Below are 57671 nucleotides of genomic sequence, written 5' to 3' on the forward strand. Positions count from 1 at the left end.
GTAGAAGACCGACGGCACCAGGAAGGCTTCGACATCGCTCAAGGAAAAGGCCAGCTTGGAGAAGGTGATCAGCGGGCCGTTCAGCCAGGTGACGAAGCCGAAGATGGCGAACAGGCCGCAGAACATCAGCACCGCCCCCCAAGGCGTTTTATCAGGTGCGTTCGCGGCAGTTACGGGTCCAGGTGTCGGCATGATGTTGTTTCCCCTATAATACCAATTCCTTTAAGTGGTATGGCTGAATTGAATCCAAAATGCAATCGGTCTTCGTAAAAATTTGCCGTACATCGTAAATTATAGGGAAAATATACCACTTTTCACAAATTATCATACAAAATATGCGATAAATTTGTAACATTTCCGACGCAAGCGTAGCCCAATTTAATATCTGTGCGATTCTAAGTTGACAGTTTTGCGAGACCGGAGATAGCACTTATGCAGCGTCAGGTATTTTATTGGTGTCATTTGGTATTGTAATGGCTTCCAATTCGGGCCTGTCCAATGAGAAATGCGGCAGTATCAGGATTTAGGGGTTCGCCCTGCCGCGGGCGGCACACTGCATAATAGGGAAGCTACACAGATGAAATTCAAACGTCATATTCTCATGACCAGCGCGGCGGCCACGCTGGCGCTGGGCCTTTCGATGGGCGTCCATGCCTATGCCCAGGACGCGGCGGAGGGCGCCGCGCCGGCCGATGACACAACCGTTGTCGTCACCGGTATCCGCAAGTCGCTGCAATCGGCGCTGAAGCAAAAGCGCAATGCCGACCGCGTCGAGGAAGTCATCACCGCCGAAGATATCGGCAAGTTCCCCGACAAGAACGTTGCCGACTCACTGGCACGCGCTACTGGCGTTAATGTCGTTACTGGCTCAGCCAATGCCGGCGGTTTCGGTGAGAATGAACGTATCTCGATCCGCGGCACCGATCCGAACCTCAACCTGACCTTGATGGACGGTCACAACATGGCGACTGGCGACTGGTTCGTGCTCGATCAGACCAATGCTGGACGTTCATTCAACTATACCATGCTGCCTTCGGAAGTTGTTGGCTCTGTAGAAGTCATAAAGGCGTCTTCTGCTGACCTGCCGGAAGGTGGTGTTGGCGGAACAGTCGACGTTCATGTGCGCAAGCCGCTTGATATGCCCGCCAACAGCTTTGCGCTGTCGGCTCAAGGCATGTATGCGACACTCGCCGATAAGTGGGAACCTAATATCTCTGGCATGTATAGCTGGAAAAATGACGCTCATACTCTCGGCATTTTGGTTGGTGCTTATTATGAAGCGCGTGAATTCCGCCGCGATGGCCAGGAAGTCCTGGGTTATAATGACGTGGCCAACTTCGCCGGAAGCGGTCAGACCATGGCTGTTCCTTCTCTGATCGGATCCGCATACTTCACCCAGAAGCGCGTCCGCGAAGGCGGTAACTTCATGGTGCAGTGGAAACCGTCAGACACGCTCGAATTTGATTTCTCTGGTCTCTATACCCACCTGGAGGCCAATAATGAGAACCATAATTTTATGCTGTGGGGCTCCAAGCTTTCGGCCACAACGCCGACCGCCTACACCACGGCTACCAATGCTGCGGATAGCGGCAAGACGTATGTAACGTCAGCCAGTTGGGATGCGTCGCCGACGACCAGTTCCATTGTCCAGGACGATATCTTCCGTCAGGCTCATTCTGATTCCTATGACCTGAACATCGATATGACATGGCGCCCAACCGACAAATGGGCGATCAAGGGCCAACTGGGCTTCACTTCCGGTAATGGTGTTACCGACGACACGGCCGCCTGGGAAACCTACTGGAACAATGTCGGCGCCAGCTATGACCTCGGCAAGGTCACGCAGGTTGCCTTTAATGGTTTGCCCAGCGACCCGACTTCAGCGGCTTACCTGAACAATAACTTCAGTTGGTCCTGGGGCGGCACCATCAAGGCGCCAGACCGTGAAGCCTATGCCAAGATCGATGTGGCTTATGACCTGGGTGACGACCTCGTCCGCCAAATCAAGTTCGGTGCCCGTGCGACTGATCACTTCCATGGGCTGGACTATCTGGCCTATTCGTGGGGGGGCAACGGCGCCTACAGCGGTACAAATACGGTCGGCCTCGGCACTGTCTTCACGGGCGACGTGACCCCGAGCGACTACGGTGACGGACTGCCGGGCTCGATTCCGGGTTACTCCTTCGCCAATGGCGATGCCGTCTACAAGTTCCTGGATGAAAACAATGGTGGCCGCAAGTTCGGTTTCTACGCGCCGGCCTCGTTTGCCGTCCGTGAAAAGTCCGAAGCTTATTACGTAATGGCTAAATTGGGCGGCGATAAATGGCGTGGCGACGTCGGTCTGCGTGCCGTACATACGGACACCACGGCGATCCAGTACACCACCAACGTTCCCGCCGGCACGCCGACAACTCCGAGTGTTTTCGGCGCCTATGCCGAGATCGACACGGAGAATAAGTACTGGGATATCCTCCCCAGCGCTAACTTCACCTATAGGCCTTCGGACACCTTGGTGTTCCGTGCTGGTGCTGCAAGCGTCATGAGCCGTCCGGGTTATGCTCAACTGGCTGGTGCCTTCACAGTCGACAGCACCAACTTCAAGGGTACGGCAGGTGGTAACCCTACGCTCATGCCGTTCCGCGCCTGGCAATATAATGCTGGTGTTGAATATTACTATGGGCCGGAAGCCCTGGTGTCCTTCACGCTGTTTGACCTCCAGATTTCGAACTTCACCACCCAGGAAAAGTTCTACCAATATCTGATCACGCAGCAGACCCAACTGAACCACGACAACGATCCGGTTGCTTATCCCGATCCTGGCGCGGTATTTGAAATGACCGGGCCAACTAACGGTGGTGGTGCCAAGGATGCGGGTTTCGAATTTAACCTGCAACAACCGCTCGCCTACGGCTTCGGCTTCATTTTCAACTACACCTATTCCAATGCCAGGAAAAATGATGGTTCGGCCCTGGACGGCAATTCTGAGAACACGGCCAACCTGACCGGCTACTTCGAGAATGAAAAGATCAGCACGCGTCTGGCTTATAATTACCGCTCCAAGTTCGTCTCCGGTCTCGATCGGGGTGCGGCCATGTGGCAAGATAATTATGGAACGCTGGATGGTTCGTTCAGCTATAACCTGAGTGACCACATCGCCCTGACCCTGGACGCGCAGAACCTTCTGCACGAGAAGCTCTACTACTTTGTGGGATCGCCGCAGTTTCCGCGCGCCATTTATGACAACGGCCAATCCTTCTATCTGGGGGCGCGCTTTAAGTACTAAAGCATCCAGCGGGAGCGGTTAACGCCGTTTCCGCACCTGTTTCCTCTCCTCAGAGCAAGCTTCCTTAGCGGGGCTTGCTCTTTTTTATGAAGCAGGCAACCTGCGCGTTATAACAGGAGACACCCATGGCATTCGCTTTTCACAAGGGACTGATCATTTCGGCCTGTGTCGCGGCTTTTTCCGTCATTCCCGCCTTGGCGGCACCAGCACCGGCCCTGACGCCGATGCCGGCGCAGATGACCCTGGGGGATGGGGCTTTTTCGCTCAGCGATGCCACGAAAATCCATGTCCCGGCGGGTGATGCCGAACTGATGAGTGTCGCCACCTGGCTGCGCGATACCCTGAAAACGACGCGCGGGCTGACACTGGAAATCAGTGAGGCCGCGCCGGTCGAGGGTGAGAAAGCCGTCCGGTTCAACCGCATTCAGACCCTGGTGGCTGAAGACCATGAAGCCTATCATCTGAGCGTCTCAAGTGATGGCGTGACCATCGGCGCCGTCAGCCGCGCCGGCGCCTTTTATGGCGCGGTGACCCTGTGGCAACTGGCGACGCCGGATGCGGCAAAAGGGGCGGTGGACCTGCCGGCGGTGAGCATTTTCGACACGCCGCGGTTCAAGTGGCGCGGCCTGATGATCGATTCTGTCCGTCATTTTCAGTCACCCGAAGAGATCAAGCGTCTTATCGACGGCATGGCGTCGCAAAAGCTCAATGTCCTGCAATGGCACCTGACGGACGACCAGGGCTGGCGGCTGGAGATCAAGGCTTATCCCGACCTCACCGCCAAGACGGCTTTCAGGCAGGAAGCCGGTGCCGCAGGTGTGGACGGCCAAGGCAAGCCCGTGATGTATGGCGGGTTTTATACGCAGGCCGAGGCGCGCGATATCGTCGCCTACGCCGCGGCCCGCAATATCACCGTTGTGCCGGAAATCGATGTGCCGGGTCATGCCACGGCCGCCATCACAGCCTATCCGGAGCTGGGGACGGAAGGCACGCCGCCGAAGCAGGGGCTATCGGACTGGGGTGTTTATCCCAACCTCTATAATGTCAGGGACGGCACCTTTACCTTTATTGATACGGTGCTCGATGAGGTGATGGATATCTTCCCCAGCCAATATATACATGTCGGCGGCGACGAGGCGATCAAGCCGCAATGGGAAGCCAGTCCCGAAATTCAGGCGAAGATGAAAGAACTGGGCCTGAAGAACGAGATGGAACTGCAAAGCTGGTTTATCGACCGTGTCGGCCAGCACCTGACGGAAAAGGGCCGCCGTCTGATTGGCTGGGATGAGATCCTCGAAGGCGGTATCGCGCCCGACGCCACTGTCATGAGCTGGCGCGGCATCGATGGCGCCGTGGCGGCGGCGAAACTGGGCCACGATACGGTGCTGTCACCGGCCCCGGTGCTCTATCTCAATCACCGGCAAAGTGGTGCTCCCGACGAGCCGCCGGGCCGTGGTCAGATCATTACCCTGAAGGACGCCTATGCGTTCAATCCGGCGCCCGACGAGATTGCGCCGGAGGCCCGCAAGCATATCCTGGGGCTTCAGGGCAATATCTGGACGGAACATGCCCGCACCGATGAGCGCGTCGAACGCCAGGTCTTTCCGCGCATGGTGGCCTTTGCTGAAATCGGCTGGAGTGCGCCTGATGTGCGATCGTGGCAGGGCTTTACCGAACGCCTGCCGGCTGATCTCAATCGCCTGAGCGCGCTCGGCATTCGCTATGACCAGGCGCCATTCGATGCGCAATTGTCGCTGGCCCCGGCAGGCGCGGCCAGGGTTATGGCCACCTTGAGCAAGGATCTGGAACTGGGCGAGGTGCATTATGCCACTGGTGGTTCTTTGCCTACGGCCAAGTCGCCGGCTTATACTGAGCCGCTCACCCTGCCGCTCGGCACAAAACTGACAACCCAGACCTTTCTGAACGGCCAGCCGCTGGGAAAACCAAAAAGCTATCTCCTCACCCGGCCGCTGTTGGAAACGCGCGTCAGCCAGCAACTGGAAACCTGCGCCGGCAAGCTGGTGCTCAACCTCGAAGACGACAGCACGGATTTCAAGGGTGCCCGCGCGGTGATCCTGATGGATATCCTCAATCCCTGCTGGATATGGCGCAAGGCCGACACGTCAAAAGGCTTTGATGTCACGGTCCATATCGCCGACTTCCCGTTCAACTTCCAGCTCGGCAATCACCCCGATCCGGTCAAGGTCGATACGCCGACGACGCCGGAGGGTGAGTTCAATATCCATCTCGATCGTTGCGACGGCCCGCTTGTCACCGCCCTGCCGATCGGAAAGGCGGTCAGGCGTGGTGGTGTGAACGAACTGCGCGGACAGATACCGGCTGCGGCGGGTTCGCATGACCTTTGCCTGACCTTCGCGCAAAAAGCGCCGCCGGTGCAGTGGGCGCTGAAGGATATCCGCCTCAGTCCGAAATAGGCGCCTCATATCCCAGTGTTTCGATCACAGGTCCGATCCGATCCATGTAGGGCGCAAAGAAACGGGCATAGGGCTTCCAGCGTCCGATCGAGCGGTCGTTTATCGGCTTCGATACCTGCGCATAGGAAGGGGTGGGGGCGTGGCGCGGATTGGTATGGAACCGCAGGCAGGCTTCGTGAAAGCCCAGTCCGATATGACCCAGCACGCGCATGGTATGGCCCTTTTGCTCCGCCACGAACTGTTCATATTTAAGGTCCAGCGCCGGATGGCCGAGCGCCGCGTCATAATGGCTGTTGAGATCATGCATCGCCACCATATGGGCGATGATGGTCTCCAGCCGGTAGCCTGAATTATAGCCATGCGTCAGGTTATGCGAGAGCATGGAGATGGCGACATCGAGCGGGTGGCGGATCATGCGGATGACCGCAGCCTCGGGAAAGGCCAGGCGGATCAGCGGCAGGTGGACGTCATTTAGCGGCATCTTGTCGGTGAAGAAACGCTTGTTTTCGCCCAGGAGGCCATAGGTTTCGGCGCGGCCGAGATAATAGTCACGCAGCAGGCCGGGAATATGGCGGTAATCCGCGGCCTGGCTCTGAGCCAGCCGTTGCGGAAAAGGCTGGTCGCCGGGCAGGAGGTCATCGATCAGTTTTTGCCATTCATGGACGAAAGGCAGTTCTCCGCCGGCACTGACATCAGGATGGCTGCTGAGCATCTGCTCGATCAGGGTGGTGCCCGAGCGCGGAAAGCCCAGGATGAAGATCGGCTGCGGCGTATCCCGGCGGATACCGGCTTTTGGCAGGTGCGCCAGGTTTTGCACTGTAAAGACGGCTTTAAGCGCGGCAAATTCAGCCGTCACTTTCGCCGCGTCGTAACGCACGCCCATATCGCTGGCCAGGCGTGCCTTGGCAGTGACAAAGCTCTGCATGGCCTCGTCATGACGGCCCAGTTTATCGAGTAAAACCGCGCGTTCGAGCAGGGCGGGGGCGCCCGGTGCATCCTTCGATTGGTCGATTAGTTCCAGGGCCTGCTTCGGCTGGCCGGCATGACGCAGATAAAGGGCGCGCAAAAGGGTGAAGTCCTCACCGGTCCGCTTTCCTAGCGCTTCCGCGCGTTCCAGCCAGATATAGGCATCCGCCATGTCGCGTTTGGCCTCATATGCGCGGGAAATATGCGCCATGATCTGCGCCGAATCCGGCTGCATGCGATGGGCCTCCATGAGTGCCGGCAGGGCGTCGTCAACCCGGCCCTGATTATAAAGCGTCAGGCCGAGATTGACTAGGATCTGCGGATGCGGTCCGGCCAGTTCGAGGGCGCGGCGGTTATGAAATTCTGCCGCCGGCAGGTCGTCCTTTTCACCGAGAATAACGGCCAGTTGCAGGTGTGCCTGTGGATCTTCAGGCCGGGCGATCAGGGCCGCGCGGGCGGCGGCTTCCGCGGCTGCCTTATGACCTTGAGAATGCAGCAGTTGCGTCAGGTCATTCAGTGCCCAGTCACTGGATGGATTGTAAGCAATGGCCTGTCGCATGGTGGTTTCAGCGGCGCGAAAATCCTTGCGGGCGGACTGGATAACCGCCTTTAGCTCCAGTGCGTCGCCATCGTCTGGCGCTTCATTCAGCCGCATTCCGCACAGACTGAGCGCACCGGAAAAATCACCGGCCTGAAATGCCTGTCGGCCCTTGAGAACAAGCAGGTGGGGCGGTGCAGTCAAGAGAACTCCATGCGGCACTAATATACAAGATGTAGGCAGATTCTCCTTTTTCCTCAAGAGAAGCCCGGCTCAGCTAAACTGAAACGATGGTGGCCGGTCGGTGATATCGAAACCGAAGGCCGGATTGGGTTTATCCGACATCACGAACACCAGTTCGCCGCCCTGCATCAGGTCGGCGTGGCTGATCCATGAGCGTGTCCAGAGGCGGCCCTGCCAGGTGACGCCTGAGATATAGGGCTTCGTTTCCGCGCCCTCTGCACGAATGGTCAGTGTGCGGCCTTCAGGCAGGTGAATACGCGCCTCCGGGAACAGGGGGGAGCCGAAGACATAGATGCCGCCTACCGGATCGACCGGATAAAAGCCGAGCGCCGAAAGGATGTACCAGGCGCTCATCTGGCCGCAGTCCTCATTGCCCGCCATGCCGTCCGGCGCCGCGCGATACTGGGTTTTCAGGATGTCGCGGATGCGCGCCTGGGTTTTGTAATGCGCGCCACAATAAGCATAGAGATAGGCGATATGGTGACTCGGTTCATTACCGTGAACATATTGCCCGATCATCCCAGTCATATCCGGCGGAGCGTCCGGCGGCAGGTCGGAAGGCGCGTTGAACAGGGCATCCAGCTTGGCCTCGAAGGCCGCATCTCCGCCGAACAGGCCGATATGGCCATAAAGATCGTGCTGGTTCAGGAAGGTGGCCTGCCAGGCATTGCTCTCGGTATAGTCCCACCATCTTTTCGAGTCATATCCCATGCTGCGCGGATCGAAGGGCAGGGCCCACTGGCCACTCATCAGGCGCGGCCGACAGAATTGAATGACGCCATCGAAGACATTACGGTAATTGCGCGAGCGTTCTCTGAGCAAGGCTGCGCTCATATAATCGCCGGCAGCCTGGGCAATATGCGACATCGCCCAGTCGTCATAGGCATATTCCAGCGTCTTGGAGACGGATTCACCTTCCAGGTCGCACGGGATAAAGCCAAAACCGCGATAGGCGTTCAGGCCCGGCGTATTGCGGCCAAAGGCCAACTGGCGATAGAGCGCCCAGGCGCGTTTGGCATCGACGGGCAGGCCCTTATGGATGGCTTCGGCGATGACCACGGCGGAGTGCCAGCCGATCATGCAGAAGGTCTCTACGCCTTGCAGTGGCCAGATCACCGGCCCGGAAGGGCTTTGTTCGCCCTGTTCGATCAGGTTCTGCGCGAAGGCGGCGGCGCGTGGCGGATCGATGATCGTCAGCAGGGGATGCAGGGCGCGGTAAGTGTCCCACAGGCTGTAGGTGCTGTAATTGGCCTTGCCCGGTTCAAGCTGATGCACCTGCTTGTCCATGCCGCGGTAACGGCCATCGGAGTCGCAGAACAGGGTGGGGGCCAGTTGGGCATGATAGAGGGCTGTGTAAAATATGGCGCGCTGGTCGGCATTATCGGTAGTGATTTCAATGGGTGACAGGTGCGTATCCCATTGCGCGGCGGCCTGGCCGGACATGGCCTCGAAGTCGAAGCCCAGTCCATCTTCCTCCAGATTTTTCAGGGCGCCGGCGATGTCGACCGCCGACAGGCCCACCTTGACCAGCAAAGGGCCATTCAGCGCCTGGCCAAAATGCAGAGCCACCTTCAGCGACTGGCCCTGATAGGTGGTCGCGCCGGTGATTTCGGTATCGTCCTTGTAAAAGGTCATCGACGCCGCCGGCTGCGACAGCTTCATGGCGAAATGGATATAGCGCCCCTGCGCCCACTGCCGCACCTGGCGCGAGCCGACCAGCACCTGTTCATCGCGCAGTTCGATAGACGAAGCGATGATCCTTGTGGCGCTGCCGTCGTAATTGCGGAAGCCGTGCGCCCAGTCGATCAGCAGGTGCGCATACTTGCCTTCCGGAAAAGTATAGCGATGCAGGCCGGCGCGGGCCGAAGCCGTCAGTTCGGCGCGGATGTCGCTTTCCGGCAGGGCAAGGCTGTAATAACCCGGACGGGATTGCTCCTGAGCATGGCTCATCGCCGTGCGATAACTGCCCTGCGGATCGGCCAATGTCCCCGGCTTGATGCGCACCTCGCCAATGGCCGGCACCACCAGCAGGTCGAGCATGTCAGACGCACCAGTGCCGGAGAGATGGGTGTGCGAAAAACCCAGCAGGGTCTTGTCGTCATAATAAAAGCCCGAGCAGGCGTCCCAGCGGGCATTGTCGGTATCGGGCGATAACTGGATCATGCCGAAGGGCACGCTGGCGCCGGGATAGACATGGCCATGGCCGCCAGTGCCGATCATTGGATCAACAAAACGGCCGAAGCCGGTTGTTTGCGCGGCAGCCAGGCGAGGCAGGGCAGCGGCAATGCCGGCAGCGGCGCTGGAAGCCAGTAATGAACGACGCGACAGCATTAGTCCCCCACGCAACAGACTACATCAGTTTCGACTTGCGGCGGTTAATGTCAAGCACCAGCTCGCCGAACAGCGACATCGGGGCCAGATAATATCCAGACCGATATGCGGTCCGCCTATGACTTCCGCGGCCGTACCCTTTAAGAAGTAAGGATTGGCGTCGCTCCAGACGGCGGTGTGTGTGGCCTGATAGGGTGGATCGGTGGTCTCGCAGATATCGAGATAGGGCGGGCTAGCACGTTCGGCACATTGGCGTCGTCCATGAAGAGCGTATTGCCGAAACCGTCGGCCTCATAGGCCCAAACCGTGGTGCCATCCGGCAGGCGATGTTTACCATATTGCGCGGCGGCCGTGCCTATTTCGTCGGCGAGGTCGGTGCGGAAGGCAGCATCGAAACCGAGGCCGGAAGCCGGAATGGATTGACCTTTTTGGTCGGCGCGCTGTGGCCGCTCAGCGGCATCATTTCGTTCGAGGAGGTCGCTTTGCGCATAAGCGATAAGTGCGGGGTCAGTTTTGCGCTGCTGGGTCCGGAAGGTCATGACCACGGTCTCATCGCCTGGTGCCATTCGGCATCGAAGGGCGTGGTGTCGCCGGTAGTTTCCTGTAACGGTGCGACAGCCGGATAGATAAACACAGGGCTGCATGTATTTTTTACCTGCCGGGCAGATGAAATGGCCTGAAGTCGGCAATGCGGGCGGTGGTAACCTCACGACGCTCAGGAATCCGCCAGCACAATGCGTTCCGGATGGGTGAAGACCTCGAAGCCATTGTGACGGGCGACGGCGATCACGGTCAGGCCGGCGGCCTCTGCCGTGCGCAGGGCCAGGGCCGTGGGGGCCGAGATGGCGATCAGGACCGGCGCGCCGATCGCCGCAGCCTTCTGCACCATCTCGACCGATATACGGCTGGTCAGGACGATGGCGCCGGTTTCGCCCCTGACGCCGGTGCGGGCCAGGGCGCCGGCCAGCTTATCGAGCGCATTGTGCCGGCCGACATCTTCCCGCACCGCGACAAGTCCCTCGCGGGGCATCCAGAAGCCAGCGGCATGGACGGCCCGTGTCTGGTCGCCGAGCGGCTGCCGGGTCTCAAGCGATGTCACGGCTGCCATGATATCGGACGCGGTCAGGCGCAGGGCGGACGGCCGGATCGGTGTGCGTAACCGCAAAACCTCTTCCAGGCTGTCCAGGCCGCACAGCCCGCAACCCGTGGGGCCGGTGCGGCTGCGGCGGCGCGCGGTCATCGCCTGGCTGTGTGCCGGCGTCAGCCACATCCGGGCTTCGATGCCGTTTGGACCGGGTACGATGTCCAGACGCCGGATGTCTTCCATCTGCGAGATCAGGCCCTCATTGAGGCTGAACCCATAGGCGAAATCTTCGAGATCGGCCGGGGTCGCCATCATGACAGCCTCGGTCGAGGCGTCGTAAACCAGGGCCACCGGCACTTCCTCGGCGACATGGCGCTGGCCGGCATTGGCTGAACCGGTCCAGATGATGGGGGTGACGCGGGAGACCGGCGCGGGGAGGGAGGCCATCAGGCGGTTGCCGCGCGCGATATCCGTACCGGAACGGACTTGTACGACGGCGTGCCGCTGGCCTTGTCGTGGCGCGACAGCGGGATCAGCACATTGGCCTCAGGGTAGTAGGCGGCGGCGCAGCCGCGCGGGATATTGTAACTGACGACCGAATAGCCGGCCAGGACAGCATCCGAAATTGCCGAGGATACATCCACCACATCGCCGGTGACGAGGCCGCGCGCCGCCAGGTCGTCCGGGTTCATGAACACGACATCACGGCGGCCGAAAACACCGCGATAGCGGTCGTCAAGGCCGTAGATGGTGGTGTTGTACTGGTCGTGGCTGCGCAGGGTCGTCAAGGTCAGCACATCCGGATCGGGATTGACGGCCTCGGCGTGCAGGCCCGGGAAGACACGGAACTCCGCCTTGCCGGACGGGGTTTTCCAAAGACGCTCGGACGGGCCGACCGGCAGCCGGAATCCGCCCGGCGTGCGGATACGCTCGTTATAGTCACGGAAGGCCGGCAACACCTGCGCGATGGCGTCGCGGATCAGGCTGTAATCATCGGCATAGGCTTCCCAGGGGATGGCGAAGCGATCGCCAAGGACCGCGCGCGCCAGGTTCGCCACGATCCACGGTTCCGAACGGACATGTTCGGAAGGCGGCGGCAGCTTGCCGGTGGAGGCGTGGACCATCGACATGGTGTCCTCGACCGTTACCGATTGCGGGCCGGATGCCTGCATGTCCAGTTCGGTGCGGCCGAGGCAGGGCAGGAGGATGTTTTCCTTCGCCAGCAACAGATGCGAACGGTTGAGCTTGGTGGCGACATGCACAGCGAGATCGAGCCCGCGCACCGCCGCGAAACTGCGCGCCGGGTCCGACATGGCGACGGCCAGATTGCCGCCGAGGCAGACCATGACCTTGGAACGCCCCTCCGCCATGGCCTGCATGGCCGCTACGGCATCATGACCATGCGCCACCGGCGGCTCGAAGCCATAGACACGCCTGATGCCTTCGCGCAAATGGGCGGGCGCCTTTTCATCTATACCGACGGTGCGGTCGCCCTGCACATTGGAATGCCCGCGCAGGGGACAGATGCCGGCGCCGGGGCGGCCGTAATTGCCACGCAAAAGCAGCAGGTTGGAAATCTGCTGCACGGCGGCGGTGCCGTGGCTGTGCTGGGTGACACCCATGCCGTAACAGACGATAACGGATTTAGCTTTCGCGTAGATCTGACCGGCATGTTCAAGCTGGGCACGGGTCAGTCCGGATGCGGCCTCGATATCTTCCCACAAACAGGCGCGCAGATCGGCGATGATTGCCTCGATGCCGACCGTATGTTCGGCCAGGAATTTGCGGTCGAGCACGCCGTCGCCGCCGGCGGCCAGATCGGCGTCATCGAGCGCGATGACCGCCTTCATGACGCCTTTCAGGGCCGCGATATCGCCGCCGATCTTCAGTTGCAGATAATCGCTGGCGATCGGCGTCGCGGTCAGGGTCGCCATTTCGACAGGCGATTGCGGCGAGGCGAAGCGCTCAAGGGCGCGCTCCTTCAGTGGATTGAACACCACGATCGGCGCGCCGCGCTTGGAGACTTCGCGCAGGGTGGCCATCATGCGCGGATGGTTGGTGCCGGGATTGTGGCCGATGGAGAAGATGGCGTCGGCATGGTCGAAGTCTTCCAGCGTCACCGACGCCTTGCCGAGCCCGATGACCTGCGCCAGTCCGACGCTGGTGGCCTCATGGCACATGTTCGAGCAGTCGGGGAAGTTATTGGTGCCGTAGGCGCGCACGAAAAGCTGAAAGAGAAAGGCCGCTTCGTTGGAGGCGCGGCCGGACGTATAGAACTCCGCCATGTTCGGGTCGGGCAGGGCGTTCAGGGCCGTGGCGATGCGCTGGAACGCCTCAGTCCAGGCGATTTCGACATAGCGGTCGCTGGCCGGATCATAGATCATCGGGTGGGTGAGCCGGCCCAGGTCCTCGATATCGTGATCATGCCAGGTGAGCAGTTCGCGCACGCTGTGTTGCGCCAGAACCTCGGGCGTAGCGCGTTTTCTGGTTGCTTCCCAGGTGACGGCCTTTGCGCCGTTCTCGCAGAATTCAAACGCCGAGGTGTGTTTCGGATCGGGCCAGGCGCAGCCGGGACAGTCAAAGCCGTGCGGCTGGTTGTTGCGCATCAGGGTTTGCGAGCCGGCCACGATATCCATCTGGCTGCGCAGGGTCCGCGCCACGGCCCTGAGCGCGCCCCAGCCGCCGGCCGGGGCATGAAATTCGCGGATACCTTCGTCTGACATGGCGACTCCTGCCTGCTGGAGAGACCTTGTATCACCCCTCGAAGGCAGGTTCCAATAGCCTTGTCAGGTGTTTATGGTCGCCAGACATAGGGCGCGGTCGAGGTCACTTCCGGCACTGGGGCGGTCAGGTCGGCGCCCTGTTTCGGATCGGTCTGTGATGACTGATCGACAAAGCCGCTGTAGACGCCCTTGCTGAGCTTGGGGCCGCCGCGCACCTCGGCATCGCCCAGGATTTCGGCGGTACCGGACAGTTCGGTGCCTGGCTCGAAACCGCCGATACCGAGGAAGGTGGTCTCGACCTTGGCGTTATCGGTAACGGTCACGCCATCGTCGATGATACTCATGGCGCCGATGACCGCATGGCCGGAGACCGTGCCGCCACGCACCAGGGCGTGGTCCTCGATGCGGGCATTGCCTTTGACCGTGCCGCCGGTGACGCGAGCATAGGGGCCGACATAGACCGAGGCGTCGACATGGGCGGCATTGCTGACCCAGCCGCCGCCATTGGCCTGGATATGGCCGCCTGTGCCCGGCGTATAACCCGGCTCATACCCTTGCGGCAGGGCGCCGGTCAGTTGCACCATCCATGGGTAACGATAAATGGAATAGTACGCCTGGTCCCACTGGATCTTCTGCTGGCTGGAGGGCGTGCCGACCACGACCATATAGACCGCCTGATCGCCGGCCTTGAGATCGAACGACAGGTCGCCATCGGCACCGCCCATCAGCGGACCATAGCGCGGCGTGCCGTCGGCCTGGATGGCGACCACGCCCCAGCGCCAGTCGGAATCGGGCTGCGGAATCGAGGTTGGGGCATTGGTAAAGCCGGGCAGGGTGGTCGTGGCCGGCGCCGTCTGCACCACACCGCGGAATTTGACGGTGATCTTGGTGGCGCCGGCATCAGGCATCAGGCGCACGACATTATAGCCCCAGCGTTGTGGCGCCCACGCATTGGGCACGGCAAAGCGGCGCTGGCCGAGGTCCATCGGATCGAGCGACGTGACCCGCAGGGCCCGCTGGCCGTCGCGCTGGTCATAGGAACCATATTTGGCGCGGTAGGTCGGGCCCTGGTCATTGCCGTCATGGTCGACATAGTCCCAGGTGATGTTGCGCAGCGCCCATTCGCCGAACTCGTCATTGAGGTCGGCGACCGACCATTTCTGATTGCGCATCAGGGTGCTGAACGGATCTTCCTCCAGATAACCAGCCTGGTCGGGCTTCAGGCCATTGGCCCAGATGTCGTTGACAGCCGCATAACCGTATTTGTCTTTCAGGTATTCGAGGAACTGCCAGTTGCAGTAGCGATCGCGGGTCGAGCCGTAATAGAGGTGCGGGAAATTGACCAGCAGTTCGGAACAGTGGACCTCGTTGCGGTATTCCGGCATCTGGTGGGCCATCCAGTTGGCATGGCTTTCCCACAGCCAGCCGACATATTTGCCATCGCGGAAACTGCGCGTCGAGCCTTGCAGCGCATGGGTGAATTCGTGCGCCAGGCCCCAGTGATCCTTGAGCGCCAGTGGCCCGATCCACATGCCCATGTCGCGGTCGCCGGTCGGGCCGCCGGTCAGGCCAAAGGTCGGATCGAGATTGATATTGGCCTTGTGCTTGTTGGCGGTGTCGCAATAGGGCTCCGGGAACTTGATCTGGCCGATAAAGGTGGTCCAGACGGTCTCCAGATAGTCTCCGGCCGAGACGGCATCAGCCTTGTTGACGTCGCCATCCTTCCAGCGGAAGGCGAAATGCGCGGTTTCGTACTGCACGGTCTGTTCGTCGGGCGTGCCGGAAACCACGGTCCAGGTGCCGGCCGCGCAGGCACCGGTGACGGGCGGTGTGACAGGCGGCGTCACGGGCGGGGTTTGCGCCGAGGCTGAACTGCCGCCGCCGCATCCCGTGAGGAGCGCGCAAACCGGCAGCAAGGCAAGGAGGGATACGCGGGCACTCAAGGGATGGCGGAGCATGGACGGGCTTTCTTATATTTATGCAGCGGTGCCGGCGGGCGCGGCGGTGAAGAGCAGGATGTCGAACACCATGGCGGTGGAGCGGCCTTCCTTCGGAACCAACTTGACGGTGACCGAGGTCTTGCCCTGGGTCAGGGCTTCCGGCACCGGATACTGCTCATCGAAGAACTCACCCGGCTTCATCGGCGTCTTGTGCGAAACATTGGTCAGCAACTGGCCGTCGATCAGGATATCGAAATCGCAGCGGTCATCGCCCCAATAGGTCGCCTGCATCACCAGCGGGCCGGGTTTGACGGCCATGGTGAAGGACATAAAGCCGCCGGAGCGGGCGTCACGGCCATTGCGGCCGCGATAGGTGCCGGGCCAGGAAACATCGGATTCGAGATTGTGGTCGCGCTCGGCCTGCATTTCGCCGAGGTGCATAACATCGACCGAACGGGCGGCCAGATCGCGCTGGCGGGCCTGTTCGGTGAGGAAGGCGGCTTCTTCCACCTTCCAGGCGGCGTCGTCGAACGCCTTGAAATAGACGGCGCTGCGACGTTCCCACTGGCTGTAGAAGGGGACGATCTTCAGTTCGCCCGGACGGCCGATTCCCACGGTCTTGAACTCGGCTTTTTCGATGGCCACCGGCGCGAAACCGGCCAGCAGGTCATTGCCCACCAGGGCCGGATCGGTGGCCTTGTAATCCTCATCGACCGAGGCAAGGTCGGCCGCCATGACCATAGGCCCGCGCAGGATCGCCACCACGCCGGGATTATCCGAGGTCGGCTCGATGTGCAGTTCCATCGGCAGGTCGAGCGCCAGGCTGTCACCCGCCTGCCAGACGCGATCGACGATCAGGTAGCCGTTGTTGCGCGCGGCTTCGACCGGCTTGCCATTGAGCTTTAGCGCGGCGGTGCGCGCCCAACCGGGCACGCGCAGGGCCAGCTTGAAGCGGGCCGGACGGCGCAGGTTGGTCAGGCTCAGCTTGACCGCGCCGTCATAGGGGTAGCCGGTATCGAGGCGCACGCTGGCGCCCTTGCCGGCCCACTTGGCGGTCGAGGGGATATAGAGATTGACGAACAGGGTATCTGTGGTCTGCCAGTAGATCGACTCGGCGTGTTTGGCGTGACTTTCCATACCGGTGCCGTGGCAGCAGGTCCAGTTATCGATCGGATCGGAGAAGCCGCGGGCCGCCCCCGTGAACAGCGGCGTCATGTAGGAGAACATGCCGGTCTTGGGGTTCTGCTGCGCCATGACGTGATTGAGGTGGGCGCGCTCGAAATAGTCAAAATATGAAGCATAGGGTGACCAGCGGTACAGGTCGCGGGTCAGCTTCATCATGTTGTAGGTGGCGCAGTGTTCGCAGGTCGCCTCGGTGATGTGCTTCGAAATTGTGTCCGGTTCGAAGAAGTACTCGCGGTCGCCATTGCCGCCGATGACGAACGAATGGTGCTTGGTGACGCGCTCCCAGAAAAAGGCCGAGGCGGTGTGGTAATCAGCCTTACCGGTGACATCATAAAGACGTGCCAGGCCCAGGACTTTCGGGATATTGGTGTTGGAGTGGATATTGGCCAGCTTGTCCTGCTGGGCCACCAGTGAATCGAGCACCTTGTGGTGATAGAGGCGCTCCGAAAGCCTGAGCCAGCGCGGGTCATTTGTGCGCTGGTAAAGCTCGGCGAAGCTGTCATTGATGCCGCCGTGCTCGCAGTTCAGTACCTCCTGCACCTGGGCGTCGGTGAGGGCGGCGAAGACCTTGTCGATATAGCCGCCGAGATTGACCGCGACCGGGATGGCCTTGTCGAGACCACATAGCGCCTGAACATCGAACAGGCCGCTATAGAGCTTGTGCCAGTTGTAGAAGGGCACCCAGCAGCCATTAAGGTCGAAGCCCGCAGAGCGGATATTACCGGCCATTATCTCCGGGAAGATCTCCTTGCCATCGACGATGGTGCCGTCCTTGCGCTTGCGCAGGAAGCCGGCGACATAGTCATCGCCCTGGGCGCCCTGGATCAGGGCCAGTTCGTCAATGACATAGGCGGCGCGTTGTTTCAGCACCGGATCACCCGTCTGGGCGTACATCAGCGCGATGGCGGAGAGATAGTGACCCAGGCTGTGGCCGGCGATGGTGTCGTTTTCCCAGCCGCCATAGGCTTCGGCCTTGGGCTTGAGACCCGCACCCTTGCGGAAATTATGCAGAAAGCGATCAGGCTCCAGCGTCAGCAGATAGGTGTGGTTGACATCGAGCGCGGTCTTGTAGAGCGAGGGCAGGAGACGCACATCAGACAGCGGCAGGCTGCTGATTTTTTGCGGTGTCATATTGCCGGCAAAACTGCGGCTTGAAAACAGGCCAAACCCTGCGAAGGCCGCCGTTGCAGTTAAGATTTGGCGACGATTGCCCGTCAGATTGGCCATTTTTACCTCCAGTTGTCGGACAATTTGGTATACAATATACGCTGAATTGCAAGCCTTAAAGCGCAAACTTACTGTAATTCGGTGGCGTTTCGGCCCGAAAAATATTTACTTTTGACAGGATTTCGTCCGGAGAGCGTATGAAAATCGTCGATGTTTTTGTATTACCTGCCGGTAAGGGTTGCAATTTTATGATTTAATACAATGTATTATCAGTGATTTCAGGTTGCGTTCCTGTAAATGGAATGCGGGTAGGTCCTACCCTTAACCTGTTGCATATTCGCTACATTAAATTGTCATGTTATTAGATTTGTCACGATATTGCCGTATATCGTATAAAATATTTTGACGATCTTCGATTTTCATGTCCACATCGTGTCATCAGTTTATCAACGGGGAATACAAATGTTGACGACACGAGTGAGTAAGAGCGTATTGCTGGCCGCCACCGGTCTGGCCGCGGCCATGATCTGCGCGCCGGCCCTGGCGCAGGACGCCACAGGGGCGCCGGAGCCGACCGCCGCCGAAAAGGCCGCTACCGCCCAGGCCGAGGCCCAGAGCGATGAGGTCATCATCGTCAAGGGGCTGCGCAAGAGCCTGAAGACGGCGGTAGATCGCAAGCGCAATTCAAAGCAGATCGTTGATTCGATCGATGCCGAAGACGCCGGCAAGCTGCCTGACAACAACGTTGTTGAAGCCCTGGCGCACGTCACCGGTGTTCAGATCACGCGTGCGCGCGGTGAAGGTGACAGCATCATGATCCGTGGTCAGGGCGATATCCAGACTACACTCAACGGCGCTCCGAACGCCTCCGGCGCCGGTCGTACCGCCTCGCTCAACGATATTCCTGCCGAACTGCTGAAATCGGTGCAAGTCTACAAAACCCGCAGCGCCGATCAGGTTGAGGGCGGTATCGGCGGCACGGTCAACGTCGATCTGCGTCGTCCCCTGGACCTCAAGAAGGGCTGGACCTTCGCCGGCAGCGTTCGCAACGTCTATGGAAGTATTGGTGACACTGAAAGCCCCTATGCTTCGGCTCTGATCGCCAAGCGTTTTGATACGCCAGTCGGTGAAATGGGTTTCCTGGTTAATCTGTCTTATCAAGAAAACAACTATAACGAACAGTATGTCACGAGCGAAACGCCGCAAACATTCTGGGGTGATCAACTGACAAGCTTGCCAGCCGATCACAAGGACGCTATCGGCATGTACCGTGCTCAGTACGGTGTCGAAAGCGGCAAAGTCCGCCGGCCAGCACTGAACGCCTCCTATCAGTGGCGAGTAAATGACCAACTCGATGTTGTTCTGGAAGCATCTTCATTTAATTCCAAAGAAAATCGCGCCTACAGCGCTCTAAACACGCGCTTCAAAGACGGACCTGGCGTGCTGTCCAATATCGTGTATGGCCCGGACGGCAAAACTATTCTGTCGATGACCGAAACAGATCCGAACCCGACGGACGGAAACATTCTGCCGGTCGGCCCCACATCACGTGATGATTTTAACAAGGCGACAAATAATCGGGTGAATTTTGAAGCCCATTGGCATAATGACCGCGCGACGGTTAACTTTGCCGTTTATCGTGACGAGAATACTTTTGATAATCAATGGGTCACGCAGACACTTCGCTTAAATGGTCTGACCGGATTGAATGTTGATTTCAATTCGAACCAAATTGAAGGCGGCGGCCCTTACGTTGAATACATCGGCGCTAACCCGGCTGACCCAAATGCCTATGGCGTCAAGGAATGGGAAGATGGCAAGGGTTTTGAAAACAGCGATGAAACAGTTTGGTCTACTGACCTGACCTATCGTCTGAGCGACGACAAGTTCTTCCGTTCGTTCCAGATGGGCGTTCGTCATAGTGATCGTAATGTCGATCGTGCCTATGGCTATCGGTATGCCGGTTTCAATACGCCGGTGGACGTGGTTGATTTCGCTGGTGGTCTTGATCTGGAGCAGGTGCAGAGCGACACCGGTAGCGCAAACGAACCAAGTTGGTTCCGTATTTCACGCGAAAGCCTGCTGGCTAATTATGACACGATCCGCAACTATCTCTTTACTGAACGCGATTATCATGGCGGCTCCGGTGATTGGGATGATGAAATCGTCGATACCGAATTGATGCAGGGCAGCTTCAGTTCGGTAGAGAAGACGGCGGCAATCTACGGTATTTTGAATTACGGGTTCAAAGCCTGGGATATACCGGTGGATGGTCAGATTGGTGTCCGTTCTGTCCATACCTGGGGACAGAGCGTAACGACTAATCAACTCGTCGATAATACCTCGCCAACGGGTCTTCGCCCTAACCCTGTAACGACAGCGGGCGACGGTACTGACGTCATGCCAAATGCAACGGCAATGATCCATTTTACGCCGAAACTACAATTGCGATTGGCCTATACGGTCAATATCCAGCGTCCGAATTTTATTGATGCCAGTTCCTTCGTGTTCTTTGACACAAACGGTTGTAACTGTGGCTGGGGCGGTAACCCGGACCTGCGTCCCAACAAGGAAACCAGTTACGATGCTTCGCTCGAATATTACTTCGGTCGTGGCGGCGTCCTGTCGGCGGCGGTATACAACAAGAAGCCGGATGGGTTTATCATCTACGGAACAACCAAGCAGATGCAGGATGGCATTGAATACACTATCAGCCGTCCAATTAATTCCGATGGTGGTGAATTCCAGGGCATTGAACTGAATGCTCAAGGTTTCTTCGATTTTCTTCCATCGCCGTGGAATAACTTCGGTGGTCAGGCAAACTTTACCTATAACTCCAAGGCCAATATATATTATTCATACTATAATGGACAGTTGATCGATCAGGCTTTGATTGACACTATTCCGGGTATTTATGATGCGCCGAACAACTCAAAGTCTACGTATAACTTGACGCTGTACTATGAGACCCCGAAGTTCAGCGCCCGGGTCGCCTATAACTATCGAGATAGCTGGCGTACGGCTCTCGACGGGTACTCGGCGCTTGGGTACAGCACTTACTTCGGGCCGACGTCTCGACTGGATGCGGCATTCGATTATACGCCGGTTAAATGGATGACTATTGCGCTGGAAGGCACCAATCTTCTGGAAGACAATTCCAATACCTATTACGGTGCGAACCATCTGATCCCGGCCGGCGTCCGCGTTGCGGCCCGCACAGTACAGCTCAGCGCGCGCTTCCGCTACTGATCCTGATAGTTGCTTAAAGCAAAACCCCCGCCGGGCGACCGGCGGGGGTTTTTGTTTGGCTGTCAATAAATCAGATAGTGACCAGGGCCGGCGAGGGGCAGGCCCTGGCGACATAGTCGTCGTGCAGCGGCATGGCATTGGCCAGGCCCGCCGTGCCTTCGCGGACGCGGTCCATGCGCCAGCGGAATTCATCCTCAGGCATCAGGTCGGCGACCGGGTGATAGGATTTCGGCGTCAGGCCCTGTCCGATCAGCACGGCGAACCAGCTTGCTTCCTTGAACAGTTCATCCGGTTTCACCAGCGAGATATTGTGCTGCGTGAAGCTTTCCAGCCGGGCTTTCAGGCTGTCGGGGATGTCCATATGCTTGCAATAGGCCCAGAAAGGCGTGTCCTCGCGCTGGGTGATCTTGTAGTGCGCGATCAGGAAGTCCTTCACATCGTCATAGGCGAACAGCATCTCGGCATTGAAGCTGTTGCGCAAGGAATCGGTGATCCGGTCGCGCGGGAAAAAACGGATCAGCTTCATGATCGCTTCCTGCACCAGATGAATCGAGGTCGATTCCAGCGGTTCGAGAAAGCCGCTGGCCAGGCCGATGGCGACGACATTGCGGTTCCATTGCAGCTTGCGATGGCCGGTGGTGAAGCGGATGATGCGCGGATCGGCCTGGGGTTTGCCGTCCAGCCGTTGCAGCAGAAGCTCGGCAGCCTTGTCTTCGGACAGGTAGTTTTCGCAGAAAACATAGCCGTTACCAGTGCGGTGCTGGAGGGCGATGCGCCATTGCCAGCCGGCTTCGCGGGCGGTCAGTTGGGTGTAGGGCGTGACAGGCTTTACCTTATCACAGGGTACGGCGGCGGCGCGGTTGCACGGCAGCCAGTGGCTCCAGTCGGTATAGCCGGTCTTGAGGGTTTGCTCGATCAGCAGGCCGCGGAAGCCGGAGCAATCGATAAACAGGTCGCCCGTGATGGTCTGGCCGCTTTCCAGCGTGACCGAGGCGATATCGCCCGTTTCCGGATGCTGCGTGACGGTGGTGATCCGGCCTTCCTGGCGGACCACGCCGCGCGCCTCTGAGTAGCGGCGCAGGAATTTGGCATAGAGCGAAGCGTCGAAATGGAAGGCGTAATTGACGTTCGGCGCCTTCGGATTGATCTCGCTCATGCGGCCGAAGCGTCCCATGCGCGCGGCAACGGTCTGCGGATTGAACAGGCCGAAATCGGCTGATCCGCCAGCCAGGCGATAACGCATCCAGTAATGGGTGAAGTTGACGTTCATATCGACGCCATAGGTGCCGAAGGGATGGAAATACTCGCTGCCGATAGCCGACCAGTCGAGGAAGCGCAGGCCCAGCTTGAAGGTGGCATTGGTCTCCTTCATGAAGCGGTTTTCGTCGAGTTCGATAAGCTTGTTGAATTCCTGGATGGTCGGGATGGTGGCTTCGCCGACCCCGACCGTGCCGATTTCATCCGACTCGATCAGGGTGACGCTGTACTTTTGCGTGCCGAAGACTTTCGAGAGCGCCGAGGCGGCCATCCATCCGGACGTGCCGCCGCCCACAACCACGATCTTACGAATAGTCTCTGTCATTTGCACGCCTTAAGAAAATGTCCGGAATGATTATGACCAGCGCGGTGATGATGTCAATTCAGCGGTATATCGTATAAAATATTTGACAGTTTCGGGAAACCGTGCGGAATAAAGTCTGACAAAATATACTGGGGGTTTTGACATGCGGATAGCGAAACTTTTTGCCTTGTGCGCGGGCGTAGCACTGGCGGGCATCGCCCACACGGCTGGGGCCGAAACGGTTACGGTCAAGGTGCCGGGCACGTCCATGCCGTGGATTATCAAGAAGAAAAATCCGGACCTGCCGTATGGCAAGGCCGATGGCACGGCGCCGGCGGTGGCGCCACTCAAACTGACGCCCGGCATGTCATTACAGATGATGGCCACGGGCTCGACCACGACGGTGGCCGGTGGCGGCAGTTTCGATCCGGGCGGCCAGGCCGAGTTCGTCTGTGACGATCACCTGGGCGGCTCCGGTATGCCGTTCCCCAGCATGTACATGTCTCACGGCTTCTACCCGGTGCATCTCAATGAGCTGGTGGCGATTTTCACCGATGGCAAAGGCAAGATGGTCAAGTCGCCGTTCCCGGTTGGCACCGGCCTGACCATTACAGTGCCGGAAGGCGCGGAGGCGATTCAGTTCGGCCTCAATGACGATATCTATGCCGATAATTCCGGCGAGATCGACGTCACTATCACCCCGGCGGCGGCCCAATAATTCAGACCAATAACTAATAAACGGCGAGATTTCTCCATGCGTCCCTTGTCCTATGCTCTTGCCGGCGGCCTTTCGCTGCTGGCCCTGTCCACCATTGCCCACGCGGAAATCGCGCCGATCGCCGAGCGTTACGCCATCGCTCAGGATTACCTGGCCGGCAAGACTGGTGAACTGGTCACTGACCTCGACCTGCGCGCCCGCTTCGTGGCCGGCGGAACAAAGGTGCTGTATCGCCATGGGGCGAAAGGGCAGGGGGTGATTGCGCTGGCCGATGCCGCCACGGGGCAGGTGACTGACCTGACCACCGAAGCCGCCCTCCAGCCGTTGCTGGCGCCGGTGATGGGGGCGGACGCCAAAGGCCCATTCGATGTGTCGCCGGAGGATTATGACGCCGAAAAGCGCCTCCTGACGCTCAATTCCGGCGGCAAAAAGCTGATCCTTGATATGGCGGCCAATACGGTCACCGCTGCACCGATCGAGACGAAGGCTGCCGATGACGGCGTGGTCTCGCCAGATGGTCTCTACAAGGTGATCCACAAGGGCTATGATCTGGCCCTGGTAGAGATTGCTACGGGTAAGGAAACGGCACTGACCGCCAATGGCAGCTATGATCAGCGCTATGGTATGAACTACCCGATGTTCGCCGACATGGTTGAGGCCAATACCGAGACTCCGCCGATGCCGGTCAGCGTGCAGTGGTCGCCGGATTCGAAGCAGATCCTGACCTATCGCCTGGATCGCAACGGCAGCTATATCTGGCACGGCGTCCAGCCCAATCCGCCGGGCAGCCAGATGCCGCGCCATTTCGACTATGTCTATCCGACCGCCGGCGCTGAAAAAGTACCGCAGTTCGTGCCGGTGGTGATTGATGTGGCGGCTTCGCTGAAAGGCATCGTAGCGCCCAAGGTGCTCAATGTGCCGTCGGATTCCATGCTGTGGCCCGGCGATCCCAATATCGGCTGGAACAAGGACAAGGTCGTCTATCAGTGGACGAAGCGCGGCTATGGTGAACTGGTGCAGTATGAAATCGATCCGGCCAGCAATGTGGCGACGGTCAAGGTGCGCGAGGCGGTCAAGCCGCTGGTAACGGTAACCTCGTCGTCGATCCGCGCGGTGCCGGAACTTGAGGGCAGCCTGGTCATTTCCGAGCGCACCGGCTGGGCGCAGCTTTATTTTGTCGGTAAGGGCGACAAGCCCGAAGGCGGCAAGGCCCTGACCAGGGGCAACTGGGAAGTCACCGATATTGTCCGCATCGATGACAAGGCGAAATCGCTGCTTATCACTGGCATCGGCCGCGAGGCCGGCGTCAATCCCTACTTCTCCAGCCTGTACAGCCTGACGCTTGACGGCGCGATCCGTAACCTGACGCCGGAGCCGCTCGATCACGATGTCAGCGTGTCGGAAGACGGCAAGACCTTCATCGACCGCCTGTCGAGCCCGACCACGCCGACCCGCACCCTGCTGCGCAGCGCCACAGACGGCCATATCATCGCCGAACTGGGCAAGGCCGATCCGTCGGCGCTGCTGGCCAGCGGCTTCACCCCGCCGGAACCGTTCAGCACCCTGGCCGATGACGGCAAGACCATGCTCTACGGCATGATCTTCCGGCCGAAGAATTTCGATCCGTCGCACAGCTATCCGGTGATCGAATATGTCTATACCGGCCCGACCACCCATGTGATCGATGAGACCTATGGCCGTAATATCCGCAATCCGGCCGAGGGCATGGCGCAGATCGGCGCCATCGTGGTCGAGATCGATGCCCGCGGCACCTCGCAGCGCGGTCAGGCCTTCCGCCTGCCGGCCTATCAGAACCTGGGAGAGGTCGGGCTGGACGACCATATCTGGGTGCTGAAGGCGATGAAGGCGAAATACAGCTATTTCGATCTGGATCGTGTTGGCGTATTCGGCCATTCGGCCGGCGGTTATGACGCGGCGCGCTTTATTCTGCGCCGTCCGGACTTTTACAAGGTGGCCGTGGCCAATTCAGGTAATCAGGATGAGCGCCTCGACAAGGCGTGGTGGCCGGAAGTCTCCATGGGCATCGCCGACGACGCGACCTGGGAGAAGAACTCGAATATCTCTGTCGCGGGCAATCTCAAAGGTCATTTGATGCTGACCCATGGCGACATTGACGACAATGTGCCGGTGGCGGCGACCCTGCGGCTGGATGCGGCCCTCGTGGCGGCCAACAAGCCGCACGAACTGGTCATCTTCGCCAACCGCACGCATAACTCGGTGGGCCCCTACTACTGGCGCAAGCATATGGACTTCTTCACCCAGCACCTGCTGAACGAGACCCCGCCGGCGTTCTGAACGCCGGCGCCAGGTGTCAGTAGTCCTGAACCGTAGGGCGGAACAGGATCTCGTTGATATCGACATCCTCAGGCTGGCTGATGGCGAAGGCCACGCATCGGGCAAACGAATCGGCCGGAATGGCCCATTTGTCGTAACGGCCGCGGACCGCGGCGGCCATGTCCGGTTCAGTGCTGGTGGCTGGCAGTTCGGTATCCACCGCGCCCGGTGATATGATGGTCGAGCGGATATTGTAGGGCTTCACCTCCTGGCGCAGGCCTTCGGAGATGGCGCGCACCGCGTGCTTGGTGGCGGCATAGACCACGCCGCCGGGGCCGACCTTATGGCCGGCCACCGAAGACACATTGATGATCTGGCCGCTTTTCTGCGCCTGCATGTGGGGCAGGGCGGCGGCGATGCCATAGAGGACGCCCTTGATATTGACGTCGATCATCTGGTCCCACTCGCCGATCTTCAGGCGTTCGAGCAGGGATTGCGGCATGATGCCGGCATTGTTGATGATCACATCGATGCGGCCATGCAGTTCTATCGCCCGGTCGACCAGGGCCTGGACCTGATCGGCCCGTGCCACATCGGTCTGGACGACGGCGCCTTCCGGCAGGCCAAGCTCCGCGGCAAGGGCCTGCAAGCGGCCGAGGCGGCGCGCACCGAGCACGACCCTGGCGCCCTGTTCGCTGAGCAGCCGAGCGGTGGCTTCGCCGAGGCCGCTTGAGGCGCCGGTAATGACGACGACCTTGTTGATGATGCCTTGTGTCATGGGGAAACCTTTCGTTATTGAGGGGCGAGTTCGCCGTAAAAATAGGATGCCGTGACCCCGCCATCTATCAGAAAATCGCTGCCGATGATGAAGGCGCCTTCCGGCCCCATCAGCAATGCAGCCAGGGTAGCGATCTCGTCGGGTGTGCCGGCGCGGCTGGCGGGGGAGAGGCTTAGCATTCGTCGGTAGACTTCGCCGCGCGGTCCGGTCAGTTCGTCACGGGCCAGCGGCGTCATGATAATGCCGGGGCTGATCGTATTGATCCGCGCCCCGCGTTTATTCCAACGCACGGCCTCGGCCATGACACGCAAACTATTACCGCGTTTGGAAAGCTGATAGGCGTTTAGCGAATCCGTCACGTTTTGCAGGAAGGACAGGGCCAGCAGGTCTTCGACAGGTGTGGTCGCCAGCGCCATGTTCTGTTCCGGCGTCAGTGCACCGAGGCGATGACCGGATTGCGAGGCGATAACCACGCCGGCGCCGCCCTTTGCGATGACGTTACCAAACAGTTCCAGCACCAGGGCTGTGCCGTAGAGGTCGACCTTGAGGATGGTTTCCGGTGAAGCCTGGGACGGTGAGACGCCGGCCGCCTGGATTAGACCGGTAATATCCCCGATGGCGGTCGCGGTCGAAACCAGTGTTTCGACGGAGGCGCGTGACGTTATGTCGACGCTCGCCGCAGTGACCTCGAAGCCGGCCTCAAGCAAAGCCCTCGCGGCGGCTTCGGCGTTTTCAAGGCGCAGGTCGGCCAGAATGATATGTTTGCCGGCACTGATCCGACGGGCGATTGCGACGCCAATCGATCCGGCACCAATAAGTACAGTGACATTTGTCATGATTTAATCCTCTCCTGCGGGGGCGAGATAATCGGCGTCGCTGACCGGCTCCAGCCAGTTCACGGGCGAGCCGTCGAGCGCTTCGGTAATGGCAATATGGCTCATGGGTTCCGTGGCGGTGGCGCCGTGCCAGTGACGCCGGCCGCAGGGGCATGAGACGACATCGCCGGTGCGGATTTCTGTCTTCGGACCGCCTTCGCATTGTGTCCAGCCGACGCCGGACATGACGATCAGGTTCTGACCGAGCGGGTGGGTGTGCCAGGCCGTGCGGGCGCCGGGCTGGAAGGCTACCAGCGCGCCGGTGACGCGGGCGCCTTCCAGTGCAGGAAACAAGGGCTCTATCCGGACCGCGCCGGTAAACCAGTCCGGCGGTCCCGGCTGTGAGGTGCGCGCAGCGGCGCGTCTGATGATCTGCATGAAAAACGCCTTTCGTGCCGCCAATATAGGGCATGGCGATTTCCGGTATTAGATGGCAATATCGGCATGGACTTATGAGGGCGGTTCATCAATGGTGCGCGACAATCTGAACGACCTGCTGGCCTTTATCGCCGTGGCGCGCGAGGGCAGCTTCACAAAGGCGGCGGCGAAACTGGGCGTGTCGCAATCGGCGCTCAGCCATACCCTGCGGGCGCTGGAGACGCGGCTGGGCGTGCGCCTGCTGGCCCGGACGACCCGCAGCGTGTCGCCGACCGAGGCAGGGGCGCGCCTTCTGCACAGTATTGGTCCCCGGCTGGACGAGATCGACGCGGAGCTTTCCGCCCTGAGCGAACTGCGCGACAGGCCCTCCGGCACGATACGCATCACCAGCGGCGAACATTCGGCGGAGACGATCCTGTGGCCGGCTGTGGCCCGGTTATTGCCGGATTATCCGGATATCCGCGTCGAGGTGGTTATCGATTACGGCCTGACCGATATCGTGGCCGAGCGCTATGATGCCGGTATCCGGCTTGGCGAACAGGTGGCGAAGGACATGATCGCGGTGCGCATCGGGCCGGACATGCGTATGGCGGTGGTGGGCGCACCCGGTTATTTCACCGGCCGCGCCAGACCGGTCGTACCACAGGACCTGACCGGCCATAACTGCATCAACCTGCGCCTGCCGACACTGGGCGGGCTGTATGCCTGGGAGTTCGAGCGCGGCAACCGGGAACTGAAGGTGCGCGTCGATGGCCAACTGGTCTTTAATTCGACACCTCTGATCCTGAAGGCGGCGCTGGATGGCCTGGGCCTTGCCTATCTGCCGGAGGACCGGGTGCGGCCCTTCCTGGAAGACGGCCGGCTGGTGCGGGTGCTGGCGGACTGGTGCCCGCCCTTTTCAGGTTACCATCTCTATTACCCAAGCCGCCGCCAGCAATCGCCCGCTTTTACCCTGCTGGTTGACGCCTTGAGATACCGGCCATAGGTTACAGCCTCCAACGGGAGGTACTCATGTTCAAGCGTCTGTTGTCTGTGCTCACAGCCAGTCTGATCCTGATCGGCTGGAGCAGTATCGCCCACGCGGCGGGTTGCGGGATTGGCGCGGCGGGGACGACGCAGAGCGTGACCATCGGCCACACCGCGCGGTCGATGCTGGTCCATATCCCGGCGGATGCGCAGGGTGGCCCCATGCCGTTGTTGTTTCTGTTTCATGGCAGCACCGGCACGGGGGCGGGGATGCTGCGTAACTCGCATCTGGAGGAGACCGCCGATCGCCACGGTTTTATTCTGGTGGCGCCCGATGGCGGTATACCGGTGGAGGGCGGCGGTTTTGTCTGGAACATTCCTGGCGTGCCAACCGTGACAGGCCAGATTCCGACGAAAGACGATGCCGATGATGTTGCCTTTGTCGGGCAGGCGATCGACTGGCTGGTGGGGCAGGGCTGCGTCGATGCTGCCCGTGTTTACGCCACGGGGCTTTCGGGGGGCGGGCGGATGACATCCTGGCTTGGATGCGTCGATGCCGACCGCTTCGCCGCCATCGCGCCGGTGGTTGGGCTCCGCGCCGGCAATCCTTTGAAGAGCGATCCGCAAATGCCCGATCCGGCCACCTGTAAGCCCTCACGGCCCATGCCGGTTATCGCCTTTGCCGGCGACAAGGATACCACTAATCCAATCGAGGGCGGTGGCGCGGGCTACTGGCAATATACCATGCAGGCCGCCGAACAGAGATGGGCGCAGCTCAACGGCTGCACAGCGGCCCCAACTTCGCAGTGGGTGGCCGCCGGGGTCTATGAAGAGCGTTACACCGGCTGCCGCGAGGGCGCCGATGTGGCGGGCCGGATCACGGTTGGTGGCACGCACACCTGGCTGGCCGACAATGAGGCGATGTGGGCGTTTCTGTCCCGCTATCATCGTCAGGATTGACTTCCGGCTTTACAGGGCAATATCGTATACGGTATCCGTGATTAATCTCCAATCACAAGGTCTTTGCCATGCGCCGTTCCCTGCTGTTGCTTCCGTTGTTGATGATGGCCGGTGCTGCACAGGCCGAAACCTGGCAGACGGCGTCTCCGGATGGACAGGTGATTGTGACGATCGATAAGGCTGATGGGGCCTTGCCGAAATACAGTGTCAGCTTCCATGGCCAGACGGTGATCGCGCCGTCTGAACTGGGCCTGCGGACTGATCTTGCCGGTTTTGGTGCGAAAGGCTTTGACGCGCCAGTGGTGACCACGCGCGAGGTCAATGACACCTACAAGATTGTGGCCGGGAAGGCCGCGACCGCGCCAGACCATTATAACGAACAGACCCTGACCTTTCACGAAATCGGTGGCAGCCGCGACCTGACCCTGATCTTCCGTGTCTACGATACGGGCGTCGCTTTTCGCTATGTCCTGCCGGCGCAGGGGGGGGCATACGGCCTCTATGGCGAAAGGACCGAGTTCGCCTTTGCTGCTGATTACGACTGCTGGGGGCTTAATCTCGGCAAGTTCCACAATGCCCACGAAGGCGAGTTCGATCCGGTCAAGGCATCGCTGATCCGCGACCACAGCCTGTTCGATTCACCGTTGGTCTGTAAGACCGGCCAAAAGAATGAAAAAGGCGGGGAGGGCGCCTTTGCGCTCGCCGAATCCGACATCGATCACTATCCGGCCACCTATTATTCGCGCGCTGGTGACAATAAGCTCGGCGTCGCCGTCCACCTGCCGCCGCGCACCGATGCCGACGACATCAAGCCCTATGTGGCGAAGTTCACGGGCGATGCCGAGATGAAGACGCCGTGGCGGGTGATCATGCTGGGGGACAGCCCGCGCGCCCTGGTCGAATCGACGCTGATCGCCACGCTGGGCGCACCCTCGCAGATCAAGGACACCTCATGGATCAAACCCGGCAAGAGCGCCTGGGACTGGTGGAACGGCTTCCGTGCGCCGGTGGCCCATCCAGGCATCAATACCGAGACCTATAAAGCCTATGTCGATTTCGCCCACGAGATGGGGCTGGACTACATCCTTATCGACGAGGGCTGGTATACCGGCTCCTCGACCCGTCCGAAGTCGGGCGCCGATGTGACGAAGCCGATCGCCGTCGTCGACATGCCGGCGATCATCAAATACGCGAAAGCGCGTAATGTCCGTGTCATGGTGTGGCTGCAATGGCAGCAGCTCGACTGGCAACTGGACGAGGCACTGGCGGCCTACGAAAAATGGGGACTGGCCGGGATCAAGGTCGACTTCATGGACCGCTCCGATCAGGATATCACTGACTATTATCACCGCGTCCTGTCAAAGGCGGCCGATCACCACCTGCTGGTCGATCTGCACGGCGCCTACACCCCGTCCGGCCTGCTGCGGACATATCCGAACTACATCACCCAGGAAGGCGTGTTGGGCGCGGAATATAACAAGTGGACGACGCGTATTACTGCCACGCATAATGTCACCCTGCCGTTCACCCGCATGATCCTGGGGCCGATCGACTATACGCCGGGCGGTTTCGGCAACCGGACGCCGCAGACCTTCGAGATCCACGAGGATCACCCGCTGACCCAGACAACACGCGGCCAGGCCATCGCCATGTATGTCGTCTATGACAGCCCGCTGGTCATGGTTGCCGATGCGCCGCAAGCCTATAAAAAAGCGGACGGCAGTTGGGAGGATGGCGTCGATTTTATCCGTGCCGTGCCGACGACCTGGGACGAGACACGCGTGCTTCAGGGCGATATCGGGCAATATATCGTCACGGCCCGCCGCAAGGGCGACATCTGGTATATCGGCGCCATGACCAACGAGCAGGGCCGCGAAGTGACGATCCCCTTAAGCTTCCTGGGGGCAGGGGGCTATGAGGCGACCCTCTGGCAGGATGGCGCCGCACCGACCGCGCTTGTCCGCACCACGCGGGCGGTGAGCGCCGGCGACAGCCTGACCTTGAAACTAGCCGAATCAGGCGGTGGGAGCGCTATCATCCGCCCCGAAAAGTCATTGAAAAAGAAGAAATAACCATCACGCTTTCGTAATCGTATAATTTATATTTGACGGGCGGCGCGAACAGTGGTTTAAATTACTCAGTCAATTAGCCTCCACCATTCCTCCCTGGAAAGGCGCGCTGTTGGCGAACGTCTTTGCGTCGTTCTGTATGGATGAATTGAATTTCGTCCGGCCTGCCAGAGGTTCTCCGGCCTTTGTGCGCAGGTATCAGTTCGACGCCTTTGACGTCTCTGATCTGGTTCCGGATCGCCCTTTCCGATGTCCGCCCCGGTCTCACTCCCGTGACCGGCCTCGCGCATCGGGACAAACTTTCAGACGCCTGTCGCTACGGTCCCCCCCTTCGCGACAGGCGTTTTTTTATGCGCTTTTCGCCGTCTTTTCCATTTCGAACTGCTTGCGCAGGTCATCCAGCGTCATGGCGATATGCTGACGCATCAGAGCCGAGACCTCATGCGACTTGCCGGCGGACCAAAGCTCCAGCAGGGCGGAATGTTCATTGTGGGCGCGGTCATCGCGGCCGGCCGGTTCCAGATGCTTGCCCACATAGCGTTCGCAGATGATGTTCAGGCGCTCGATGATCTGGATGGTGACCTGACGGTGCAGCGGGCGGATCAGCGCCATGTGGAAGGCGCGGTTGAGCCGGCCCACCTGGGTCTTGTCGCCGCTGACCGCCACATCGAGTTCGTCGAGCGCGGCGCGGGCCGCCTTCCTGTCTGCATCCGTTGCCACCTTGGCGGCTTCGCCCACGGCATCGGGTTCGAGCTTGAGGCGCAGGGCATAGACCTCCTCGACCTCGTCGGCATTCAGCGGGCGGACGAAAAAGCCGCGATTGGCCTGGGAGATGAGAAGCCCTTCCTGTTCCAGGCGGGCGAGGGCCTCGCGCAGCGGAATCTTGCTGACCCCCAACTCTGCAGCCAGCGCATCCTGGCGGATCGCGGCGTCCACCGGGATCCGGCCGGAGATGATGCGGTCGCGGACGAGAGAGAAGATCTGCTCGGAGAGGGTTTGAACCACGATGGACATGAGAGGCGCCCCGAATCTTTGCGTTTATAAGTTATACCGGCAGTAAGGCACTCCTTTCAGCGCCTGACAAGTCCATCCAGGGTTGTTTGGCTTTATTTCACAGCCATCAGGGTGGCGTTTTGATCATTTATTGCTATTGTCAGACTATTGTATACCGTATAACACTTATGCGGACGAATAATCTGACAAAAGAGGCCATTCATGACCCGGAATTCTGCCAATCTTAAACGTGTCCTCGCTTCCCTGGGCGGCGCCCTGCCGCTGCTGATGGCCTGTGTGCATGGTCAGGCTTTGGCCGAGGATGGCTGGCAGACCATCCACTCCGCCGGCAACCCGATCATCTCCGACGGCCAGAATTATACCACTGATCCGGCACCGCTGGTGGCCGACGGCAAGCTCTATATCCTGACCGGCCGTGATACCGCGGCACCCGGCGTCAACGACTTCATCATGCCGGAATGGCAGATGCTGGAGACGGAAGACCCGGCCTCGAAAACCTGGCAGTACAATCCGCATTTTGTCCGTCCGGAGGCCGTGTTCAAATGGGCGACGCCCGCGCGCGCCTATGCCGGCCAGATCGTGCAGGGGCCGGACAAGCGCTACTACATGTATGCGCCGATCATAGAGGCGGGCAGTAAAAATCAAGACCCGTTTGCCATCGGCGTGGCGGTCTCCGATACCCCGACGGGTCCGTGGACCGACGCGCATCCCTCAGGCCCGATCGTGTCGCAATCCTACCCGGTGAAGAATTACGTCGAGAATATCGACCCGACCGTGCTGGTCGATGACGATGGCCGCGTCTATCTCTACTGGGGCACGTTCGGCCGCCTGAAGGGCGTCGAACTGGAACAGGATATGGTCACCTTCAAGGGCAGGCCGGTCGATATCACCGGCCTGAAGGGCTTCTTCGAGGCGCCCTGGCTCTTCAAGCGCAACGGCACCTATTACCTGATGTATGCCGGCAATTCCGCCGGGCCGGACTCCGACTGCACCGAGGCGGTCTATTATGCCTGCCAGGCTTACGGCACGGCCAAGTCACCGCTCGGTCCGTGGACCTATCAGGGCGTACTGCTTGATCCGGTATCATCGACCACCTCGCACGGCGGCATCGTCGAGTATAAAGGCAAGTGGTACCTCGCCTATCACAATGCCGATTCCCCTGGTGGCGACCATTTCCGCCGCAGCGTATCAATCGACGAGGTGACGTGGGACGATAGCGTCACGCCGGCCCTGATCGACAAGGTGATCCCGACCCATCCGCCGGCACCGCCGCCTGCGCCCACGCGCAATATCGCGCCGGCGGCGCGCATCGTCGCCTCCAATTCGCCGGTGCCGGTCCAGTACTGGATCAAGGCGCTGAACGACGGCAAGGTGCATGAAAATCCGCTGCCGCCCGATACCTGGGGCACCTGGTCGCCGAACAATCCGGCGCAGCAGTGGGTGGTCTATCAGTGGGAGCAACCCCTGAAGTTCAACGGTTCGCGCATCCGTTTCTGGAACGACCAGCCGGTCGGTTCCGGCGTTGGCGTGGCCGCGCCCAGGGCCTGGCACCTCGAATACTGGAACGAGCAAAAATGGTTGCCGGTGCCCAATGCCAGCGGCTACGGCACCTCGACCGAAGCTTTTAACGAGGTGACCTTCGATACGGTGGAGACGCGCTGCCTGCGCGCCGTCTTCGACGCTTCGACCGATGGCAAGACCTACGCCGCTGTTGCCGCGCAGGAATGGGAGGCGCTGTACCCGAAGCCTGTTCTGGTCGAACCGGCGGATACGGATATTCCGGCATCCCCGGTCTGCGCCGCCGAATAACTGTTCAGAACAATCAAAAAGAAGAAATGCCAATGTCCAGGAAATTTATCGCCGAAACCCATTTCTGCCAGGCCGACTGCGGCTGCAATGCCGTCAGCCGCCGCAGCGTATTCGCCGGCGCGGCGGGCGCCTTAGCTGTAGGGGCCTCCGGCTTCGTCTTTACGGCGCGCGCCGACGAAACATCGGTCAACCTGGCGAAAGTCGCCACGCCCTCAACCTCGTATAATTCGGGCGATACCCGCGTGGCGGCCCTGAACGACGGCGCCGTGCCGGCCAATTCCGCCGACGCTGAAAAAGGCATGTACGGTAACTGGCCGAAGACGGGCACCGAATGGGTGCAGTATGACTGGAGCCAGCCGGTCAGCCTTAACAGGATCGCCGTCTACTGGTGGGTGGACGGGCAGGGCGTTGGCGCGCCTGCCGCTTGCCGTTTGCTCTACTGGGATGGCAAGGCGTTCGTGCCGGTCACCAACGCCAATGGTCTGGGCGTGGTGAAGGACAGCTTCAACACCACGACTTTCGATACGGTGAAGACCGACAGGCTGCGGCTGGAAATCGTTTCGGATGGCACTCTGTCCACCGGTATTCTGGAATGGCAGGCATGGAGCGTCGGGCCGGTGCCGGCCTTTGCCCCGGTCGTGGCGGCGGGCATCGACCGCACCGTCGTGATGGGCGGCAAGACATACCTGATGGGTAAGACGGATACATTGACCGCTGGCGACACGGGCAGCCTGTGGCGCAAGGTCTCCGGCCCCGGCGATGTCACCTTCGCCGATGCCCTGTCGCCGGAAACCACGGCCACAGTCTCGGCGCCCGGCACCTATGTGCTGGAACTGACCGCCCACGCCGGCGGCCAGGTGTCGAGCTCACGCCTGCGCCTGAACGCCCAGGCGGCCCCGCCGCCGCAACGCCTTGATGTCGTCTACACGAAAAAGTACAGCATCGACAGCCCGCTGTGGAACGCCCGCGCGCGCGCGCTGATCGTCAACTGGATTCCACACGTCATCGACTATTGCGAACGGACCGACCTGAAGATCGGCAATGGCGGCATCGACAACTTCATCGAAGCTGGCAAGGCCAATCGCGGTGAGCCACACGGCCCACACAAGGGCTATGTCTTCTCCAATGCCTGGGTGGTCGAAAACGTCGAGGCCATGTGCATTGCCCTTATGGTCGATCCCAAGGGCGATCCGGAAATGATCGCCGCGCAGGACAAGATGCGCGCCACGCTCGAACGCTGGATTCCGATCATCCTGGCGGCGCAGGAAAGCGATGGCTACCTGCAAACCGCCAAGACCCTGGCCGCGCCTGGCGAATGGGATGAGCGTTGGTCGCCGGATCATCGTGGCAACCATGAAGGCTATATCGCCGGCTATTTCATCGAATCGGCGATCAACCACTATACCCTGACCAATGGCCAGGACCTGCGCCTCTATAACGCGGCCAAGAAGCTGGCTGATTGCTGGGTGGCTAATATCGGACCGGGCAAGAAGGAATGGTTCGACGGCCACCAGGAAATGGAACAGGCGTTGGTGCGCTTCGGCCGCTTCGTCAATGACGAAGAGGGGAATGGTCGTGGCGACTCCTACATCGCGCTCGCCCGCTTCCTGCTCGAATCGCGCCGCGGCGGCCAGGAGTACGACCAGAGCCATCTGCCGCCGGTCAAACAATATGAGGCCGTCGGCCACGCCGTGCGTGCTGTCTACTTCTATTCCGGCATGGCCGACATCGCCGCCGAAACCGGCGATGTCGATTACCAGAGCGCGGTCGCCTCGCTGTGGGACAATATGGTCAACCGCAAATATTACGTCACCGGCGGAATCGGATCGGGTGAGACCTCGGAAGGTTTCGGGCCGGACTACTCTTTGCGTAACGGTGCCTATTGCGAATCCTGCTCAAGCTGCGGCCTGATCTTCTTCCAATACAAGATGAACCTGGCTTATCATGACGCCAAATATGCCGACCTCTACGAGCAGACCATGTATAATGCCCTGCTCGGCGGCATTGACCTCGACGGCAAGAGCTTCTGCTACACCAATCCGCTCGTCAATACCGAGCGGACCCTGTGGCACGTCTGTCCGTGCTGCGTCGCCAATATCCCGCGCACCCTGCTGATGATCCCGACCTGGACCTATGTGAAGGACGCGGAAGGATTATACGTCAATATGTTCGTAGGATCGACCATCACGGTCAAGAAGGTGGCCGGCACCGATGTCGAGATGGTGCAGAAAACCGACTATCCCTGGAACGGCAAGGTGACGATCACCGTCAATCCGAAGGAGACCAAAACCTTCGCCCTGCGTGTCCGCATCCCCGACCGTACCACCAGTGAACTCTATACCACCGTGCCGGTGGTCAAGGGCGTCAAGGTCTTCAAGGTCAACGGCAAGGCGGTGGCGCCGCGGATCGTCAAGGGCTATGCCGTCGTTGAACGCGAATGGAAGGCGGGGGACACCATCGAGCTGGAACTGCCGATGGCGCCGCAGCGCATCTATGCCGATCCGAAGATCGAGGCCGACCGCGGCCTTGTGGCGCTGGGCTATGGTCCGCTGGTCTATAATATCGAACTGGCCGACCAGAAATCGATCACCCAGCCGCTCGGCAAGGCGCCTCTGAAAGCCGAATGGAGGCCGGACCTGCTGGGCGGCGTCATGGCGCTGAGCGGCAAATGGGCGGATGGTTCGGCCATGCTGGCCGTACCCAACTATGCCCGCATGAACCGCATCGGCGGTCCGGAAGAAATCGGCACCGGTGATGTCGATTACGCACCGGGCACGGAACAGGCGTCACTCGCCGAGGTCGGCCCGCGCCGGCACTTCACCGGATTGCAGTCGCAGGTATGGATCAGGCAGGCGTAAGTCTGGCTGATCACCTCGCGTCGTTGCATGGCATTCAGCTACCGCCGAATGTGGCGATAACGTGACAGTGTGTCAAACTTTGCATTTTGTGTATCGTATACGGTAGTAAATATACTTGACCTGTTATAGCCTCGGCCCACAAACTTAAAAAAGAGGGTCAGGTTATGAAACTATCGTCGCTTCGCGGCTCACTTACCTATTGCTCGGTGCTGGCACTGAGCATGGCGGCCTTTACCGCCGCCGGCGCTTTCGCACAGGAGACGTCCGACAAGGACAAGGCCAGTGATGACAAGGCGCCCGAGACCACCGAAGTGGTGGTCACCGGTTCGCGCATCCGCCACAAGGGGGCGGCCAGCGCCACGCCGACCACGGTCATCAATGCCGAATCCATCCGCAAGTCCGGCACACGCCAGGTGGCTGACCTCGTCAATCAGATGCCCGCCCTGGTGATCAGCCAGAGCGACCAGACCTCCAATGCCAACCGCGACAAGGATTCCATGGATCAGGGGCATCCGGGCCTGAACGCGCTCGACCTGCGCGGTCTTGGCACCAAGCGCACCCTCGTGCTGGTCAATGGCCGCCGCCATGTGCCCGGCGCGCCCGGCACCTCGGCGGTCGATATCAGCACCATTCCCGGCGGCCTGATCGAGCGCGTCGAAATCATCACCGGCGGCGCCTCGGCGCAATATGGCGCCGATGCTGTGGCCGGCGTCGCCAACTTCATCCTGAAGAAGAACTATCAGGGGCTGGACGCCAATATCCGTTATGGCAACTCGACCTATGGCGACATGCCGAGCTATGACGCCGATATCCTGTGGGGCAAGAATTTTGCCGGCGGCAAGGCCAATATCACGCTCTTCGGCACCTATGGCCAGTCGAATGGCGTTGTGGCGGGGCAGGACCGTCCGTCGACCTCGCGCGGCAATCCGTGGTGGTATCGCCCGAATTCGTCAGTGCCCTATACGGTGCTCGACGATCAGCACCTGCTGCAATATTCGCCGCGCGCCGTGGTGCTGCTGGGCTCCAAGCCCTACGTCTTCAATGATGACGGCACCATGCGCGATCCGATTCTCGGTACGGCTGGCCTTTACCCAACTACAGCGGACCTGAGCCTCAATTCCAGCGTCGCCTCGCTGATCACCAACAGCGGTGGCGAATTCGACGGCCGTTATGACAACTGGCTGCTGTCGGTGCCGAGCGACCGCTTCATCACTCACGGTACCTTCGGTTATCAGTTCAACGACAATATGCGTTATTTCCTCGAACTGGACTACGCCACCAACAAGTCGCACGGCGAATACGGTCTGTGGTGGGAAGGCGGCACCAACAAGCTGTGGGACGGCAACCCGTTCATCACGCCGGAAATCATCGCCGCCAATGGTGGCCAGGGTTTCCCGGACGGCCTGTCCTTCGTGCGTAATTTCCCGGAATTCGGCAAGTCGCGCTCCAATTACCGCCGCGAACTCAAGCAGGTGGTGACCGGCTTCGAGGGCGAACTGCCGGCCCTGTTCCGCGAGCATGACTGGGCGTGGTCGACCTATATCTCCTACGGCAAGACCGAGGAGACCGTCCAGGACTTCAACAACACCTCCAACGAGCGCTACATGCGCGCTCTGGACGCGGTCAGCGGTCCGGGCGGCACGCCGATCTGCTGGGTCAATTCCGACGCCGATACCTCGAACGACGATCCGGCCTGCGTGCCGCTCAATCCGTTCAAGCCGGCGACGCAGGATGTCATCAATTACCTGCAGTTCGATTCCAGCCCGATGACCACCTCGCTCGAACAGTATGTCTGGTCGGGCTATGTCACCGGCGGCCTGTTCAATCTGCCGGCCGGTGAGGTCCAGGTGGCGCTCGGTGCCGAATACCGCCGCGAGGCCAACAATATCGGCGCGCGTGACGAATATAACCCCGACAGCCCGAACTATGTGCCGGATTACGGGGTGGTCGAAACGCCTCTGAAGGGCGAATTCGACGTCAAGGAAGTGTTCGCCGAACTGAGCGTGCCGATCCTGAAAGACCTGCCCTTCGCCTACCGCCTGACCGCCGACGCCGCCGTCCGCACCGCCGATTACTCGACCGCCGGCAAGACGACGGCCGAGAAATACGGCCTGCAATGGGCGCCGATCCGGGATGTCCGTTTCCGCACCACCTACGGCAAGGCCGTCCGCGCGCCGAATATCAGCGAGGTCTTCACCGCCTCGTCGATCAGCGGCCAGTGGCTCAGCGACCCCTGTAACTACTGGAACCTGCCCAACCGCGCCGACAAGACGCAATACACCGCCGCCAACTGCGCCGCGGTCATGCCGGCCAACAAGAACGACTACTGGCTGTGGCTGGACGTCATCAAGAAGGGCAATCCGGACCTGAAGGTCGAGACGGCCAAGACCCTGACGCTCGGCGTGGTGCTGCAACCGCGCTTCATGAAGAATTTCAGCGCCACGGTCGATTATTATGACATCGACATGAGCAATGTCATTTCGTCGGTCGAGCCGCAGACCATCATCAATAAGTGCATGGATGCGCCGACGCTGGATAACAACTACTGCGATCTGGTTGTCCGCGATCCGGTGACCAACAACCTGGTCTCGGTTATCAAGCAGAATATCAACCTTGCGCGCCGCAAGACCAGCGGCATCGATACCGAAATCGACTATTCGGTCAATCTCGCCTCGTGGGGCTGGGGCAGCAATGCCGGCACCCTGTCGGTCAACAGCATCTGGACGCGCCTGTTCGAGAACAAGTACACGCCCGATCCGGATAACCCCGACAGCGTCACCGATACGGTCGGCATTTTCGGCTTCCCGAAGCTGAAGGGCCGGACCTCGTTCAACTACAGCCGTGACAAGCTGTCCTTCGGCTGGACCTCGCGTTTCTATTCGGGGATGCGCCAGACGGTGACCATCACGCCGGAATCCTATGCACCTTACAAGACCAAGCCGATCGCCTATGACGATCTCTACGTGTCGTACTGGCTGAAGCCGAACATGAACCTCAGCGCCGGTCTTTCCAACGCGCTGAACAAGCAGCCCCCCCGTTATCCGGGCGCGGAAGCCGGGGGCGCCTATTTCGGTGACGAAGGCTGGCAGGCCGGGGTCTATGACGTGATCGGCCGCACCGGCTGGATCAATCTGCGCTTCACGCGCTGATGACAAAACACGCTAACAATAAATCCCCGGCATCCAGGATGCCGGGGATTTTTGCTATTTGGGCGGGCGGGCATGGGCCAGGCAGGGGGTGGGCCTGGCCGGATGATCCGCCTGGCAGGCCTTTTCCGCCCGGTAGGCGAAAAAGGCGCTCAGCAGCCACCACCAGATGGCGATGCACACGGCAATACTTGCCAAAAAGACCCAGCCTCGAAAAGAAATGCGTGCGGTCATTGCACCTGGAATCCCTATGTTTTGGCAAACAGGTCGGTTTCTGAAAGAGATGTTATTGCGCCTTTGAGGGGATAAGGAAGATGATTAATACTTCCTTTAACGCCTCAATGGGGAATAAGTCACATCATGCTGTATGTGCGTCAATAGAGATAAGATGGTTAACTGTGAAAAGTGGCCCTGCTTGATCTAAATGCTGTTGAAATTAACTATAGTCGGCCATATCTGGGTTTCGATCTGGTCAGTATCTGTGCATTAAAGTGTCTTTTGCATGACAATGTGCGCGATCGTCACTTCCTCAAAAATCTCCCCTACGGGCGCATAGCCGTTCCGGGCGTAAAAGGGCTGCGCGCTGACACGGGCGGCCAGACTGATGCGTGATTTGCCGGCGGCGCGCGTCTCGGTTTCGGCGGCGGCGAGCAGGGCGGCGCCCACGCCCTGGCCCTGGCTGTCGGGATCGACCGCCATCTGGCGCAGCCTGAGCGTCGCATCATCGTGGATGGTCAGAAGCAGTGTGCCGATCAGGTCTTCGTCTTCAAAGGCGGCGAGGTGTATGTCCCCGGCCTCGGCGGCCAGTTGCGCCGAGGTGAAATCCAGGCCCAGCGGCGTGCGCAGCACGGCGCGGCGCAGGTTGACGGCGGCGGCATAATCGGCTGAGCCATGGGGAATGCGGCGAACGGTAAGAGACATGCGGAAATCCTGTAACGATAGCGACTGTAATGATCGGCAATTTATAAAATACGGGGCGGCCCGGCATGGTTTTATATATATTCCATCCCTAATGCTCCCCATATTGATGACGACATGCGCCGCCAGCGGAGAAAATCCATGCGAAACCTCGCCAAACTGACCAGCCTGACAACCGTTTCGGCGCTCATTCTCCTTTGCGCCTGTTCGCCGAAGCCGGATGCCGATGCCGTCGCGGCCTCACAAGCCTCCGAATCGGCGGCCATGTCGATCACGGCAGCCGAGGCGGCGTCCCAGGCGGTGGCTGAGGCCATGACCAGCGTGGACGCCACGGGCTATGTCGGCAAATGGACCGGCCCGGAAGGCACCGCCATGACCATTACCCCGGCCGGCAGCCAATATGAGGTGGTAATTACCAACCTCGATGGTCCGCGCACCTTTACCGGTACGCTTGAAGGCAACGGCATCCATATCACCCGCGACGCCACGCCCCTGGTCATTCACAAGGGCGACGGCCAGGCCACGGGCATGAAGTGGCTGGCTGACAAGCATGACTGTCTCGTGGTCGCGGCCAATGAAGGATTCTGCAAGGATTAGTCATTTGCAGCAAAGGCCGGCTTAGGCTAGGCGGACAGGGGCAGTATGGGATTCGTCAAGAAGGCGTAAGGGGCAATGAAGCGTCGCGTGCAATCGATCGTAGTCCTGGCGCTGGCCGTCGCCCAGATTGCGACTGCGCGCCTGATGGTGGCCCTGGGTATCGGTGAACCGGTCGAGGTGCAGTCGGCTCTGGTCAGTCATCCGCTCGTGCCCTACAAGACGGCCTTTGTCATCTGGGGCCTGATCTATGCCTATGCCCTGGTGGCCGCCATCTGGCAGGTCATGCCGCGTCAGAAGGAAAGCGCGGCCCTGGAAACGGTGGACTGGAATGTCATAGTCGTCTGGTTGGTCAATTCGCTGTGGCAGCTCTGGGTGCCTTTGATTGGCCTGGAATGGATCAGCTTTTGCCTGATCGCCGTGGCGGTCTTTGCCGGATTGAACGGCCTGCTCAAGCTGCGCAACGAACTGAAACTGTCGCGGAAGGAAAAGCTGCTGGTGGCCGGGCCGCTGGCCCTGGTGACCGGCTGGCTGACGGCTGCCTGTGTCGTCAACTTTACCTCCGCCATGATCTGGACCGGCTTTGGCCTCGATGCCGGCAATGCCGCCGTTTCTGCCGTTTTCCTGATCGTCCTGATCGCTTTCGGCGGCTGGATGGTCTACCGCACTGGCAACAGCCTCTATGCGGCGGGGCTGGCCTGGGCGCTGTTCTGGGTCTTGATCGCCAATCAGAGCCGCGATCACGAACCGGCCATGGTAGCCATAGCCGCCATTGGACTGGCTCTGGTGGCGGGAGTGCGGCTCTATCTGCTGTGGCGCAAGCCGCAGGCACTGGCGGTCTGACCATGCAGGTTTTGCCGGCGACCGACCAAGACAAGGCGGAATGGCTGCCTTTGTGGCGGGCCTATCTCGATTTCTATAAGCACGCCCTTGAGGATGAGATCACCGACCTGACCTTTGCGCGGGCGCTGGAAGAAGGGGAAGCTCTGAACCTGCTCGTGGCCAAAAGCGAGGGCCGGATCGTCGGGTTCGCCACCTATGTGCTCCACCGCTCAAGCTGGGCACGTGACTGGTATTGCTACCTCGAAGACCTGTTCGTGGCGGAAGGCCAGCGCGGAAAAGGCGTGGCGCGGACCCTGATCGCCGCCGTGGCCGAAGCCGGCAAGGCGAAAGGCGCCGAACGGCTTTACTGGGTCACGGATGAGGCCAATAAAACCGCTCAGGCGCTATATGAAAAGCTGGCGACGAAGACCGATTTCATCCAGTTTCGCCGCGATTTGTAATCATTTCAGGACGGATTCGAGCGTCGACTGAAAGGCCGCCGGCTGATCGAGCATGATGAAGTGCCGGCTGTTGTCGATGCCGTAGAAAGTCATGTTCGGCTTGCTGGCGTAACTGCTTTTGTAGGTCGCTTCGGTGGCGGTGGCGTCCTCGCCGGGGGCGACCGGATAGATAAGCGTGGTCGGCGTGGCGATGCCTGCCAGATCCGGGAGCAGGTCAATGGTCATGTCTTCGTAAAAGCTTTGCGCCAGGACGCGGCGGTCGGAGGTCATCGACCAGTCGAGAAGCTTCGCCTGGTTGACGGGAGCGGTTACCAGTCGGGCCGTGCCTGCGGCCTGCTGCGCTTTAAAGGCATCGGCGGGCGCGGCGATTATGCCGTCGCGCAGGGCGGCGGCCTGGGGTTTGACCATATCGACCGTCGCGGTCGGGCTGAAAATGACGCCGACATAGGGCAGGGCGTCGACGATGATCAGTTTCCCGGCATCTTCCGGATGGGCTTTCGCCAGCATCAGGGCCATCAGTCCGCCGAGCGAATGGCCGACCACGACCGGCTTTTGCAGATGACTGGCCTTGATATAGCCATCGATGGCCTCAACTGACGGCGCGAGAATATCGCCTTCGGCATTGGCGCCGGCCGGTTCACCGGCGAAACCGGCCAGATTGAGCACATGCAGGCGATAATGGCTCTCCAGATGCGCCACTGTATCGTCCCAGACTGCGCCGGAAGAGGCGAGACCGGGGATCAGGATGACGTCCGGGCCTTGGCCGCTGACGGCCACCGAAAAGCGGGCCGTGGCGGCATCCGGAAATGGTGTAGCGGCTTTGGAATGGCCGGCGGTTATTGCGGCGACAATGCCAATGATAATGGCGATGTGTGCCGCGGGGCGATTGAAAATGCTGCTCTTGCGGCGATCGGGACAGTTGAAGCCGGACATGGGGTTACCTCAGGATGGCGTTGAAGAGGACGGTGAAAAGCGACATGGCGAACTGAACCAGATGGTGCCCCGGTTCGAGCAGGAGGACGGCGTAGACGCCCGTGCCAAGGATGACGGTGGCGACCTGGAGGCGGTACAGGTTACGGGCAAGGGGGGAGCGTGTACGCTCCGAAGGGATGCGCAGGGACATGGGAAATGCCTTTATTGGTTGTGGTTTAGCGGTAGGGGTTCTGGAAGATCGCCTCGACCGGCAGGTCGAACACGGCGGAAATCTTGTAGGCGAGGTCGAGCGAGGGCGAGTGCTTGTCAGTTTCCAGGGCGATGACCGCCTGGCGGGAGACGCCCAGTTGAGTGGCGAGATCGGCCTGGGTCAGCCCCTTCTCGGTACGCAGTTCACGCAGGTTTTGTTTCATGAGGCTTTCCTCAGGATGAGGCTAGTGGCGCCGAAAAGCCCCCAGAACAGCGGATAGACAAGATAGAGCGAGAAGTGGTGCGCGCCGGCATTGTTTTCGAGAAAACCCCAGGCGGTGCAGATAAACAGGGTCAGGCCGGTGGCGATGATGAAGCGCCTGACGAGCACCGCCCGCAGGTATTCATCCACCCGTTCGATATAGGCCAGAAAGGCCAGGATGGTGCCGCCGATCGGCAGGGCGGGCAGCACAGCCAGGGCATAAAGCAGCGCTCCGGTCGGCGCCTGGGATTTTATCAGGGTGATCGAACCAAACAGGGCGGCGGCATAGAGCACCATCCAGACGGCCATGCCGGTGGAGTAGCGGGCGGCGGGAGATTTCAGGTTCATGGGTCAGGTTCCAGATAGAGTAAGTGGCATCACCGGTGTAAGGCTGACCTTACATCATGCGAATGTAATGTCAACCTGACATCATGAAAAAATGTCAGGCTGGCCTTACATTTTTATTGGTGCCTTATTGGTCTCTATGTGGATAGAACCAGGCGGGGCTTGGCAGGGGCGGCAAGCTGTGAGACTGTATTTCAAAATAACAACAGGGGGCGCAGGTGGCAGCCGAGATACTCAAGTTTGAAAAGCGGGAACAGCCGAAGGTCGCGGCGCCAAAGGCGAAGCGCTTCGAGGCGCTGGATATCCTGCGCGGCCTGTTCATCATCGGCATGTTGCTGGCTAATAATGCCGGCGACTGGTCGCATATCTGGCCGCCGTTCGATCATGCCGAATGGCACGGCTTTACCATGACCGACCTGGTGTTTCCCGGCTTCATGGTCTGCGTCGGGATTTCGATGACCCTGTCGATGAGCCGGCGGATCGGTGAGGGCGGTAAGGGTGAAATGGCGGTCCATGTGGTCCGCCGCGCCGTTATCCTGATCGCTATCGGCCTGTTTCTCAACCTGTTGCCGGCGTTTGATTTCGCCCATTGGCGTTATCCGGGCGTGCTGCAGCGAATCGGCCTGTGTTACGGGCTCGCTTCGGGCCTGGTCTTGCTACATAGTCATATCGAAGGCGGCAGGCTGGTGCTCCATGCCCGGCCGCTGGCCATCTGGGCGGCGGGGCTGATCCTGGGCTATGCCATATTGCTTAAGTTCGTGCCTGTGCCGGGCTATGGTCTCGGCGATTCCTTCGGGCCGGAAGGCTCGTGGCCGGCCTATATCGACCGTATCATCCCCGGCATCCAGCACATCTATCAGGGCGGCACCAATGAGGCGGGGCAGGTGGTCTACGATCCGGAGGGGCTGCTTTCCACCTTTCCGGCGATCTTCAATATCCTGGCGGGGCTACTGATCGGTCTGCTGATCCAGAAACAGACCCCGGCGCAAGCGGTAGGTAGCGTGGCCCTGGCCGGGCTGATGCTGGTGATTGCCGCCCTGGCGATGGACAGCCAGATTCCGATCATCAAGAAGCTGTGGACCTCGTCTTTCGCGCTTCTGACCAGCGGACTGGCCATGATGATCCTCTCCGGGCTGATGCTGGTCATGGACCGGATGGGCCATACGAAATGGGCCATGCCGATCCGCGTCTTCGGCACCAATGCGATCCTGGCCTATGTCTTCGCCTGGCTGTTTTCGGTCTTTCTCGATGTCACCGGCCTGGCGGGGATAACCACACGCTGGATGCACAGTGTCATCGTCGACCCTTACGCCATGTCCTTCCTGTTCGCGCTGGGCGTGCTCGTCATCTGCTGGCTGTTCGTCCTGCCGTTTTATCTGAAGAAGGTTTTCCTGAAGATCTGAGGCGCCAACCCGGCAGGTTCAGGCTTGTCGGGTTTTCCATTTTCAATTATAGTACTGACTGGTCAGTACTATAAAGAAGCTGTCAATGGAAAAAACCGTCAGACGCAGGGCCGCGCCGGAAGTGCGCCAGGCCGATATTCTCGATGCCGCGCTGGAGGAGTTTGCCCGGCACGGCTTCGAGGGCGCGCGGATGGAGGACGTGGCGCGGGCGGCCAGGGTGAGCAAGGGGACAGTCTATCTCTATTACCCGACCAAGCAGGCCCTGTTCGAGGCGCTGGTAATGCGCGATATCGCGCCGCGCGTGGAACTGGCCTCGACCTTTCTCAAGGGCTATGATGGCCCGCTGGAGCCCGCCCTGATGCGGATGGTCGAAATGGCGGCCATGGCGATCGAAGCGGGTAAGCTGCCGGTATACCCCAAACTTCTCATCGCCGAGGCCGGGCGCTTTCCCGAACTGGCCGCCTTTTATCGCCGCGAGGTCGTACAGAAGATGCTGGCAGCACTCACCGGTCTCTTTCAGCGGGCACTCGATCGCGGCGAAATATCCGGTATCGAGGCCGGAATGGCCGCGCACCTGGTGATCGCGCCGGTGCTGAAATCCGCGCTGTGGACGCTGATTTTTGCCGATGGCGAGGAGACGCCGTTTCCGCCTTTGCCTTACCTGCAAACCCATGTGCGTGTCTTTTTGAAAGGTCTCGGTCATGCGTAATCTTTTGCTTTTGAGTACCTGTTTCGTGCTCGCCGCCTGCCAATCGAAACCCGCCGACAGCTACAGCGGCTATGTCGAGAGCCAGGCTGTCAGCATAAATGCGCCGCAATCGGGCTGGCTGGCGGCGGTCAATGTTGATCGTGGTGATGCGGTCACGGAAGGTGAAGCCCTGTTCCGGCTCGATGCCACACAAGCCGAACATGCCCTAAGCGGTGCCGAGAACCGGGCGGAAGCCGCTCAGGCGCAGGCGGCTGATCTGGCGAAGGGCGCGCGTGAGGCCGATATCGCGCCGCTTCTGGCCCAGCGCATCCAGGCGCAAAGCCAGCTCGATCTCGCCCGCGCCAACGAGGCGCGCTATGCGCAACTGGAGCCCAAGGGTTATGTCTCGGCGGCTCAGATGGATAGCTTGCGGGCCGCGACGAAATCGGCCCAGGCGCAATTGGTCAATATTGATAAACTGATCGCCGAGAAGCGCCTGGCCTCGCGCGAGGATCAACAGCGCGCCGCCCAGGCCCAGGCGGCGGCGGCCAGTGCCGATGTCGCCGGGGCGCAATATATGGTCGATGATCGTGACGTGAAGGCGCGCCTGACCGGACAGGTGGATGAGCGCCTGCGTGAGCCCGGCGAGTTCGTGGCGGCGGGCGCGGCGGTGCTGACCGTGCGGCCAAAAGGGCGGGAGTTCGTGCGGTTTTATGTGCCGCAGGCGGATTTGGCCCGGTTCCGTGTGGGAGCGGTGGTGCATGTCGGCTGCGATGGCTGTCAGGGGCAAACGGCCAAGGTGCGGTTTATTTCGCCGGAAGCCGAGTTTACCCCGCCTGTGATCTACAGTGTGAAGGAGCGGCAAAAGCTGATGTTCCTGGTCGAGGCGACGCCTGAAAAGCCCGAGGCGTTACACGCGGGGCAGCCTGTGGATGTCAAGCTGTGAGGGGCGGGGAAGCAAGAAACCCCACCACCATTGCTTCGCAATGGTTCCCCTCCCCAACAAGTTGGGGAGGTATACTAACTTGTACCTCCCCGGCTATGCCGGGGAGGGGGACCGCGCCTGAAAGGCGTGGTGGTGGGGTTTCTTGCTTCCTAAAGGCGACGTCATGATCGACCTCGCCATCAATGTCACCGGCCTGACAAAGTCCTTCGGCAAGCTCAAGGTGGTCAACAGCGTCGATATCCAGATGCCGCGCGGCCAGGTCTGGGGCTTTCTGGGGCCCAACGGCTCCGGCAAGACCACGACCATCCGTATGCTCTGCGGCCTGCTGAAACCCGATGCTGGCGAAGGCACCTGCCTCGGCTTCGATATCCTCAAGGAAAGCCGCGAGATCAAGAACCGCGTCGGCTACATGACGCAGAAGTTTTCCTACTGGGAAGACCTGTCGATCCGCGAAAACCTGGAGTTCGTCGCCAATCTCTACGACCTGAAGAAAAAGAAACAGGTCGTTGATAAAACTCTGGAAACGCTTGGTTTAACTTCGCGTCAAAAGCAACTGGCCGGCACGCTGTCCGGCGGCTGGAAACAGCGTCTGGCCCTGGCCGCCTGCACCTTGCACAATCCGAAAATGCTGATGCTCGATGAGCCGACCGCCGGCGTCGATCCGCAGGCGCGGCGCGATTTCTGGGACCAGATTCACCGGTTGTCTTCCGAAGGCATGACCGTGCTGGTCTCGACCCACTACATGGACGAAGCCGAGCGCTGCGACCAGATCGCCTATATCGCCTATGGCGACCTGATGGCGCAGGGCAGGGTGGAGGATATCATCGATCAGTCGGGCCTCTATACCTTCATCGCCGAAGGGGTTGGCGTGCGCGACCTTATGGAGCGTCTGCGCGGCCAGCCCGGTGCCGATCATGTCGCCTATTTCGGCAATGCCCTGCATGTCAGCGGCGGCGATGCCGCCGCGCTGAAACGGCTGGTTGCCGCGCACCAGATCGACGGTATCAAGTGGCGGCAGGAAAGGCCCAACCTGGAGGATGTCTTCATCCACCTGATGGGGCAAAGCAAAGATAACTCGATGGCGGTGTAATATGAGCGCATTGCGGCGCATTGGCGCCATACTGACCAAGGAATTCATCCAGATGCGGCGCGACCGGCTGACCTCGGCCATCATGGTCGTCATGCCGATCATGCAACTGATCCTGTTTGGCTTCGCCATCAATTCCGACCCGCGTCACCTGCCGACCCTGCTGTATCTGGAGGACCGTTCGGCCATTGTGAGGTCGCTGACAGCGGGCCTGCAAAACTCCAGCTATTTCGACATCCAGGGTGAGGTGCAGAGCGCCGACGCCGGCACAAAGGCCCTGCAATCGGGCGAGGCGGCCTTTGTCATTACCGTGCCCGCCGGCTTCACGCGTGACATGCTGCGCGGCGACCGGCCGCAATTGCTGATCGAGGCCGATGCTTCCGATCCGTCTGCGGCCAGCAATGCCGTGGGCATGATCCAGCAGATCACAGCATCGGCGTTGAAGCAGGATCTGAAGGGCGAATGGGCTTCGCTGGCTCAAGGGCCGCAGCCGGTCGATATCGTCATCCACCGCATGTATAATCCGGAAGGCATCTCGCAGTATAATATCGTGCCGGGTCTGCTGGGCGTCATCCTGACCATGACCATGGTGATGATCACCTCCATTGCCATGACGCGCGAAACCGAGCGCGGCAATATGGAAAACCTGCTGGCCATGCCGGCGCGGCCGTGGGAGGTGATGGCCGGCAAGATCGTGCCCTATATCGGCGTCGGTATCGTCCAGACCGCCATCGTGCTGCTGGCATCAACCTTCGTGTTCGGCGTGCCTTTTCTTGGGTCGATCTGGCTGCTGTCGCTGGGCGTCGGCCTGTTTATCATCGCCAACCTGGCCGTGGGCTTCACCTTTTCCACCGTGGCGCGCTCGCAGATGCAGGCCATGCAGATGACCTTCTTTTTCTTCCTGCCGTCGATCATGCTGTCGGGCTTCATGTTCCCCTTCCGCGGGATGCCGGCCTGGGCGCAGGGGATCGGCCAGGTTTTCCCGCTGACCCATTTCCTGCGTGTGGTGCGCGGCGTGATGCTGAAGGGGTCGGACTTCGCCGCCATGTGGCCGAATATCTGGCCGATGCTGATCTTTATCGCCGTGGCGACGGCGGTGGCGATGGCAAGATATCGCTCCACATTGGACTGAGACTTATCCACGGGCGGCGGCTTGACTCTTCCATTGCGCGGGAACAAAATAAGAACATTGATGATCGGAGATATGCCCATGTCATGGTTCTGCGAAACGCAGTTGAGAGATTTGCCGGCCGGCTGCCGGATCATGATCACCTGTGAGAAATGCGGTGGCCAGCGCGAGGAATCGGTGCGGCAACTGGTCAATGAGGCACGCGTGGGCGCCATTTATCTCGACCTGATCGAATGGGCTTTCAGTTGCGCCGATTTCCATTGCGGCGGCAGTGTATCGTTCGGCATTTTTACGCCGGTGGAGATCGCGGCGGCGCCGGTACGACTTCGGGCCTGATCGCAGTAAGGGGCTCAATTGGTCACTGTATTAACGGGTCTGTTAACCATTTTGCGGCAGATCGGTTCCTGCTTGTCCACAGCTTTGCGATTCGGAGTGCCGCATGTCCAGGATCAATCCCCGCCGCGACGGTCTTCTGGCCGGCCTGCTCATTCTCTGCGTGGCCGTGGCGGCCAGCGTGGCGGTTTATTTCGCGGCTGAAAAAGCCATGAAGCAGGAAATCGGTTCGAGCCTGCTCGGCTTCACGCAATCGGCCGGCAATCTGGTTGATCCTGCGGCGCAGACTGAACTGAAGGCTCCAGATCAAAAGGGCGGTGACACCTTCAATCGTATCCTGACGCCCTTCAAGGGGCTGATCGCGGGCAATGCCGATATCTCCGATATCTACACAATGATGATCGATGACGCCGGCAAGATTCATTTCGTAGTGGATACACAGGTGGGCGACGGTGAAGAGCCGGCGGCGATCATGGAGGTCTATGACGAAGCCTCGCCCGTTCTGGTCAGGGCTTTTGCCGGCAAGGTCGCTCTGGTGGAAGACAAGCCCTATACCGACAAGTGGGGCACGGTGCTCAGCGCCTATGCGCCGCTCTATGATGCCGGCCATAACTTCATCGGTATGATCGGTGTGGACATGCACGTCGATAAATACCAGGCGCGGCTCAACAGCATCCGCATGGCCCTGGGCCTGGGCCTGCTGATCGCGCTTGTCTGCTCTGTCGCCTGTGGCCTGGGCGTGTTCCGGATGCGCCGGATGATGATGCTGGCCGAGCAACGCGCCGCCGCGCAGGCCGCTGAGTTGGCCGGGATGGAAGCCCGACGCCTTGAGGCCGAAAAGGCCGCCGGGCAAAACACCGCTGCCGCCCGCAAGGCGGCCATGCAGGACCTGGCGCAGAATTTCGAAGCCTCGGTGCAGGGTGTACTCAATGAAGTGCTTTCCGCCGCTGACCTGTTGCAGGGCGAGGCTGAAAAGGTTTCCGCCATCGCCGGCGAAACGCGGGAGCGTTCGCAGGCCGTCTCGCGTATCTCCACGGACGCTGCCCAGACCTCTTCGCAGGTGGCGGCGGCTTCGGAAGAACTGACCGCCTCGATCGGCGAAATCCGTTCGCAGACCGAACGTTCCGACCAGGTGGTGCGTGCCGCCGCTGACAAGGGCGCTGTAGCCAAGGAGGTCATCGAGCGGCTGGCGGTCTCGTCCGGTAAGATCGGCGAGGTGGTGAACGTGATCAACGATATCGCCGGCCAGATCAATCTGCTGGCGCTCAACGCCACAATCGAATCCGCTCGCGCCGGGGAAGCGGGCAAGGGCTTTGCCGTGGTCGCCAATGAGGTCAAGGGGCTGTCCGGGCAGGTCTCCAGGGCGCTGGGCGAGATTTCGGCACAGATCAACGGTATACAGGCAGAGACGAAGATGTCGGTCGACTCGATGAACGAAATCCTGGAGATTATTGGCGAGATTTCGAGCGGTTCGGTGGTGGTCGCCTCGGCGGTCAGCCAGCAATCCATGGTGACGTCGGAAATCTCGCAGAACATCCACGCCACGGCGCACGGCGCCCGCGAGATCGCCGATACCATGGTCGATGTCACCATGTCGGCTGACGAGACCGGCGTCACCGCCCAGCGCGTGCGCGAGGCAACCGCGCGCCTGCAAACCCAGTCACAGGATCTCAACCGCGAGGTCGAGGCGTTTTTGAAACGCGTAAGGGCTTAACGCTCTACCGGCAGTCCGGCCATCGCCCAGGCGCGCAGGCCGCCGGCGAGGTGGTCATGGATATCGATCCCGGCCGCCTGGCATTGCAGGGCGGCATTCACCGAGCGGACGCCGCCGGCACAGGACAGCACCACATATTTCCCTTCCGCCGAGGGCAGGGCGGTTGGATCAAGTGTTGACAGAGGATAGTTGACGGCGCCTTCGATGCGGGCATCGGCAAACTCGTGCGGTTCGCGCACATCGACCAGCAGGATTTCATCGGCGGCCAGGGCGGCGCTGACCTCTTCGGGCGTCATATTGCGGATCGGTGTGGGCATGGTCGTGGCCTTTCATCAGATTTTCGACGCCTTATGGCAGTTTCAGTGCGCTGGCGGAAGGTGCCTTGAAGCGCAGGGGAAAACTGGTTACATTTAGCTTATTAGCGAATTATGAGTCACAGATGAAGCCTATGGTAAAAACCTTCGAAGCCCTGGCTTCGGAGCCGAGATTGAAGATACTGGCTTATCTTTCCAAGGCCACGATGACGGCGGGTGAGATCGCCGAGCGCTTCGACATTGCCAAGCCGTCGGTCTCAAAGCACCTCAGCATCCTTGAAAACGCCGGCCTGATTTCCAGCGTTAAGAAGGGCAAGTACATCCATTACAGCATCGTCCAGGACCATATCGTCAATTCGCTGGATGGATATCTTCAGGAGGTTTGTCCGACGCGCAAGCCGCTGCGCGAAGAAAGCGCCGCCAAGGCGAAGGGCCTGGAAGACATCTAATTCAGGTTCGACATCAGTGTCACGATACAGGTCAGAAACAGACCAATCGAGACGGCCGGCAACCAATAAGCCCCCTTTCGGTTCCTGAAAATAAAAAGAACCAATGAGAGGCCCTGCGCGATAAGAATTGCAGGAATGCCGGCCCAATATGATGCCTGATAAAGATGTTCGAGTACATCGCGGTTAGCTTCGGGCCAGCTTTTAAAACCGAGGCCGAGTGGGGACAAATACCAGACGACAGCTAAGCACCCGGTCACAACCGATGTGGCTACGAAGTAAAGGGCATAGGCCACGCGCTGATCGGTCTTTGTCATAACGTCAGGATAACATATTTTGTAGATTTGTACGCCTGCGACAGCCTGACGCGCGGCAGGATGCGCAGTTTACCCATAGAAAAATTGTGGATATACGGGGCGCCATCACCTCAGCAAGAAGGAAGATGGCTGTCATGACACATATTCTCAAATCTATCGCCGCTGTAAGCGCACTCGCCCTGGTCGCCACTGCCGGCGTTACCCACGCGGCCGATTTCAAACCGAAGCAGAAGGGCACCTTTATCGTCGCCGCTCGCGTGACCACGGTGGCGCCCGATGAAAGCGGCGATATCAAGACAGCCGCGGGCGCGGATTCCGGCCTCAATGTCGATGTCAACAACAGCACCGTACCGACGCTTGGCTTTACCTACTTCTTCACTGACCATGTGGCGGTCGAGGGCATTCTGGGCACTTCTAAGCACCAGATCAAGGCCGTGGGGCCTTCGACCGATGTCGACGTCCACGAAACCTGGGTGCTGCCGCCGGTAGTCACCCTGCAATATCACTTCAATCCGGCCGGTAAGGTCAGCCCCTACGTCGGCGCCGGCGTCAACTATATGGACTGGTATGGCGGCAAGGACCAGAACGGCTTCAAGGTGCGGCTGAAGAGCGGTGCGGGTACGGCGCTCCAGGCCGGCGTCGATGTGGCGCTGCAAGGCCCGTGGTCGCTCAATCTCGACGTCAAGAAGGTCTTCTACAAGACTGACGCGAAGATCAATGACGGCGCGCTGGTCTCCAAGGTCAAGCTTGATCCCGTGGTCGCTTCCGTGGGTATTGCCTACCGCTTCTGATCCATTCCCGGAGTGTCCCCCGACTGCGGCGGTCCTGTTCGAGCAGGCTGCCGCTTTTTTATGGATAAAGCGAAATTCATCTGACAAAACATCATGGATAGCGCTAACATGATGTCGAACCATAATAATCAGGAGCAGGAAATGACGGGCAAACGTCTTTGGGCGGCGGTTCTGGCGGGCGCCATGGTTGCGACGGGAGGTTTAGCGCGGGCCGAATTTTATGACTGGAAGACCATCCCCTTCGAGGGCGGCGGTTTTGTCGATGGCTTCCTGTATCACCCGAAAACGCCAGGCATTCTCTATGCCCGCACCGATGTCGGCGGCATGTATCGCTTTGATTACGCGGCGCGGCGCTGGATTCCCCTGATGGACGGCTTTGGCCGGGACGACTGGGACTGTTTCGGCATTATGACCATGGCGGTCGATCCGAATAACCCCGACCGGCTCTATGCCACCTGCGGGCTCTATCTCAGCGATCGGGTGCCGGATGGCGCGGTGGTGCGTTCGGAGGATCGCGGCGCGACGTGGCAGGTCACGCGCCTGCCGGGCATCAAGCTCGGCGGCAATGCCATGGGGCGGGGCACCGGCGAACGCCTCCAGGTCGATCCGGCGGATGGCAATACCCTGTGGCTCGGCACCAACCAGGACGGCCTGTGGGTCAGCCATGATCGCGGTCGGAGCTTTGCGCGCTCGGCTTATGGTCAAAAGTCGGTGACGGCGGTGCTGATCAACGGGCAGACTATCTATGCCGGCTCCGGTGAGGTGGGGGAAGGGCTGTTCCGTAGCGCCGATGGCGGCAAAACCTTCGCCGCCGTGCCGGGCTCGCCAAAGCTGATCCCGCACCAGATGGCAATGGGGCAGGACGGTACGCTCTATGTCACCTTCAGCGATAATCTCGGCCCGCATGGTGTGACCGATGGCGCGGTCTGGAAGCTGAAGGGCGCCGTCTGGACCGACATTACCCCGGCCAAGCCTTCCAAAGAGACGCCCTTCGGCTATTCCGGCCTCGATCTGCAAAAGGACTGGTTGGTGGTCTCGACCTCGGATCGTTACAGCGGCAGCGGTGATGACCTCTATGTCAGCCGCGATGGCGGCGGACACTGGACGCCGGTCGGGCCACAGGCGTCGCATGACGTGGCGGGGCATCCGTGGCTGATCGACTATATGGGCGGTAACGATAAGGACGCCGTGGCCCGCAAACATATGGGCCACTGGATGGACGCGGTGAAGATCAATCCGTTCAATCCGAAGGAACTGCTCTACGGCACCGGTTACGGCGTCTGGATGACGGAAAATCTCGATGCACTGGGCGGTGAGCAGAAGATTGAATTCGCCTTTGAAAACAATAATCTCGAAGAAACGGTTATATTGGGACTTGAGAGCCCGCCCGCAGGACCGAAGGTGTTGATGGCGGCGGGCGATGTCGCCGGCTCGGCTTTCACCGACCTGACAAAGACGCCGTCACACGGCCTGTTTTCGCCAACCAACAAGACCAACCAGAGTGTGGCCTTTGCCGCGCGGAAACCCAACATTATCGTCCGCAGCGTCGATGCTGAGGATGTGCACGGCTACATCTCGACCGATGGCGCCGAAAGCTGGGCGGCGCTTAATCCACCGCCGCCCTTGGCCACGACCGACTGGCATAATCACCGCGCCGGCAAGCTGGTAATTTCAGCCGAAGGCAGCACGCTGGTCTGGGTGCCGGAGAACGAGGGCGCCTGGTATTCGGGTGATCTCGGCAAGACCTGGACGCTGTCGACGGGCTGGCCGAAGGCGGAACGCGGCCAGGAAGCCATCGCCGATCCTTTCAATGACGCGGTGTTTTACGCATTCGACCGCCATACGAGCCGGGTGCTGGTCAGCCGTGACAACGGCGCGTCATTCGCGCCGCTTTACACGCTGGCGGCAGGCGAGGGGCAGTTGCGCGCCGTGCCTGGCCGCGAAGGCGATCTGTGGCTGGCGGCGGGTACTGTGCTCTATCACGGAGAGGCGGCGATATCCGGCGTCGATGCCGCCTGGCAGGTGACTTTTGGCAAGCCAGCGCCGGGGCATGACTATCCGGCGGTCTTCCTGTGGGGCCAGGTGAAAGGCGTAGAGGGCCTGTGGCGCTCGGATGATACGGGCGCCAACTGGACGCGCATCAATGATGACGCGCATCGGTTTGGCCGGATGCGCGCCATTGCCGGCGATCCGCGTGAATACGGTACGCTGTACATATCGCCGGACGGACGCGGGACCATCGTGGGCCGGATGAAATAATTACGCCATACTCATATTGAGGATGAAGGCGGGGCCGAGATAGATGGTCTGCTTGCCGGTATTGAGATGGATGGTCATGGCGGCGGTTTTCGGCGCATGGTCCTCGGTGGCGGTAAATTCCAGGGTCTGCATTTGCCAGTCCGTACCAACGCTGATCGATTTTTCGCCGAAGGAATTGTAGGGCGGTGAACTGACCTGCATCCGCATATTGAGATTGACCGGCGCATTGTCGGCCGTTTTCGCGCGCACCCATACGGCGGCGACGATCTTATCGCCCTTGGTGATCTTGCCGGTGATCGGACTTTCAGCCGCCGCGTCCCACGGATTGCCGCCGGTGCCGGCGATCTTGATTTCCATGGCCTGACCACCCTGAACCTTGTCGTCCTTGACACGTTTATTGGTCTGGGCCGCGCCGTAGATGTTCCAGGCACCCGGTTCGTTGATGAGCTTTTTGGAAATGTCGTCCTGTGCAAAAGCCCGCGAGGTAAAGGCGGTGGCGCAGACAGCACCCATCAGAAGATGGCGGCGGTTCATAGGTTTCTCCCGGATAATATTGTTATTATCCGGGAGATTACATCAATTACGGCCTTTTTCCATAGGCATAGGGGCCGATAAGCGTGCCGACAAAGCCGCCGGCCTTGTCTGTTGACAGATTTGTCACATCGACATCCGCGGCAATGGTCGTGCCCTTGCCGTAGCTGAAGGTGGCCCGGCCGGCCCTGATGTCCGCCTTGAGGCTTACCGGCCCTATCGGCGCAGGCTGGGAAGCGATGACCACACCCTCCAGCGGATCACTGCGTCCGGCGCGGCGTGTGACTTCCAGCACCGTTTTGCCGTCGCGCATGGCCAGGCCATAGAAGATGTAGAAGTCGTCGTTCTGGACGGCCAGTATGCCGGCGCGGTCGCCTTCCTTGAGCGGTCGGTAATTGACCACGGTGCTGAAACTGGCGTTCACATGCTTCTGGCGCAGGCCGATAAAGGCGGGGTGCGATTTCACATCGCCGATGGCCTCCGGCAGAGCGGTCAGGCCGACTGTTTCGTCATTGAAAACTGTCAGGAAGTCGCTTTTGGGCGTGCGGATTTGCAGCCAGTCGAGCGGGGTCACCCCGCCATAACTGTAGCCGAAATGGTGTGAGTAGCGGGTATAGT

The 57671-nt window shown here is 60.2% G+C and carries 45 protein-coding genes and 2 pseudogenes (1 of these 47 running past the window's edge); 24 read left to right on the forward strand and 23 right to left on the reverse strand.

What is annotated here, in order from left to right:
* Positions 1 to 192, reverse strand: a pseudogene (locus tag ACTHND_RS06730) (glucose/galactose MFS transporter); the annotation flags it as partial.
* A 385-nt stretch (positions 193 to 577) separates the two neighbouring features.
* Between ACTHND_RS06730 and ACTHND_RS06735 the strand changes: the two are divergent.
* Together ACTHND_RS06735 and ACTHND_RS06740 are read left to right on the forward strand one after the other, a co-directional pair.
* Positions 578 to 3283, forward strand: a complete 2706-nt coding sequence (locus ACTHND_RS06735) for a TonB-dependent receptor (protein WP_440177029.1) — start codon at positions 578 to 580, stop codon at positions 3281 to 3283.
* A gap of 125 nt (positions 3284 to 3408) precedes the next feature.
* Positions 3409 to 5718: a family 20 glycosylhydrolase gene (locus ACTHND_RS06740; RefSeq protein ID WP_440177031.1), complete on the forward strand. Its 2310-nt coding sequence runs from the start codon at positions 3409 to 3411 to the stop codon at positions 5716 to 5718.
* Here the strand turns inward: ACTHND_RS06740 and ACTHND_RS06745 are convergent.
* From ACTHND_RS06745 to ACTHND_RS06775, 7 genes and pseudogenes are all read right to left on the reverse strand, one after another.
* A complete protein-coding gene (locus ACTHND_RS06745; RefSeq protein WP_440177033.1) occupies positions 5705 to 7426 on the reverse strand; it encodes a tetratricopeptide repeat-containing sulfotransferase family protein in 1722 nt (573 codons plus the stop codon). The two genes, ACTHND_RS06740 and ACTHND_RS06745, sit on opposite strands and share 14 nt — an antisense overlap.
* 69 nt (positions 7427 to 7495) lie before the next feature.
* Entirely contained in the window at positions 7496 to 9796 is a 2301-nt protein-coding gene (locus ACTHND_RS06750) for a GH92 family glycosyl hydrolase (RefSeq protein WP_440177035.1), read from the reverse strand.
* A gap of 24 nt (positions 9797 to 9820) precedes the next feature.
* A pseudogene (locus tag ACTHND_RS06755) lies at positions 9821 to 10440 on the reverse strand (glycoside hydrolase family 125 protein).
* 71 nt (positions 10441 to 10511) lie between these two features.
* On the reverse strand, positions 10512 to 11327 hold the full coding sequence (gene fdhD / locus ACTHND_RS06760) for a formate dehydrogenase accessory sulfurtransferase FdhD (protein ID WP_440177037.1): 816 nt from the start codon (positions 11325 to 11327) through the stop codon (positions 10512 to 10514).
* Positions 11327 to 13603: an FdhF/YdeP family oxidoreductase gene (locus tag ACTHND_RS06765; protein ID WP_440177039.1), complete on the reverse strand. Its 2277-nt coding sequence runs from the start codon at positions 13601 to 13603 to the stop codon at positions 11327 to 11329. The genes fdhD and ACTHND_RS06765 overlap by 1 nt, the downstream gene beginning before the upstream one ends.
* A 71-nt stretch (positions 13604 to 13674) precedes the next feature.
* A complete protein-coding gene (locus ACTHND_RS06770) occupies positions 13675 to 15561 on the reverse strand; it encodes an Svx/AvrXca family virulence/avirulence protein (RefSeq protein WP_440177041.1) in 1887 nt (628 codons plus the stop codon).
* A gap of 18 nt (positions 15562 to 15579) precedes the next feature.
* Positions 15580 to 17955: a beta-L-arabinofuranosidase domain-containing protein gene (locus ACTHND_RS06775; protein ID WP_440177043.1), complete on the reverse strand. Its 2376-nt coding sequence runs from the start codon at positions 17953 to 17955 to the stop codon at positions 15580 to 15582.
* 402 nt (positions 17956 to 18357) lie between these two features.
* Between ACTHND_RS06775 and ACTHND_RS06780 the strand changes: the two genes are divergently transcribed.
* Positions 18358 to 21144: a TonB-dependent receptor gene (locus ACTHND_RS06780; protein WP_440177045.1), complete on the forward strand. Its 2787-nt coding sequence runs from the start codon at positions 18358 to 18360 to the stop codon at positions 21142 to 21144.
* Between the two features lie 70 nt (positions 21145 to 21214).
* On the opposite strand, the gene ACTHND_RS06785 is transcribed toward ACTHND_RS06780, so the two are convergent.
* Positions 21215 to 22726 (reverse strand): tryptophan halogenase family protein, encoded by a 1512-nt coding sequence (locus tag ACTHND_RS06785; protein ID WP_440177047.1) that lies wholly within the window; start codon positions 22724 to 22726, stop codon positions 21215 to 21217.
* Positions 22727 to 22868: 142 nt separating this feature from the next.
* On the opposite strand from ACTHND_RS06785, the gene ACTHND_RS06790 reads away from it, so the two are divergent.
* On the forward strand, positions 22869 to 23423 hold the full coding sequence (locus tag ACTHND_RS06790) for a hypothetical protein (RefSeq protein WP_440177049.1): 555 nt from the start codon (positions 22869 to 22871) through the stop codon (positions 23421 to 23423).
* A 36-nt stretch (positions 23424 to 23459) separates the two neighbouring features.
* A complete protein-coding gene (locus ACTHND_RS06795; RefSeq protein ID WP_440177051.1) occupies positions 23460 to 25739 on the forward strand; it encodes a DPP IV N-terminal domain-containing protein in 2280 nt (759 codons plus the stop codon).
* Between the two features lie 16 nt (positions 25740 to 25755).
* Here the strand turns inward: ACTHND_RS06795 and ACTHND_RS06800 are convergent, their stop codons facing one another.
* From ACTHND_RS06800 to ACTHND_RS06810, 3 genes are read right to left on the reverse strand one after another with little or no spacing between them, the layout of a single operon-like run.
* The gene (locus tag ACTHND_RS06800; RefSeq protein ID WP_440177053.1) at positions 25756 to 26496 is read right to left on the reverse strand and encodes an SDR family oxidoreductase; all 741 of its coding nucleotides are present in this window, start codon (positions 26494 to 26496) and stop codon (positions 25756 to 25758) included.
* Between the two features lie 14 nt (positions 26497 to 26510).
* Positions 26511 to 27332 (reverse strand): SDR family oxidoreductase, encoded by an 822-nt coding sequence (locus ACTHND_RS06805; RefSeq protein ID WP_440177055.1) that lies wholly within the window; start codon positions 27330 to 27332, stop codon positions 26511 to 26513.
* 3 nt (positions 27333 to 27335) lie between these two features.
* Positions 27336 to 27749: a (R)-mandelonitrile lyase gene (locus tag ACTHND_RS06810; RefSeq protein WP_440177057.1), complete on the reverse strand. Its 414-nt coding sequence runs from the start codon at positions 27747 to 27749 to the stop codon at positions 27336 to 27338.
* 91 nt (positions 27750 to 27840) lie between these two features.
* Between ACTHND_RS06810 and ACTHND_RS06815 the strand changes: the two genes are divergently transcribed.
* The 3 genes from ACTHND_RS06815 (at position 27841) to ACTHND_RS06825 (ending at position 31747) form a co-directional block, all read left to right on the forward strand.
* The gene (locus ACTHND_RS06815) at positions 27841 to 28734 is read left to right on the forward strand and encodes a LysR family transcriptional regulator (protein ID WP_440177059.1); all 894 of its coding nucleotides are present in this window, start codon (positions 27841 to 27843) and stop codon (positions 28732 to 28734) included.
* Between the two features lie 26 nt (positions 28735 to 28760).
* Complete coding sequence (locus ACTHND_RS06820) at positions 28761 to 29675, forward strand: alpha/beta hydrolase family esterase (RefSeq protein ID WP_440177061.1); 915 nt, start codon at positions 28761 to 28763, stop codon at positions 29673 to 29675.
* A 68-nt stretch (positions 29676 to 29743) separates the two neighbouring features.
* Positions 29744 to 31747: a glycoside hydrolase family 97 protein gene (locus tag ACTHND_RS06825; protein WP_440177063.1), complete on the forward strand. Its 2004-nt coding sequence runs from the start codon at positions 29744 to 29746 to the stop codon at positions 31745 to 31747.
* A 345-nt stretch (positions 31748 to 32092) separates the two neighbouring features.
* Here the strand turns inward: ACTHND_RS06825 and ACTHND_RS06830 are convergent, their stop codons facing one another.
* Positions 32093 to 32758, reverse strand: a complete 666-nt coding sequence (locus tag ACTHND_RS06830; protein WP_440177065.1) for a GntR family transcriptional regulator — start codon at positions 32756 to 32758, stop codon at positions 32093 to 32095.
* 201 nt (positions 32759 to 32959) lie between these two features.
* Here ACTHND_RS06830 and ACTHND_RS06835 point away from each other — a divergent pair, with 201 nt between their 5' ends.
* The 3 genes from ACTHND_RS06835 (at position 32960) to ACTHND_RS06845 (ending at position 40574) form a co-directional block, all read left to right on the forward strand.
* Positions 32960 to 34567, forward strand: a complete 1608-nt coding sequence (locus ACTHND_RS06835) for a family 43 glycosylhydrolase (protein WP_440177067.1) — start codon at positions 32960 to 32962, stop codon at positions 34565 to 34567.
* 32 nt (positions 34568 to 34599) lie between these two features.
* A complete protein-coding gene (locus ACTHND_RS06840; protein WP_440177069.1) occupies positions 34600 to 37425 on the forward strand; it encodes a beta-L-arabinofuranosidase domain-containing protein in 2826 nt (941 codons plus the stop codon).
* 164 nt (positions 37426 to 37589) lie between these two features.
* The gene (locus ACTHND_RS06845) at positions 37590 to 40574 is read left to right on the forward strand and encodes a TonB-dependent receptor plug domain-containing protein (protein ID WP_440177071.1); all 2985 of its coding nucleotides are present in this window, start codon (positions 37590 to 37592) and stop codon (positions 40572 to 40574) included.
* A gap of 54 nt (positions 40575 to 40628) precedes the next feature.
* Here the strand turns inward: ACTHND_RS06845 and ACTHND_RS06850 are convergent, their stop codons facing one another.
* Both ACTHND_RS06850 and ACTHND_RS06855 read right to left on the reverse strand, forming a co-directional pair.
* Positions 40629 to 40769 carry a hypothetical protein gene (locus tag ACTHND_RS06850; protein WP_440177073.1) on the reverse strand — a complete coding sequence of 47 codons (141 nt, stop codon included), beginning with the start codon at positions 40767 to 40769 and terminating at the stop codon, positions 40629 to 40631.
* Positions 40770 to 41057: 288 nt separating this feature from the next.
* Positions 41058 to 41492, reverse strand: a complete 435-nt coding sequence (locus ACTHND_RS06855) for a GNAT family N-acetyltransferase (protein ID WP_440177075.1) — start codon at positions 41490 to 41492, stop codon at positions 41058 to 41060.
* Positions 41493 to 41630: 138 nt separating this feature from the next.
* Here ACTHND_RS06855 and ACTHND_RS06860 point away from each other — a divergent pair, with 138 nt between their 5' ends.
* The 3 genes from ACTHND_RS06860 (at position 41631) to ACTHND_RS06870 (ending at position 43366) form a co-directional block, all read left to right on the forward strand.
* On the forward strand, positions 41631 to 42086 hold the full coding sequence (locus tag ACTHND_RS06860) for a hypothetical protein (protein ID WP_440177077.1): 456 nt from the start codon (positions 41631 to 41633) through the stop codon (positions 42084 to 42086).
* 75 nt (positions 42087 to 42161) lie between these two features.
* Positions 42162 to 42926 carry a hypothetical protein gene (locus tag ACTHND_RS06865; RefSeq protein WP_440177079.1) on the forward strand — a complete coding sequence of 255 codons (765 nt, stop codon included), beginning with the start codon at positions 42162 to 42164 and terminating at the stop codon, positions 42924 to 42926.
* A 2-nt stretch (positions 42927 to 42928) separates the two neighbouring features.
* Positions 42929 to 43366, forward strand: coding sequence for an N-acetyltransferase family protein (locus tag ACTHND_RS06870; protein WP_440177081.1), 438 nt, complete (start codon positions 42929 to 42931; stop codon positions 43364 to 43366).
* Here ACTHND_RS06870 and ACTHND_RS06875 read toward each other — a convergent pair whose 3' ends face one another.
* From ACTHND_RS06875 to ACTHND_RS06890, 4 genes are read right to left on the reverse strand one after another with little or no spacing between them, the layout of a single operon-like run.
* On the reverse strand, positions 43367 to 44299 hold the full coding sequence (locus ACTHND_RS06875; RefSeq protein ID WP_440177083.1) for an alpha/beta fold hydrolase: 933 nt from the start codon (positions 44297 to 44299) through the stop codon (positions 43367 to 43369).
* 4 nt (positions 44300 to 44303) lie between these two features.
* Positions 44304 to 44489 carry a hypothetical protein gene (locus ACTHND_RS06880; protein ID WP_440177085.1) on the reverse strand — a complete coding sequence of 62 codons (186 nt, stop codon included), beginning with the start codon at positions 44487 to 44489 and terminating at the stop codon, positions 44304 to 44306.
* 25 nt (positions 44490 to 44514) lie between these two features.
* Positions 44515 to 44712, reverse strand: a complete 198-nt coding sequence (locus tag ACTHND_RS06885; RefSeq protein ID WP_440177087.1) for a helix-turn-helix transcriptional regulator — start codon at positions 44710 to 44712, stop codon at positions 44515 to 44517.
* Positions 44709 to 45098 (reverse strand): hypothetical protein, encoded by a 390-nt coding sequence (locus tag ACTHND_RS06890; protein WP_440177089.1) that lies wholly within the window; start codon positions 45096 to 45098, stop codon positions 44709 to 44711. The genes ACTHND_RS06885 and ACTHND_RS06890 overlap by 4 nt, the downstream gene beginning before the upstream one ends.
* A 215-nt stretch (positions 45099 to 45313) precedes the next feature.
* Here ACTHND_RS06890 and ACTHND_RS06895 point away from each other — a divergent pair, with 215 nt between their 5' ends.
* From ACTHND_RS06895 to ACTHND_RS06925, 7 genes are all read left to right on the forward strand, one after another.
* Complete coding sequence (locus ACTHND_RS06895) at positions 45314 to 46498, forward strand: acyltransferase family protein (protein ID WP_440177091.1); 1185 nt, start codon at positions 45314 to 45316, stop codon at positions 46496 to 46498.
* 85 nt (positions 46499 to 46583) lie between these two features.
* Complete coding sequence (locus ACTHND_RS06900) at positions 46584 to 47207, forward strand: TetR/AcrR family transcriptional regulator (protein WP_440177093.1); 624 nt, start codon at positions 46584 to 46586, stop codon at positions 47205 to 47207.
* Complete coding sequence (locus ACTHND_RS06905) at positions 47200 to 48132, forward strand: HlyD family secretion protein (RefSeq protein ID WP_440177095.1); 933 nt, start codon at positions 47200 to 47202, stop codon at positions 48130 to 48132. The genes ACTHND_RS06900 and ACTHND_RS06905 overlap by 8 nt, the downstream gene beginning before the upstream one ends.
* A 163-nt stretch (positions 48133 to 48295) precedes the next feature.
* Complete coding sequence (locus tag ACTHND_RS06910) at positions 48296 to 49222, forward strand: ATP-binding cassette domain-containing protein (RefSeq protein ID WP_440177097.1); 927 nt, start codon at positions 48296 to 48298, stop codon at positions 49220 to 49222.
* 1 nt (position 49223) lies between these two features.
* Positions 49224 to 50351 carry an ABC transporter permease gene (locus ACTHND_RS06915; protein WP_440177099.1) on the forward strand — a complete coding sequence of 376 codons (1128 nt, stop codon included), beginning with the start codon at positions 49224 to 49226 and terminating at the stop codon, positions 50349 to 50351.
* A gap of 78 nt (positions 50352 to 50429) precedes the next feature.
* Entirely contained in the window at positions 50430 to 50684 is a 255-nt protein-coding gene (locus ACTHND_RS06920) for a hypothetical protein (protein ID WP_440177101.1), read from the forward strand.
* Between the two features lie 103 nt (positions 50685 to 50787).
* Positions 50788 to 52395: a methyl-accepting chemotaxis protein gene (locus tag ACTHND_RS06925; RefSeq protein WP_440177103.1), complete on the forward strand. Its 1608-nt coding sequence runs from the start codon at positions 50788 to 50790 to the stop codon at positions 52393 to 52395.
* Here the strand turns inward: ACTHND_RS06925 and ACTHND_RS06930 are convergent.
* On the reverse strand, positions 52392 to 52712 hold the full coding sequence (locus ACTHND_RS06930; RefSeq protein ID WP_440177105.1) for a rhodanese-like domain-containing protein: 321 nt from the start codon (positions 52710 to 52712) through the stop codon (positions 52392 to 52394). The two genes, ACTHND_RS06925 and ACTHND_RS06930, sit on opposite strands and share 4 nt — an antisense overlap.
* Before the next feature lie 122 nt (positions 52713 to 52834).
* Here ACTHND_RS06930 and ACTHND_RS06935 point away from each other — a divergent pair, with 122 nt between their 5' ends.
* Positions 52835 to 53158: a metalloregulator ArsR/SmtB family transcription factor gene (locus ACTHND_RS06935; protein WP_440177107.1), complete on the forward strand. Its 324-nt coding sequence runs from the start codon at positions 52835 to 52837 to the stop codon at positions 53156 to 53158.
* Here the strand turns inward: ACTHND_RS06935 and ACTHND_RS06940 are convergent.
* A complete protein-coding gene (locus tag ACTHND_RS06940) occupies positions 53155 to 53472 on the reverse strand; it encodes a hypothetical protein (RefSeq protein WP_440177109.1) in 318 nt (105 codons plus the stop codon). The two genes, ACTHND_RS06935 and ACTHND_RS06940, sit on opposite strands and share 4 nt — an antisense overlap.
* Positions 53473 to 53606: 134 nt before the next feature.
* On the opposite strand from ACTHND_RS06940, the gene ACTHND_RS06945 reads away from it, so the two are divergent.
* Positions 53607 to 54263, forward strand: coding sequence for an OmpW/AlkL family protein (locus tag ACTHND_RS06945; RefSeq protein WP_440177111.1), 657 nt, complete (start codon positions 53607 to 53609; stop codon positions 54261 to 54263).
* Between the two features lie 141 nt (positions 54264 to 54404).
* Positions 54405 to 56522, forward strand: coding sequence for an exo-alpha-sialidase (locus ACTHND_RS06950; protein WP_440177113.1), 2118 nt, complete (start codon positions 54405 to 54407; stop codon positions 56520 to 56522).
* On the opposite strand, the gene ACTHND_RS06955 is transcribed toward ACTHND_RS06950, so the two are convergent.
* Positions 56523 to 57056 carry a carbohydrate binding domain-containing protein gene (locus ACTHND_RS06955; protein WP_440177115.1) on the reverse strand — a complete coding sequence of 178 codons (534 nt, stop codon included), beginning with the start codon at positions 57054 to 57056 and terminating at the stop codon, positions 56523 to 56525.
* 46 nt (positions 57057 to 57102) lie between these two features.
* Positions 57103 to 57671, reverse strand: the 3' portion of a protein-coding gene (locus ACTHND_RS06960; protein ID WP_440177117.1) for a glycoside hydrolase family 43 protein. It continues 1120 nt past the right edge of the window; only the last 569 of its 1689 coding nucleotides appear in the window; its start codon lies off the right edge, out of view — the gene reads right to left on this strand; the stop codon is at positions 57103 to 57105.

The organism is Asticcacaulis sp., assembly GCF_051954415.1.
Lineage (GTDB): Bacteria > Pseudomonadota > Alphaproteobacteria > Caulobacterales > Caulobacteraceae > Asticcacaulis.

What these genes read in the sequence shown, in the direction of transcription:
- ACTHND_RS06855 (WP_440177075.1), bottom strand. Translation starts at nt 41,492, where the DNA reads ATGTCTCTTACCGTTCGCCGCATTCCCCATGGCTCAGCCGATTATGCC.
- ACTHND_RS06860 (WP_440177077.1), top strand. Translation starts at nt 41,631, where the DNA reads ATGCGAAACCTCGCCAAACTGACCAGCCTGACAACCGTTTCGGCGCTC.
- ACTHND_RS06770 (WP_440177041.1), bottom strand. Translation starts at nt 15,561, where the DNA reads ATGCTCCGCCATCCCTTGAGTGCCCGCGTATCCCTCCTTGCCTTGCTG.
- ACTHND_RS06955 (WP_440177115.1), bottom strand. Translation starts at nt 57,056, where the DNA reads ATGAACCGCCGCCATCTTCTGATGGGTGCTGTCTGCGCCACCGCCTTT.
- ACTHND_RS06890 (WP_440177089.1), bottom strand. Translation starts at nt 45,098, where the DNA reads ATGAACCTGAAATCTCCCGCCGCCCGCTACTCCACCGGCATGGCCGTC.
- ACTHND_RS06930 (WP_440177105.1), bottom strand. Translation starts at nt 52,712, where the DNA reads ATGCCCACACCGATCCGCAATATGACGCCCGAAGAGGTCAGCGCCGCC.
- ACTHND_RS06815 (WP_440177059.1), top strand. Translation starts at nt 27,841, where the DNA reads ATGGTGCGCGACAATCTGAACGACCTGCTGGCCTTTATCGCCGTGGCG.
- ACTHND_RS06765 (WP_440177039.1), bottom strand. Translation starts at nt 13,603, where the DNA reads ATGTCAGACGAAGGTATCCGCGAATTTCATGCCCCGGCCGGCGGCTGG.
- ACTHND_RS06845 (WP_440177071.1), top strand. Translation starts at nt 37,590, where the DNA reads ATGAAACTATCGTCGCTTCGCGGCTCACTTACCTATTGCTCGGTGCTG.
- ACTHND_RS06915 (WP_440177099.1), top strand. Translation starts at nt 49,224, where the DNA reads ATGAGCGCATTGCGGCGCATTGGCGCCATACTGACCAAGGAATTCATC.
- ACTHND_RS06785 (WP_440177047.1), bottom strand. Translation starts at nt 22,726, where the DNA reads ATGACAGAGACTATTCGTAAGATCGTGGTTGTGGGCGGCGGCACGTCC.
- ACTHND_RS06875 (WP_440177083.1), bottom strand. Translation starts at nt 44,299, where the DNA reads ATGTCCGGCTTCAACTGTCCCGATCGCCGCAAGAGCAGCATTTTCAAT.
- ACTHND_RS06880 (WP_440177085.1), bottom strand. Translation starts at nt 44,489, where the DNA reads ATGTCCCTGCGCATCCCTTCGGAGCGTACACGCTCCCCCCTTGCCCGT.
- ACTHND_RS06830 (WP_440177065.1), bottom strand. Translation starts at nt 32,758, where the DNA reads ATGTCCATCGTGGTTCAAACCCTCTCCGAGCAGATCTTCTCTCTCGTC.
- ACTHND_RS06935 (WP_440177107.1), top strand. Translation starts at nt 52,835, where the DNA reads ATGAAGCCTATGGTAAAAACCTTCGAAGCCCTGGCTTCGGAGCCGAGA.
- ACTHND_RS06920 (WP_440177101.1), top strand. Translation starts at nt 50,430, where the DNA reads ATGTCATGGTTCTGCGAAACGCAGTTGAGAGATTTGCCGGCCGGCTGC.
- ACTHND_RS06740 (WP_440177031.1), top strand. Translation starts at nt 3,409, where the DNA reads ATGGCATTCGCTTTTCACAAGGGACTGATCATTTCGGCCTGTGTCGCG.
- ACTHND_RS06940 (WP_440177109.1), bottom strand. Translation starts at nt 53,472, where the DNA reads ATGACAAAGACCGATCAGCGCGTGGCCTATGCCCTTTACTTCGTAGCC.
- ACTHND_RS06840 (WP_440177069.1), top strand. Translation starts at nt 34,600, where the DNA reads ATGTCCAGGAAATTTATCGCCGAAACCCATTTCTGCCAGGCCGACTGC.
- ACTHND_RS06825 (WP_440177063.1), top strand. Translation starts at nt 29,744, where the DNA reads ATGCGCCGTTCCCTGCTGTTGCTTCCGTTGTTGATGATGGCCGGTGCT.
- ACTHND_RS06775 (WP_440177043.1), bottom strand. Translation starts at nt 17,955, where the DNA reads ATGGCCAATCTGACGGGCAATCGTCGCCAAATCTTAACTGCAACGGCG.
- ACTHND_RS06905 (WP_440177095.1), top strand. Translation starts at nt 47,200, where the DNA reads ATGCGTAATCTTTTGCTTTTGAGTACCTGTTTCGTGCTCGCCGCCTGC.
- ACTHND_RS06780 (WP_440177045.1), top strand. Translation starts at nt 18,358, where the DNA reads ATGTTGACGACACGAGTGAGTAAGAGCGTATTGCTGGCCGCCACCGGT.
- ACTHND_RS06925 (WP_440177103.1), top strand. Translation starts at nt 50,788, where the DNA reads ATGTCCAGGATCAATCCCCGCCGCGACGGTCTTCTGGCCGGCCTGCTC.
- ACTHND_RS06810 (WP_440177057.1), bottom strand. Translation starts at nt 27,749, where the DNA reads ATGCAGATCATCAGACGCGCCGCTGCGCGCACCTCACAGCCGGGACCG.
- ACTHND_RS06865 (WP_440177079.1), top strand. Translation starts at nt 42,162, where the DNA reads ATGAAGCGTCGCGTGCAATCGATCGTAGTCCTGGCGCTGGCCGTCGCC.
- ACTHND_RS06800 (WP_440177053.1), bottom strand. Translation starts at nt 26,496, where the DNA reads ATGACACAAGGCATCATCAACAAGGTCGTCGTCATTACCGGCGCCTCA.
- ACTHND_RS06795 (WP_440177051.1), top strand. Translation starts at nt 23,460, where the DNA reads ATGCGTCCCTTGTCCTATGCTCTTGCCGGCGGCCTTTCGCTGCTGGCC.
- ACTHND_RS06900 (WP_440177093.1), top strand. Translation starts at nt 46,584, where the DNA reads ATGGAAAAAACCGTCAGACGCAGGGCCGCGCCGGAAGTGCGCCAGGCC.
- fdhD (WP_440177037.1), bottom strand. Translation starts at nt 11,327, where the DNA reads ATGGCCTCCCTCCCCGCGCCGGTCTCCCGCGTCACCCCCATCATCTGG.
- ACTHND_RS06910 (WP_440177097.1), top strand. Translation starts at nt 48,296, where the DNA reads ATGATCGACCTCGCCATCAATGTCACCGGCCTGACAAAGTCCTTCGGC.
- ACTHND_RS06805 (WP_440177055.1), bottom strand. Translation starts at nt 27,332, where the DNA reads ATGACAAATGTCACTGTACTTATTGGTGCCGGATCGATTGGCGTCGCA.
- ACTHND_RS06790 (WP_440177049.1), top strand. Translation starts at nt 22,869, where the DNA reads ATGCGGATAGCGAAACTTTTTGCCTTGTGCGCGGGCGTAGCACTGGCG.
- ACTHND_RS06950 (WP_440177113.1), top strand. Translation starts at nt 54,405, where the DNA reads ATGACGGGCAAACGTCTTTGGGCGGCGGTTCTGGCGGGCGCCATGGTT.
- ACTHND_RS06750 (WP_440177035.1), bottom strand. Translation starts at nt 9,796, where the DNA reads ATGCTGTCGCGTCGTTCATTACTGGCTTCCAGCGCCGCTGCCGGCATT.
- ACTHND_RS06820 (WP_440177061.1), top strand. Translation starts at nt 28,761, where the DNA reads ATGTTCAAGCGTCTGTTGTCTGTGCTCACAGCCAGTCTGATCCTGATC.
- ACTHND_RS06870 (WP_440177081.1), top strand. Translation starts at nt 42,929, where the DNA reads ATGCAGGTTTTGCCGGCGACCGACCAAGACAAGGCGGAATGGCTGCCT.
- ACTHND_RS06735 (WP_440177029.1), top strand. Translation starts at nt 578, where the DNA reads ATGAAATTCAAACGTCATATTCTCATGACCAGCGCGGCGGCCACGCTG.
- ACTHND_RS06885 (WP_440177087.1), bottom strand. Translation starts at nt 44,712, where the DNA reads ATGAAACAAAACCTGCGTGAACTGCGTACCGAGAAGGGGCTGACCCAG.
- ACTHND_RS06945 (WP_440177111.1), top strand. Translation starts at nt 53,607, where the DNA reads ATGACACATATTCTCAAATCTATCGCCGCTGTAAGCGCACTCGCCCTG.
- ACTHND_RS06835 (WP_440177067.1), top strand. Translation starts at nt 32,960, where the DNA reads ATGACCCGGAATTCTGCCAATCTTAAACGTGTCCTCGCTTCCCTGGGC.